Source organism: Faecalibacterium sp. AF27-11BH (assembly GCF_003603005.1).
Classification (GTDB): Bacteria; Bacillota; Clostridia; order Oscillospirales; family Ruminococcaceae; genus Faecalibacterium; species Faecalibacterium taiwanense.
Genome location: NZ_QVGS01000011.1, coordinates 57,017 through 102,116, shown reverse-complemented (window position 1 = coordinate 102,116; position 45,100 = coordinate 57,017). Strand labels below are relative to the sequence as shown.

41 protein-coding genes, 1 tRNA gene and 1 riboswitch (1 of these 43 only partly in view) are annotated in these 45,100 nt (G+C 58.4%); of the genes, 13 read left to right on the top strand and 29 right to left on the bottom strand.

Annotation, left to right across the window (positions count from 1 at the left end; translation table 11 throughout):
• Positions 1–442: 442 nt before the first annotated feature.
• Together nrdD and nrdG are read left to right on the top strand one after the other, a co-directional pair.
• Positions 443–2,614: an anaerobic ribonucleoside-triphosphate reductase gene (gene nrdD, locus DWY76_RS10960; RefSeq protein ID WP_005938935.1), complete on the top strand. Its 2,172-nt coding sequence runs from the start codon at positions 443–445 to the stop codon at positions 2,612–2,614.
• Positions 2,615–2,772: 158 nt separating this feature from the next.
• Positions 2,773–3,330, top strand: a complete 558-nt coding sequence (gene nrdG, locus DWY76_RS10955) for an anaerobic ribonucleoside-triphosphate reductase activating protein (RefSeq protein WP_005938932.1) — start codon at positions 2,773–2,775, stop codon at positions 3,328–3,330.
• Positions 3,331–3,407: 77 nt separating this feature from the next.
• Here the strand turns inward: nrdG and DWY76_RS10950 are convergent, their stop codons facing one another.
• The gene (locus DWY76_RS10950; protein WP_120081346.1) at positions 3,408–4,985 is read right to left on the bottom strand and encodes a RecQ family ATP-dependent DNA helicase; all 1,578 of its coding nucleotides are present in this window, start codon (positions 4,983–4,985) and stop codon (positions 3,408–3,410) included.
• 249 nt (positions 4,986–5,234) lie between these two features.
• On the opposite strand from DWY76_RS10950, the gene DWY76_RS10945 reads away from it, so the two are divergent.
• The 4 genes from DWY76_RS10945 (at position 5,235) to DWY76_RS10930 (ending at position 8,212) form a co-directional block, all read left to right on the top strand.
• Positions 5,235–6,263 carry a glycosyltransferase family 2 protein gene (locus DWY76_RS10945; protein ID WP_120081345.1) on the top strand — a complete coding sequence of 343 codons (1,029 nt, stop codon included), beginning with the start codon at positions 5,235–5,237 and terminating at the stop codon, positions 6,261–6,263.
• A gap of 402 nt (positions 6,264–6,665) precedes the next feature.
• A complete protein-coding gene (locus tag DWY76_RS10940) occupies positions 6,666–6,863 on the top strand; it encodes a hypothetical protein (protein WP_243112017.1) in 198 nt (65 codons plus the stop codon).
• Between the two features lie 144 nt (positions 6,864–7,007).
• Positions 7,008–7,259, top strand: coding sequence for an AbrB/MazE/SpoVT family DNA-binding domain-containing protein (locus DWY76_RS10935; protein ID WP_005938917.1), 252 nt, complete (start codon positions 7,008–7,010; stop codon positions 7,257–7,259).
• A 23-nt stretch (positions 7,260–7,282) separates the two neighbouring features.
• Positions 7,283–8,212 carry an alpha/beta fold hydrolase gene (locus DWY76_RS10930; RefSeq protein ID WP_120081344.1) on the top strand — a complete coding sequence of 310 codons (930 nt, stop codon included), beginning with the start codon at positions 7,283–7,285 and terminating at the stop codon, positions 8,210–8,212.
• A gap of 181 nt (positions 8,213–8,393) precedes the next feature.
• Here DWY76_RS10930 and DWY76_RS10925 read toward each other — a convergent pair whose 3' ends face one another.
• From DWY76_RS10925 to DWY76_RS10900, 6 genes are all read right to left on the bottom strand, one after another.
• Positions 8,394–9,884: a lipopolysaccharide biosynthesis protein gene (locus DWY76_RS10925; RefSeq protein ID WP_097780775.1), complete on the bottom strand. Its 1,491-nt coding sequence runs from the start codon at positions 9,882–9,884 to the stop codon at positions 8,394–8,396.
• A 76-nt stretch (positions 9,885–9,960) separates the two neighbouring features.
• Positions 9,961–10,515, bottom strand: coding sequence for a YgjP-like metallopeptidase domain-containing protein (locus DWY76_RS10920; protein ID WP_120081343.1), 555 nt, complete (start codon positions 10,513–10,515; stop codon positions 9,961–9,963).
• Between the two features lie 4 nt (positions 10,516–10,519).
• Entirely contained in the window at positions 10,520–11,440 is a 921-nt protein-coding gene (locus DWY76_RS10915) for a DMT family transporter (protein ID WP_120081342.1), read from the bottom strand.
• Positions 11,440–11,979, bottom strand: coding sequence for a hypothetical protein (locus DWY76_RS10910; protein WP_120081341.1), 540 nt, complete (start codon positions 11,977–11,979; stop codon positions 11,440–11,442). Before DWY76_RS10910 ends, DWY76_RS10915 begins: the two co-directional genes overlap by 1 nt.
• Positions 11,980–12,161: 182 nt before the next feature.
• Complete coding sequence (locus tag DWY76_RS10905) at positions 12,162–13,454, bottom strand: family 10 glycosylhydrolase (protein WP_120081340.1); 1,293 nt, start codon at positions 13,452–13,454, stop codon at positions 12,162–12,164.
• Positions 13,451–13,951 (bottom strand): hypothetical protein, encoded by a 501-nt coding sequence (locus DWY76_RS10900; protein WP_005938897.1) that lies wholly within the window; start codon positions 13,949–13,951, stop codon positions 13,451–13,453. The genes DWY76_RS10905 and DWY76_RS10900 overlap by 4 nt, the downstream gene beginning before the upstream one ends.
• 123 nt (positions 13,952–14,074) lie before the next feature.
• Here DWY76_RS10900 and DWY76_RS10895 point away from each other — a divergent pair, with 123 nt between their 5' ends.
• Together DWY76_RS10895 and DWY76_RS10890 are read left to right on the top strand one after the other, a co-directional pair.
• Complete coding sequence (locus DWY76_RS10895; protein WP_044953353.1) at positions 14,075–14,494, top strand: hypothetical protein; 420 nt, start codon at positions 14,075–14,077, stop codon at positions 14,492–14,494.
• Positions 14,495–14,565: 71 nt separating this feature from the next.
• A tRNA-Ile gene (locus DWY76_RS10890) sits at positions 14,566–14,642 on the top strand.
• A gap of 52 nt (positions 14,643–14,694) precedes the next feature.
• Here the strand turns inward: DWY76_RS10890 and DWY76_RS10885 are convergent.
• The gene (locus DWY76_RS10885; protein ID WP_242702980.1) at positions 14,695–14,841 is read right to left on the bottom strand and encodes a hypothetical protein; all 147 of its coding nucleotides are present in this window, start codon (positions 14,839–14,841) and stop codon (positions 14,695–14,697) included.
• A 227-nt stretch (positions 14,842–15,068) separates the two neighbouring features.
• Between DWY76_RS10885 and DWY76_RS10880 the strand changes: the two genes are divergently transcribed.
• Together DWY76_RS10880 and DWY76_RS10875 are read left to right on the top strand one after the other, a co-directional pair.
• Complete coding sequence (locus DWY76_RS10880) at positions 15,069–15,938, top strand: patatin family protein (RefSeq protein ID WP_243112015.1); 870 nt, start codon at positions 15,069–15,071, stop codon at positions 15,936–15,938.
• A 510-nt stretch (positions 15,939–16,448) separates the two neighbouring features.
• Entirely contained in the window at positions 16,449–17,423 is a 975-nt protein-coding gene (locus DWY76_RS10875; protein WP_044953095.1) for a glycosyltransferase, read from the top strand.
• An 88-nt stretch (positions 17,424–17,511) separates the two neighbouring features.
• Here DWY76_RS10875 and DWY76_RS10870 read toward each other — a convergent pair whose 3' ends face one another.
• From DWY76_RS10870 to DWY76_RS10815, 13 genes are all read right to left on the bottom strand, one after another.
• Positions 17,512–18,444 carry an ATP-binding cassette domain-containing protein gene (locus tag DWY76_RS10870; RefSeq protein ID WP_005936872.1) on the bottom strand — a complete coding sequence of 311 codons (933 nt, stop codon included), beginning with the start codon at positions 18,442–18,444 and terminating at the stop codon, positions 17,512–17,514.
• Entirely contained in the window at positions 18,445–19,542 is a 1,098-nt protein-coding gene (locus DWY76_RS10865) for an ABC transporter ATP-binding protein (RefSeq protein ID WP_005936870.1), read from the bottom strand.
• 13 nt (positions 19,543–19,555) lie between these two features.
• Positions 19,556–20,659, bottom strand: coding sequence for an ABC transporter permease (locus DWY76_RS10860; protein ID WP_005936868.1), 1,104 nt, complete (start codon positions 20,657–20,659; stop codon positions 19,556–19,558).
• A gap of 1 nt (position 20,660) precedes the next feature.
• On the bottom strand, positions 20,661–21,596 hold the full coding sequence (locus tag DWY76_RS10855) for an ABC transporter permease (RefSeq protein WP_005936865.1): 936 nt from the start codon (positions 21,594–21,596) through the stop codon (positions 20,661–20,663).
• Between the two features lie 162 nt (positions 21,597–21,758).
• A complete protein-coding gene (locus tag DWY76_RS10850; RefSeq protein ID WP_120081338.1) occupies positions 21,759–23,456 on the bottom strand; it encodes a peptide ABC transporter substrate-binding protein in 1,698 nt (565 codons plus the stop codon).
• Positions 23,457–23,477: 21 nt separating this feature from the next.
• A complete protein-coding gene (locus DWY76_RS14240; protein WP_207665849.1) occupies positions 23,478–23,645 on the bottom strand; it encodes a hypothetical protein in 168 nt (55 codons plus the stop codon).
• Between the two features lie 241 nt (positions 23,646–23,886).
• Positions 23,887–24,405 carry a hypothetical protein gene (locus tag DWY76_RS10845; RefSeq protein WP_120081337.1) on the bottom strand — a complete coding sequence of 173 codons (519 nt, stop codon included), beginning with the start codon at positions 24,403–24,405 and terminating at the stop codon, positions 23,887–23,889.
• A gap of 112 nt (positions 24,406–24,517) precedes the next feature.
• Positions 24,518–26,092 (bottom strand): ribonuclease Y, encoded by a 1,575-nt coding sequence (gene rny / locus DWY76_RS10840; protein WP_097774149.1) that lies wholly within the window; start codon positions 26,090–26,092, stop codon positions 24,518–24,520.
• Between the two features lie 381 nt (positions 26,093–26,473).
• On the bottom strand, positions 26,474–28,240 hold the full coding sequence (locus DWY76_RS10835; RefSeq protein ID WP_120081336.1) for a tyrosine-protein phosphatase: 1,767 nt from the start codon (positions 28,238–28,240) through the stop codon (positions 26,474–26,476).
• A 122-nt stretch (positions 28,241–28,362) separates the two neighbouring features.
• Positions 28,363–29,091: a glucosamine-6-phosphate deaminase gene (nagB, locus tag DWY76_RS10830; protein ID WP_097774151.1), complete on the bottom strand. Its 729-nt coding sequence runs from the start codon at positions 29,089–29,091 to the stop codon at positions 28,363–28,365.
• A gap of 231 nt (positions 29,092–29,322) precedes the next feature.
• Positions 29,323–30,198, bottom strand: a complete 876-nt coding sequence (gene sdaAA / locus DWY76_RS10825; protein WP_120081348.1) for an L-serine ammonia-lyase, iron-sulfur-dependent, subunit alpha — start codon at positions 30,196–30,198, stop codon at positions 29,323–29,325.
• 19 nt (positions 30,199–30,217) lie between these two features.
• Entirely contained in the window at positions 30,218–30,886 is a 669-nt protein-coding gene (sdaAB, locus tag DWY76_RS10820; RefSeq protein WP_005936832.1) for an L-serine ammonia-lyase, iron-sulfur-dependent subunit beta, read from the bottom strand.
• A gap of 40 nt (positions 30,887–30,926) precedes the next feature.
• On the bottom strand, positions 30,927–32,147 hold the full coding sequence (locus DWY76_RS10815) for a dicarboxylate/amino acid:cation symporter (protein WP_097780990.1): 1,221 nt from the start codon (positions 32,145–32,147) through the stop codon (positions 30,927–30,929).
• Positions 32,148–32,356: 209 nt separating this feature from the next.
• Between DWY76_RS10815 and DWY76_RS10810 the strand changes: the two genes are divergently transcribed.
• Complete coding sequence (locus DWY76_RS10810; protein ID WP_005936828.1) at positions 32,357–33,250, top strand: LysR family transcriptional regulator; 894 nt, start codon at positions 32,357–32,359, stop codon at positions 33,248–33,250.
• A gap of 132 nt (positions 33,251–33,382) precedes the next feature.
• Here the strand turns inward: DWY76_RS10810 and DWY76_RS10805 are convergent, their stop codons facing one another.
• The 5 genes from DWY76_RS10805 to DWY76_RS10785 form a co-directional block, all read right to left on the bottom strand.
• Complete coding sequence (locus DWY76_RS10805; RefSeq protein ID WP_097780992.1) at positions 33,383–34,738, bottom strand: gluconate:H+ symporter; 1,356 nt, start codon at positions 34,736–34,738, stop codon at positions 33,383–33,385.
• Positions 34,739–34,945: 207 nt separating this feature from the next.
• Positions 34,946–36,733 carry a dihydroxy-acid dehydratase gene (gene ilvD, locus DWY76_RS10800; protein ID WP_120081335.1) on the bottom strand — a complete coding sequence of 596 codons (1,788 nt, stop codon included), beginning with the start codon at positions 36,731–36,733 and terminating at the stop codon, positions 34,946–34,948.
• 306 nt (positions 36,734–37,039) lie between these two features.
• The gene (locus DWY76_RS10795; RefSeq protein WP_005939096.1) at positions 37,040–37,747 is read right to left on the bottom strand and encodes a FadR/GntR family transcriptional regulator; all 708 of its coding nucleotides are present in this window, start codon (positions 37,745–37,747) and stop codon (positions 37,040–37,042) included.
• A gap of 99 nt (positions 37,748–37,846) precedes the next feature.
• Positions 37,847–39,364: a sodium:alanine symporter family protein gene (locus tag DWY76_RS10790; RefSeq protein WP_097774156.1), complete on the bottom strand. Its 1,518-nt coding sequence runs from the start codon at positions 39,362–39,364 to the stop codon at positions 37,847–37,849.
• A gap of 132 nt (positions 39,365–39,496) precedes the next feature.
• Positions 39,497–39,598: riboswitch (glycine riboswitch) on the bottom strand.
• Between the two features lie 198 nt (positions 39,599–39,796).
• The gene (locus tag DWY76_RS10785; RefSeq protein ID WP_044953367.1) at positions 39,797–39,979 is read right to left on the bottom strand and encodes a hypothetical protein; all 183 of its coding nucleotides are present in this window, start codon (positions 39,977–39,979) and stop codon (positions 39,797–39,799) included.
• Between the two features lie 76 nt (positions 39,980–40,055).
• On the opposite strand from DWY76_RS10785, the gene DWY76_RS10780 reads away from it, so the two are divergent.
• Positions 40,056–40,970, top strand: a complete 915-nt coding sequence (locus DWY76_RS10780) for a hypothetical protein (protein ID WP_097774157.1) — start codon at positions 40,056–40,058, stop codon at positions 40,968–40,970.
• Here DWY76_RS10780 and DWY76_RS10775 read toward each other — a convergent pair.
• Positions 40,877–42,313: a PLP-dependent aminotransferase family protein gene (locus DWY76_RS10775; protein ID WP_120081334.1), complete on the bottom strand. Its 1,437-nt coding sequence runs from the start codon at positions 42,311–42,313 to the stop codon at positions 40,877–40,879. The genes DWY76_RS10780 and DWY76_RS10775 overlap by 94 nt on opposite strands.
• 386 nt (positions 42,314–42,699) lie before the next feature.
• Between DWY76_RS10775 and DWY76_RS10770 the strand changes: the two genes are divergently transcribed.
• A complete protein-coding gene (locus DWY76_RS10770; RefSeq protein WP_223388517.1) occupies positions 42,700–43,353 on the top strand; it encodes an ECF transporter S component in 654 nt (217 codons plus the stop codon).
• 318 nt (positions 43,354–43,671) lie between these two features.
• Here the strand turns inward: DWY76_RS10770 and DWY76_RS10765 are convergent, their stop codons facing one another.
• Positions 43,672–44,520, bottom strand: coding sequence for a putative RNA methyltransferase (locus DWY76_RS10765; protein WP_005938310.1), 849 nt, complete (start codon positions 44,518–44,520; stop codon positions 43,672–43,674).
• Positions 44,517–45,100 carry the 3' end of a DEAD/DEAH box helicase gene (locus DWY76_RS10760; RefSeq protein WP_120081333.1) on the bottom strand. It continues 1,333 nt past the right edge of the window, so only the last 584 of its 1,917 coding nucleotides appear in the window; the start codon falls outside the window, past its right edge; the stop codon is at positions 44,517–44,519. The genes DWY76_RS10765 and DWY76_RS10760 overlap by 4 nt, the downstream gene beginning before the upstream one ends.

Below are 45,100 nucleotides of genomic sequence, written 5' to 3'. Positions count from 1 at the left end.
TATAATACCACACCCCCGCCTCCTTGTCAACACTTTTTGACAGATTTTTTCATTCTTTTTTGCGCACGACCGGAAACGGCATCTGACCGTGAGGTATATGCGCCGCAGCTGCTTTGGTGCAGCTTGGCACAAATGCCCTTTCTCTTTACTTATATAATGTATTATAAAGCTTTCGCCGTATAATATTTTGCGATATTACACCTCGGAAACAGGTGTGCGTTGTCAAGAGGTCTTGGCTCAGATTTTATCCTGAAAATTATCCATGAATTTTGGCTAAAACTCCAAAACGCAAAATGTAGTGGTATTTTCCTTGACTTGCCACTAGATAGTGATAGAATAGAGCTACATTCAGTTTGTTGGATATCGTGTGCGCAAAACGGGTATCTCTTATTGTAAGAGATACCCGTTCACACTGTGCTTTATTTGTTAAGGAGGAGAGCCGATGAAGATCATCAAACGCAACGGTGCAGAGGTCCCCTTTGATATCACCAAGATCATCACCGCTGTTACTAAGGCCAGCGATTCTGTGAGCGGCCAGAGCCGTCTGACAAAGGACCAGATCACCCAGATCGCCGCTGCTGTTACCGACCAGTGTCAGGCGCTGAACCGCGCCGTCAGCGTAGAAGAAGTGCAGGATATGGTGGAGAACCAGCTCATGGACATCAAGGCACATGATGTGGCCCGGCACTACATCACCTACCGCTATGTGCAGAGCCTGAAGCGCCAGACCAACACCACCGATGAGCGCATCCTGAGCCTGATCGAGTGCCAGAACGAAGAGGTCAAGCAGGAGAACGCCAACAAGAACCCCACCGTGAACAGCGTACAGCGCGACTATATGGCCGGTGAGATCTCCAAAGATCTGACCGCCCGTCTGCTGCTGGATCCGGAGATCGTCAAGGCACATCAGGAGGGTCTGATCCACTTCCACGATTCCGACTACTTTGCCCAGCACATGCACAACTGCGATCTGGTGAATCTGGAGGACATGCTGCAGAACGGCACCGTCATTTCCGGCACCTATATTGAAAAGCCTCACAGCTTCTCCACCGCCTGCAACATCGCCACCCAGATCATTGCACAGGTGGCATCCAACCAGTACGGCGGCCAGAGCATCAGCCTGACCCACCTCGCCCCCTTTGTGGATGTCTCCCGCAAGAAGATCGCCGCTGAGGTAGAAGTGGAAATGGCCGGTCTGGACGTTTCTGCCGAGCGCAAGAAGGAGATCGTAGAGCGCCGCCTGCGCAGCGAGATCAACCGCGGTGTGCAGACCATCCAGTATCAGGTGGTCACGCTGATGACCACCAATGGTCAGGCCCCCTTTATCACCGTGTTCATGTATCTGGGTGAGGCGCGCAATCCGCAGGAGAAGGCAGACCTTGCCATCATCATTGAGGAGACCATCCGCCAGCGCTATCAGGGCGTGAAGAACGAGGCCGGTGTGTGGATCACCCCCGCTTTCCCCAAGCTGATCTATGTGCTGGAAGAGGACAACATCCGCCCCGGCACTCCCTACTATTATCTGACCGAGCTGGCCGCCAAGTGCACCGCAAAACGCATGGTGCCCGACTATATCTCCGAGAAGAAAATGCTGGAGCTCAAGGTGGACAAAAACGGCGAAGGCCACTGCTACACCTGCATGGGCTGCCGCAGCTTCCTGACCCCCTATGTGGACCCCGAGACCGGCAAGCCCAAATACTACGGTCGGTTCAATCAGGGCGTTGTCACCATCAATCTGGTGGACGTGGCACTCTCCTCCAAGGGCAACTTTGAGAAGTTCTGGAAGATCTTCGACGAGCGTCTGGCCCTGTGCCACCGCGCACTGCAGGCACGGCACAAGCGGCTGCTGGGCACTCCCAGCGATGCCGCCCCCATCCTGTGGCAGTACGGCGCATTGGCCCGACTGAAGAAGGGCGAAAAGATCGACAAGCTGCTGTTCGGCGGCTACTCCACCATCAGTCTGGGCTATGCCGGTCTGTATGAGTGCGTGAAGTATATGACCGGCAAGAGCCACACCGATGCCGGTGCAAAGCCCTTTGCTCTGAGCGTGATGCAGCACATGAACGACAAGTGCAACGCCTGGAAAAAGGCCGAGAACATCGACTACTCCCTCTACGGCACCCCGCTGGAATCCACCACCTACAAGTTCGCCAAGTGCCTGCAGAAGCGGTTTGGCATCGTGCCCGGTATTACCGACAAGAACTATATCACCAACAGCTACCATGTGCATGTGTCGGAGCAGATCGATGCCTTCACCAAGCTGAAGTTTGAATCCGACTTCCAGCGCCTGTCCCCGGGCGGTGCCATCAGTTATGTGGAAGTGCCCAACATGCAGGACAATCTGGAAGCCGTCATAAGTGTGCTGCAGTTCATCTATGACAACATCATGTATGCGGAGTTGAACACCAAATCCGATTACTGTCAGGTGTGCGGCTATGACGGCGAGATCAAGATCGTGGAGGATGACGGCAAGTTGGTGTGGGAGTGCCCCAAGTGCGGCAACCGCGACCAGAACAAGCTGAACGTTGCCCGCCGCACCTGCGGCTATATCGGCACCCAGTTCTGGAATCAGGGCCGCACGCAGGAGATCAAGGACCGCGTGCTGCATCTGTAATTACGATTCAAATGCCCTCCACTTCGTTCTGGGCATAACAGCGGAAAATTTTTTCTATTTCACGTTTGGAGCGGCCTGCGGGCCGCTCCAAACGTATTTTCACCGGAAGGGCCGCAACGGCAGGCTTCCATTTCTTTGTAAAGTACAGGAATCATATTATGAACTACGCAACCATCAAATACTATGACATTGCCAACGGCCCGGGGGTGCGCACCAGCGTGTTCGTGTCCGGCTGCCGCCACCACTGCCCGGGGTGCTTCAACGCCGTGGCGTGGGACTTTGACTATGGCCAGCCCTTCGACAAACCCACCCGCAACGAGGTGTTTGCATCCTGCCAGCCGGACTATATCGCGGGCCTATCGCTGCTGGGCGGCGAACCCATGGAGCCGGAAAATCAGCGGGAGCTGCTGCCCTTCGTGCGCAACTTCAAGGCCTTGTACCCGAACAAAACGGTATGGTGCTATTCCGGCTACACCTGGGAACAGCTGACCGGCAAAGAGCCAAGCCTTGCCCGGTGTGAAGCCACCGACGAGCTGCTGAGCCTGCTGGATGTGCTGGTGGACGGCGAGTTCGTGCAGGCAAAGCACGATATCTCCCTGCGGTTCCGCGGCAGCAGCAACCAGCGTCTGCTGGATGTGAAAAAGACCCTTGCCGCCGGTCAGCCCGTGTGGTGGGAGGACGAAAAGGTGTTCGCCACCCATACTATGGAAAAATAAACATAACAGAAAAGAGCGTCCGGTTTTCCACTTCCTGAACGGAACGTGTGGAAAACTGGACGCTTTCTTTTTTTGTTTTACTCTCTGCTGCCCACGGCATCCTCGATGATGCGCAGGAAGGCATTGCCGTAGCGGGCGGCTTTCTTCTCGCCCACACCGCTGATATTCAGCAGTTCATCGGTGCTCAGCGGTTTCTTCTCCACCATTTCCCGCAGGGTGGCATCGCTGAACACCATAAAGGCCGGGATATTCTGCTTTCCGGCCAGCCGCTTGCGCTGAGCATAGAGGGCATTCAGCAGCTTTTCGTCAAACTCGCTCAGCTCGCCTGCCACCGCCTTTGTGCGGCGCGGCTTCTCGGTCAGGCGGCGGGCATTATCCGCCGCGCGCCGCCGGGAATACTCCACCTGCAGCTGCGCTTCCTGCTCTGCGGCCAGACAGCAGGAGCAGTTGCCGCATTTCTTTGGTGCAGCTTCGCCGAAGTAATGCAGCAGAAATCCCCGCAGACAGTCCTGCGTGGTGGAATAGAATGTCATGTACTTGAGCCGTTCCTCGGCCTTGCGGGCAGCTTCGGCCTTCACATCGGCGGGCAGGCCGTTGTCTGCCTCCATCTCCTTTTCAATAAAGAAGCGGATGGTGCGCACATCGGTGCCGGAATAGAGCAGCGTGCACCGGGCGGGCTGTCCATCGCGGCCTGCACGGCCTGCTTCCTGATAATAGCTTTCCAGATCCTTGGGCATGTTATAGTGGATCACGAACCGCACGTTGGGCTTGTCGATGCCCATGCCGAAGGCATTGGTGGCTACCATAACCTGCACCCGGTCGTAGAGGAAATCGTCCTGATTCTTCCGCCGGGTATCCGCGTCCAGCTTGGCATGGTAGGCCGCAGCCCGGATACCGCGGCTCTGCAGCAGGCGGGCAGTCTCATCCACCTGCTTTGTGGTGCTGCAGTAGACGATGCCCGCGTTGTCACCCTCTTTCAGCACAAGATCCAGCAGCTCCTTCGGCTTCTGGCTGGGCAGGGCGCGCCGGGTCTCAAAATAGAGGTTGGGCCGGTCAAAGCTGGTGGTCACCTCGTAGGGCTTCTGCAAGGCCAGCTGTTCCCGGATGTCGTCCCGCACATGGGCGGTGGCCGTGGCCGTGAATGCGCCCACCACCGGACGGCTGGGCAGGCTGTCCACAAAGGCTTTGATGCGCAGGTAGCTGGGCCGGAAGTCCTGTCCCCACTGGCTGATGCAGTGGGCCTCGTCCACCGTCACCATGCTGATCTCCCGCTCCTGTGCAAACCGCTGGAAGCCGGGCATTTCCAGCCGCTCCGGTGCCACATAGATGATCTTGTACCAGCCTTCCCGGGCGCGGCGCAGCATCAGGGCCTTCTGGTTATCGTTCAGGCTGTTGTTCAGAAACGCCGCCGCCACGCCCGCCTGCACCAGTGCCCCCACCTGATCCTTCATCAGGCTGACCAGCGGCGACACCACGATGGTGATGCCCGGCAAAAGCAGCGCCGGCACCTGATAGCAGATGGATTTACCCGCACCGGTGGGCATCACCGCCAGTACATCCTGCCCGGCAAGCAGGCGGCTGACGATCTCCTCCTGCCCGGGGCGGAAGCTGTCGTAGCCAAATACCTTTTTTAAGATCGAGTGCGGGTTTTCCATGGGTTCCTCCGTATCATAGAATAGTTTTTTTTCTGCGCAATGTCTTCAAAACCATATCAGTATACCACAAAAGCCGGGCTTTTGCGCAGGTGCAGAGCCGTTTTTTTGGCAAAAAGCACGAAATGTCAAAGGTAATTTTTTTGCAAATGATAGCTTTTCAGGCGCGAAAATGATATAATAGGAGCACATAACTCCATGTCCGGCGTTTTTTGTGCGCCGACTGTTGATAGAAAAAGGAGCAATCATCTTATGCAGCAGAAACTCATCACCTTCGCCGTTCCGTGCTACAACTCGGCGGCATATATGCGCCATTGCATCGAGACCCTGCTTTCTGCCGGAGAGCAGGCCGAGATCATCCTTGTGGACGACGGTTCCGTGAAGGACGATACCCCCGCCATCTGCGACGAGTACGCCGCCAAATATCCCACCATCGTCAAGACCATCCATCAGGAAAATGGCGGCCACGGCGAGGGTGTGAATCAGGGCATCCGCAACGCCACAGGCCTGTACTATAAGGTAGTGGACAGCGACGACTGGCTGGACACCGACGCCCTGAAAAAGGTTCTGGCCCGCCTGACCACTCTGGTGGCCCGCGGCACCGCGCCGGACATGATGATCTGCAACTATGTGTACGAGCATGTGGAGGACAACACCACCCTGACCGTGCGCTACACCAACGTGTTCCCCCAGAACCGCCTGTTCAACTGGACCCATGTGGGCCACTTCCGCCCGGACCAGAACATCCTGATGCACTCGGTGATGTACCGCACCGAGGTGCTGCGCAAGTGCGGCATGGTGCTGCCCAAGCACACCTTCTATGTGGACAACATTTTTGTCTACCAGCCCCTGCCCTATGTCAAGAGCATGTACTACATGGATCTGGATCTGTACCGCTACTTCATCGGCCGTGCCGACCAGAGCGTGAACGAGAGCATCATGGTCAAGCGGGTGGATCAGCAGCTGCGGGTCACCCGGCACATGATCGACTGTCAGGATCTGGATGAGCTGAAGGATCAGAAACGTCTGCACGCCTACATGGTGCACTATCTGTCCGTGATGATGGCTGTGAGCGACATCTTCCTGCTGCTGGACGGCAGCGACGAGGCAAAGGCCAAGCGCACCGGGCTGTGGCAGTACCTCAAGGATCACGTAAGCACCGGCGTTTACCGCGCCGTGCGCTACAATCTGGGCGGTCTGACCGACCTGAAGTTCCCCGGCGGCGACAAGCTCACTCTGGGCGTGTACCGCCAGCTGCGCAAGGTCTTCAAGTTCAACTGATTGTTTGAAATTTACTTCTTCCGTCACGTCTTACGCCGTGCCAGCTTCCTCAAAGAGGGAGCCTTTGGCAGAATGGAACACTTCTCCTTCTCGCCAGAGCCTCCCTCCGTGAGAAAGACTCCCCCGGCCGGGGGAGGTGGCACGAAAGTGCCAGAAGGGGAATGGGTGGCATCTCGCAGCGATGACGGAAGGAGTTTCTTTTATTTGCCCGACCGGAGCTCTTTGCCGGGGCTCCATATTCCGGTTGCTTTTTGTCTGGGCGGATAGTATATTGGACGTATATGCGTCTTTTCTGGCTGTGCTGCGTTTTCCCTTTTCGTTCTTTCCTTTCGCTGATCGCGGGCCCGCTGCAGTGATGCTATCCAGAAGTACCTCGGCATCACCCTGCTGCCGCAGGCCGGTGTGGCACTGGGCATGGCTGCCACAGCCGCCCAGCTCTCGGACGGCCACATGGTGCGCAACGTGGTGCTGTTCTCGGTGCTGGTGTATGAGCTGGCAGGCCCCACGCTGACCAAGATCGCACTGACTGCCGCTGGAGAGATCCGTCCCGAGGGACGCACCAGCGCCCGTGTGGAGAACAAGCCGGAAGAAGTTGTATAAAAGGTTGTTTTTTGTCGAAATGTCACGCAATCATTGACGAACGCTGTTATTTTTTGTATACTGAGCATAGTGCCACTGGAACAATTTTCCTATTGTGTCACAGACTGGCTATCACAGGAAAAGGATAAAGGAGAATGGAATACTATGAAAAGTACCGGTATCGTCCGCGGCATCGATGCGCTGGGCCGCATCGTTCTGCCCAAGGAGCTGCGCACCAGTATGCATCTGGACACTGACACCAAGCTGGAGATCTTTGTGGATGGCGACTCCATCGTGCTCAAAAAGCATCGGCCCGCCGGCAGCTGCGATTTCTGCGGCGAGGTGGATGAGTCTTCGGTGCAGTTTGCGGGCTACTGCATCTGCCCGGCCTGCCGCCGCAAGATCGGTGCACTGTAAAACACAAAAAAGGAGGCTCTGCTATGAGCCAGATGATCGATTTCACCGTCCCGTCCACTGTGCCGGGGCGGACTTTGCATGCCTTCCGCTGTGTGCCGGAAGGTGAAGTAAAGGCGGTTCTGCAGCTGTCCCACGGCATGGTGGAATTTATTGACCGCTACAAGCCGCTGGCGGAATATCTGGCCGGGCGGGGCATTCTTGTTACCGGCCACGACCATTTGGGCCACGGCGGCTCCATCCGCACCAAAGCGGACTACGGCTACTTTGCCGAGCCGGACGGCAACCGCGCCGTTCTGGCCGACCTGCACGCCATGACCGTGCGCACCAAAGAGCTGTACCCGGGCGTGCCTTATTTTCTGCTGGGGCACAGCATGGGTTCGTTCTATGCCCGGCAGTATTTGTGCGAATACGGCCATGAGCTGGACGGAGCCATCATCATGGGCACCGGCTTCCAGCCCAAGGCACTGGTGCAGTTTGCCAAGACCCTCTGCCGGGTGCTGGCGGTCTTTCATGGCTGGCAGTACCGCAGCAAGTTCGTGGCCAACATGTCCTTTATGGGCTACAACAAAGGGCTGGAGGGCCGCACCACCCACGACTGGCTCAACCGCGATCAGGCCGAGGTGGACAAATATCTGGCCGACGAACGCTGCACCTTTACCTTTACGCTGAACGCCTACTACAGCATGTTCAGCGGCATCCTGCGCCTGCACGACCCGGCGTTCCTTGCAAAAATGCCCAAAGACCTGCCGCTGCTGTTCTTGGCTGGCGATGCCGACCCGGTGGGCGAACAGGGCAAGGGCGTGCAGCGTGCCATCCAGAGCCTGAAAGATGCCGGTGTGCAGAACATTGAGTGCAAGCTGTACCCCGGTGCCCGGCATGAACTGCTGGTGGAAACGAACCATCAGGAAGTGTTTGAAGATATCGGCAGCTGGCTGGAAAAGCATCTTGCCTGATCTGCTGCATCCGTTTTACCGTCATTCTGAGGAATGGCGGTACTTTTTGCCCTAATGGCTGGCGGCACTTTTGCCAGCCTGACCGGCAAAAATGCCCGGCACTGAACGTTTTCCCGATTGCTGAAAAAGTCCCCGGAACCAGCGTTCTGGGGACTTTCTGCGTTTATTTTCAGTTATGCTGTTATGCTTTCTTGGGTGCGATCCAGCCGTCGATCACATTTACCAGTGCCTTGCCGCGGCGGCCCAGAAGCTTGGGCAGCAGGACACGGGCCATGGCCCACACACCGGCAAAGTTGTACAGGATGATCAGCGCCGTGATGATTCCGGTCCACAGGCCATAGAGCGGCGTTTCGGCCAGCAGCACAAAGGCTTCGATCACCAGCGCGGCGGCGTTCACCAGCACGCGGCCCGGATGTACCTGCATCCCGATCATGCGGTGGGCATCGATGGCGCGCAGGGTGAACACCAGCGCAAGGCCAAGGAAGGACGCATAGGTAGCGCCCACAGGCCCCCACCACTTGATGAAGAAGTAGTTCATGATGCAGTTGCTCACAGCACCCGCCATCATGGTGATCATGCTGCGGGTGGACTTTTTATTCACCACATACACGCTGTTCATGAACTGGTTGAAGCAGCTGCAGGTGGAAGCCAGCACAAGGAACGGCACAAAGTGCCATGCATAGTAGTAGTTGGACTTCATCACGTGCATCACCGGGCGGCACAGCCAGATGATACCGGCTGCGCAGCAGAACAGCACACTGGAATAGGTGCGGAAAATTTTGGTAAAGAACTTTGCGCGGCCCTCTTCCTCGGTCACAGCGGAAAGCTGCCATGCATCGTAGAAGATCAGGCCCAGCGTAGTAAGGATGGTGGGCAAGAAATAGCCGGTGGAAAGCAGGCCGCTCCATGCATTGCCGTCGCGGCCGTCCAGACCGTTGCACATCTCACGCACAAAGAACAGGTCGGATGCGTTGATGATCCAGAAGCTGATCTGTGCCGGGATCATGGGCAGCGAGAAGCGCAGCATCTGCTTCCACAGATCCTTGTTGATGCCCTTCAGCTCCACATAGTTCCACAGCTTGCCGGTGAACATCAGGAACAGCACACTGGCAAGGTCGCCGCTGATGATGGCCAGCAGGTAGCCGTTGGCACCCCACTTGAAGCCCACCAGATACAGCACGTAGAAAGCCATGGTGGCCACGGTGCACAGCACGCCGTCCACGGCCACCAGCTTGTTCCACTGGCGGCTGCGCACAAACTGGGTGCACAGGGTGCGCAGGCAGCTCATGAGCACATAGATGTAAATGAGCAGGCCGTACTGTGCCATATCGGGCAGGAACTGCGCAATGGGCCAGCACAGCACCAGAATGCCAAAGCCGCCCAGAATGGTCAGCAGGCCGTTGGTGAACACCTGTTTTTCGCTGTTGCCCTTGTCCAGACCAAAGCGGATGATGGCGTTGGACATGCCCATGGACACGAACGGGATGAGCAGGTTCGCGTACTGGCTCAGGATCTTGGAAAGGCCCAGATCGGAGATCTCCGCCATTGCATAGGTCAGGAACGGCTGGACGATCAGGGTGAGCAGCTTTGACGAAAAGCTGGAAATGGCAAAGATCAATGTGTTGCCGGCAAGCTTTGAATATTTATCGCCGGACTTTTTTTCGTTTTCCAAGGGAACTTCCCTCCTGTTTTACAATTCGGATGCGGGCCGGTCTGTGACCGCCCGCATCCGCTTTCCCACTATTTAGTCACTTTAAAAGCGCCCGCCGGGCTTTCCAGTCCGGCAGCAGCTTTGCCACCTCGGCCCAGAACGCCGGGCTGTGGTTGGGCTGCAAAAAGTGGCAGTACTCATGCACTACCACATAAATCTGCGCCGCCGGGGGCATATGATACAGCTGCAGCGCAAAGGTGATCTGCCGTTTTGCCATAAAGCACACGCCCCACCGGCTGGTCATGCTGCGCACTTTGATAACAGGCTTGTGCCCGCCCAGCACTCCGGCAAAGGCCGGGTAGACCTTATCGCTCATGGCCGTAAAATAGGCCAGCGCTGTTTCCTTATCCGGCAGAGGCCGCGCTTCCTTCGCTGCGCGCCGCACAGCACGTTCCCGGGCCTGCTGCACCCAGTCGGCGCGTGCGGCCACAAAGCGGTCTGCCGCTTCTGCACTTGTCCGCAAGGGGATGCTCACCGCCACGGTGCCATCCTCCCGCACACGGATGTTCAGGTTCTTGACCCGTTTGCGGGTCAGCTCGTATTGGATGCCGCCTGCCGTGCGCAGCTGTGTCTCCTGCTTTCTGCCCGCCATGAGGTCAGGTAGTCTTTTTTGCCCGGTGCAGCATTTCCAGCGGCAGCTGGGCCAGCACCACAGCAGCAAAGATCAGCACACAGCCAAAGACTTCCCGGGCAGAAAGGTTCTGGTGCAGCAGCATCCAGCCGCCCAGCGCACTGAACACGCTTTCCAGACACATGATCAGGCTGGCAATGGCAGGGTTCAGATCCCGCTGGCCCAGGATCTGCAGGGTGTAGGCCACGCCACTGGACATGATGCCGCAGTAGAGGATCGGCAGCGCATTCTCCGCGAACTGCGCTGCGGAAGGTGTCTCGAACAGCAGAGCCGCAGCGGTGCTTTCCACCGACACCACCAGAAACTCGGCAAGGCTCAGCCGCACGCCGTCCACCTGCGGGGAAAAGTGGTCCACCGCAATGATCTGGAAGCTGAACAGCACCGCACAGCTCAGCAGGAGCCAGTCGCTGGACTCGATGCTGCCAAAGCCGTTTTTCATGCACAGCAGGTACAGGCCCAGCACGGCTACCACCATGCTCACCCACAGCTGCGCGCTGCCCTTACGGCCCAGAAACAGGCCGAACACCGGCACCAGCACCACGTACATGGCGGTCAGGAAGCCGGCCTTTGCCGTGGACGGATTGATGGTAATGCCGATCTGCTGTGCAGCGGAAGCAGCAAACAGAAGGGTGCCGCACACAAAGCCTGCCGCCAGCAGCTTTTTCTTCTCGGCAGCAGTTTTGGGCTTTGCATCGGTGCCGCTTTTGCGGCGGATGGCATCAAACACCATCACCGTGGGGATCAGCACCAGTACAGCCAGCCAGCTGCGCCCGGCCAGAAAGCTGTAGGCTCCCATGCCGGAACCGGCGCTCTGGGCCACAAAGGCTGTGCCCCAAATAAGGGAGCACAGCAGCAAAAGCAGAGAGTTCTTGGTTTGTGTGCTCATCAGCCAATTCCCTCCACCTTCAGCAGGCCGTACAGGTAGTACTTGCTGGAGTCATAGGAGATGGTCACACGGTACTGCGCCGCCGGGTCCAGCCCGGAGATGGTGCAGCGGTAGTCGGTGCCGTCGGTATGGATATAATAGGTGCTGTCGGCTACATACTCTGCGCCGCCGTCCACCTTTTTCCACACGGCCACCTTGAACCGCTGGGTGCCCTCAGCCGTGCCGCAACCCATAATACTCAGCGTGCCGGAGGGCACGGTAAAGTAGCTGGTCTGGCGGCTCCAGATGCCGTTGAACACTGCATACAGGCAGCCATCCGCCGTGGCCGTGGCAAACTTGGCCGAGGAGTCTGCAATGCCCTGAATGATCAGCGGATCACTGGTCTGGTCGGCCCAGCGGGTAGTGTCCTCTTCCTGCACTTCGTCCGAAGTGCCCGATGCCTTGTGCACGATGCTCTTCAGGGTGTCCTTGCAGCCGATTAGGCCCACTGCAAGCACCAGCGCCATCAGCAGCACAACGATCCTTTTTTTCATCTTCATACGTTTCCTCACGAAGCAATGCGCTTCTCTTTGTTTTTCATCCCTCCGCCCTGTTCTTGTACAGAGCAGACACAGATATAGTATACCGCATTTTCCGGCGCTGTACAAGACATTTGTCCTGTGCCGTACTGCAAGAAAAGCCCCGCCGGGGCTTTTCTTTTTGTGCGGTTTGCCGCCTGATTTTACGTTTCTTTGCCAGTGACCGCCCGCAGGGCAGCACACTCGGCAGCGGCCTGCTCCGGTGCACCCGCACCAAACAGACTGCCGTACCGGTACAGCGCCCAGCCGCCCGCGTTTTGACTGCGCAGGTCCTGCACCTGCCGGGCCAGCACATCGCCGGTGCTCCAGCCGCTTACGCTGTCCGGGTTCGCGCCGCCGTCACCGGTGCCCACGCGGTACGCGCCCAGCCCGAAGTACAGGGCCACGCCCTCTGCGCGCGGGTACGCCAGCCACGCGGGCACGATGTTCTCAAAGGCAAATCGGGTGCTGCCGCTCTGCAGCGTGTAGCCATAGCCCCAGTAGATCTGCGGGCAGAGATAATCCACCACCTGTTCTTCCCCGCCTGCAGCCAGCCACGCCGTCACATCGCTGTACTGGCTGTTGAGGTCGTTGTCGGGATTCCCCTGCGGACTGATGCCAAAGCGCAGCGTCGGGTCTGCAGTCTTCACCGCGTCGTGCACCTTCTTGACCAGAGCGGTCACGTTCTGCCGCCGCCATGCTGCAAGGTCTGCCGCACCGCTGGCCGCAAACTGCGCCGCATCGATGCTTTCTTCGGTCGCAGGGTAAAAATAATCGTCAAAGTGGATGCCGTCCACCGCGTAGTTCTGCAAAAGCTCGGCCACGCCCTGCACCACATAGTCCGCCGCTGCAGGCTCGGCCGGGTTCAGATACAGCCCGTCGCCCACTGCACACACCCATTCCGGGTGGGTGTTGGCAAGGTTGTTCTCTGCCAGATTCGGCGGCATGGCTGCAGAGGACCGCAGCCGGTAGGGGTTCAGCCACGCTTCCACCGAAAGGCCGCGCCCGTGGGCCTCCTGCAAAAGGATGTCCAGCGGGTCAAAACCGGGGTCCTGCCCCTGCACGCCGGTGCACAGGTGGCTCCACGGGAACAGCTGGCTTTTGTAAAGTGCATCCCCGAAGGGCCGCACCTGCGCAAGCACCGTGTTCAGCCCAAGGCCCGCGCAGTTTTCCAGCATTTGCACGCACCCGGCGCGGAAGGCATCCGCCGAGGAAAAATCCATTGCTGCCCATTCCAGATAGCTCACCCATACAGCCCGCCACTCGCCTGCAGGCAGGGCGGGGTTCTCAACAGGCTGTTTTTCTGCTTTCGTTTTGTCCTGTTTGGAAAACTTTTTTCTGCGCAGCCACAGCCCCGCACCCACACAGGCAGCAGCACCGGCCCCCGCCAGAAAGGTGCGCCGGTTCACACGGCGCGGTTCCGCTTCCGTTTTTTTGGACTTGCGCCGCTGGGTCACAGGGTCTCCTCCTGGGTCTTATACAGCACAAGCGCTGCCCAGCCCCGGGCGCAGGCCAGCAGCACGAACATGATGTTCGTCCAGAAGGCAAGGGCGCTCATGCCCGCATACTTCGTCAGCAGCCAGAACAAAAGGCGCAGCGCTTCCGAAATGCACACCAGCTGCAGCGGGCGCTGGATGGGCCTGCCGTGGCCGTACTCGATGGCAAGCAGGCCCGGCCACACCAGTGCCGAGCACAGGTCGCCCGCCCAGCCGCCTGCAGCCAGCTTGCTGAGCATCAGCAGCACGAACACCAGCGTGTAGCTGCGCTTATCCTTGGCGGGAGCACCCTTCTGTGCGGCCAAAAACAGCACTGCAATGCCGGTGATGCAGAACACGATCAGTTCCAGCCCCGAAAAATCCATGCCGCCCAGCACGGCAAAGCCGCCCAGCATGGACATTGCCGCTGCCGCCAGCAGGAAAAAGTACCAGGTCTTGCGTGTAAATTTGAGCTTCATTGTGTTCCTCCCGCCTGCAGCAGTGCGCAGGCTCCTGACAAAATTTTCAAAGAATTAAAAATATTATAGCACAAAAGTATGCGGGTTGTGTTACAATAAGAAAAACTCTTCAGGAGGATCTTCATGAACGCCGCAGTTTCCATCGTCCTGCTTGCCGCCGTACTTGGCGTGATCGTTTTTCTTTTGTCCCGGCGCGAGAATACCCGCCGCAGCCAGTACGGCCCCGCCGGCCTTTCGGAGTTCCGCACCGACCTGCCGCTGGACGAGTGCTTCGACCGGCTGGACGAGCACAGGGACGCCGACGAGTTCGTGTACGAGTGCCGCCGGGAAAAGGACGGCGGCTTTCTGCTGCATCTCACCCTGCACCAGCCCACCCAGCAGCCGCTGGACACCCTGTATACCCTCCGGCTGGACCCCGGTCGTCAGACCGTAGTGACCCTGATCTTCATCCGCGAAGCCTTTGGCTACAAGGAGCCGCTGTTCCCGCAGGAAATGCTTGATCGTTTTATGCAGCAGAAGCTGGATGCCCACCGCACCAAATAAAGTTTTGTGTAAATGCTTTTCATTTTGCGCTGTTTTTGGTATACTTGTAAGTGCTGCAGCGTAGAATATGCGGGCTAGTAGCTCAGTTGGTCAGAGCTGGCGGCTCATAACCGCTTGGTCCCGGGTTCAAGTCCTGGCTGGCCCACCAAAAAAGCACGAGATTTTGCTCTCGTGCTTTTCTTTTTGCATGAATAGGCGCTTTACTTGTACAATTCTTTGCTCATCTGTTTCCGAATCTCATCACGTCGTCTGTCGTAGACCTGCGTGTAGATTGCAAGGGTCGTGCTGGGCTGAGCGCGTCCGGCTTCTGCGGCCACCGTTGCCACACCGATATTGGGATTAGACAACAGAATGCTGACGAAGGCGTGCCGGAACATATGCGGATGGATTTTTTCGATTAGGGGTACATATCACAGAGCACATGATACGCTGGCCGTTTTTGTTTGCCCCCCATTGCGGCAGATCCTGCTTTCTGCCGCAAATTGCATCAGATCCCGCCGTTTGCTCAATGAGTATTTCCCGCCGTCCCGTTATACTGGGAGAGAAATGGAATTAAACGATGGAGGAACAGACCATGAAATACGGTGTCATCGATGTGGGTGGCGGCCTGCGGGGCATTTACGGCGCTGGCGTGCTGGACCGCTGCCTGGAGGAGGACCTCCGCTTCGATCTCTGCATCGGCGTTTCGGCGGGCAGCGCCAATATGACGTCCTATCTGGCAGGCCAGCATGGGCGGAACAAGCCCTTTTACGATGAATACTCCTTCCGCAGGGAGTACATGAGCGTGCACAACCTCATCCGCAAGCACTCCTATCTCGATCTGGGCTATGTCTACGGCACCCTCAGCAATGCAGGCGGCGAGAATCCGCTGGATTACGCGGCGCTTGCCCGCAGCCCGGCAGAGCTCTGCGTGGTGGCCGCTAATGCACAGAACGGCGAGGCGCAGTATTTCACCAAGGCAGACTTCCACCCGGACGACTACCGCGTCCTCATGGCGTCCTGCTGCATCCCGGTCATCGACCAGCCCTGCGTCATCGACGGCGTGCCTTATTTTGATGGCGGCCTGGCCGACCCCGTCCCGCTGGAATGGGCCTTTGCCCACGGCTGCGACCGGGTGGCTCTCATCCTGACCAAGCCCATCGGGCTGGTGAGTAGTAATGCCCGGGACGAGCATCTGGCACACCTGCTGCAGTCGCATTACCCCGCTGCAGCCGAGGGGCTGCGCCGCCGGGCATGGCGGTACAACACAGCTGTCCAGCGGGCGCGGGAGCTGGAGCGACAGGGCCTTGTCTGCATCATCGCCCCGGACAGCACCGAGGGAATGTCCACCCTGACCAAGAACCGCGCCGGCCTTGAAAAAATGTACGCCAAAGGCAAACAGGACGCCGAAGCGCTGGTGCGGTGGATGCAAAACACCAAACAAGATGAATCGGTGGGCACCTAGAGATGAAACCCGTTCACTTCCCTTGACAATATCCGCCCCGGACATTATACATATGATATGTACATACAGACAAAGGAGCCTGGAGCGGTATCGCTCTGGGCTTTTTGCATTTTGTTGTTCTGCTGCGGACAGATAGAGGGGGTCCGCAGCAGAGGAGTAGAAAACCTCCTTCCCGATTTCTGCAAAAGAAAAAGCTCACCTTCAATTTTAGAAAGTGAGCCATGTAAATCCAAAATAGTAACAGTAAGTGTCGAGTTTCGTACCCAAAAATTCTTGGGTACGGTTCTGGGTACAAAGAGCCGTTTTAGAGACAAAAAGCCACCAAAAGTTACATCAAAGTACACAAAGGCACTTTCATGGAATTATCAGACAGTCACAAGATTTCACAAGAAAAACGGGATTTCAAAATTAGCGACGTTCTCATAACCGCTTGAACCCAAAACTTATAAAGTTCTCATTGCGGAATCCCTGCTCCCATGATATGATTAAACCAGCTTGGAGGAGGATATCATGCAGAATACAAATAACGAACTCGTGTCCGTCATTGTTCCGGTATATAAAGTAGAGCCCTATTTGGACCGGTGTGTCGCCAGCATTCTGGCCCAGACATATCCGAACCTTGAGGTGATCCTGGTCGATGATGGTTCTCCCGATAACTGCCCTGCACTCTGTGATGCATGGGCACAGCGGGACGCACGCATCAGGGTCATCCATAAGAAAAACGGCGGCCAATCCGATGCCCGGAATGTGGGACTGGATGCGGCATCCGGTGCGTACATCTCCTTTGTTGACAGCGATGATTACATTGCAGAAAATTTCATCGAGACCCTTTATGATCTGCTCCATGAGTACCACACCGATATTTCTGCCGTCCATTGGAAACTCGTCTATGCTGACGCGCCGGAGGTCCCTGCTCCGCTTTCTTCCCGAAACGTTACGCTCTTTCAGGGTGCTGATGCCATCCGGGAGCTTTTTACGGAGGATACCTACGCATGTTATGCATGGAATAAATTATGCAAACGGGAACTGTTTGACACCATCCGGTTTCCGGTCGGTCGTGTTATGGAAGATCTTGGCATTGCACACAAGATCCTGTTCGACGCAGGGCAGATCGTGTACTCGGACGAACCCCTGTATTACTATTATCAGCGCGATGGCAGCACTCTCCATACAGACTGTATAAAGTTCTTTCAGGACAGGCTTGCGATGGTCACAGAGCGTTATCTGTTTCTTGAAAAGCTGTACCCCGACATGCTGGAAAACGATGCCTATTTTGTGGATATGGCCCTGAATGATTACCCGATCCTCTATCGTTCTGCCTTAGACCCTGAATCGGATCAGCTCATCCGTCATGCCTACCAAAAGAGCCGTTCTATTTTGTCCTTCTACAATAAAATGCGCTTTGCCTTTTTCAGCCGGAGCAAAGCCCTGTACTACTTTATCGAACGCCGCAACTGCAACCTTGCCCGCTACGATAACTGCTGAATCTCCTGCATTCCATTCCTTTCTGCGTAATTATAATAAAACAAAGAAGGAGCGTTTCCACGCGGGAACGCTCCTTCTTTGTTTACTATCATTTACACCATTTTGCAAACTCTTCGTCGGTGCACTTGACATAGTGGCTGCCGCTCACATGGTGATCGGTGCCCTTGTTGTAATCGATGCCGGAAGTGGCGTAGTCGTAGGTCTCAGCCACGCGGCGTTTTTCCACCACGGGGTTCGGCAGCGGGATGGCCGACAGCAGGCTGCGGGTGTAGGGGTGGATGGGATTCTCGAAGATCTCTTCGGTCGTACCCGTCTCCAGCAGGTGGCCCAGATGCAGCACGCCGATGCGGTCCGAGATGTACTTGACCATGGAAAGGTCATGCGCAATGAACAGGTAGGCCGTGCCGGTCTCCTGCTGGATATCCTTCATCAGGTTGACCACCTGCGCCTGAATGGACACGTCCAGCGCCGAGATGCACTCATCTGCGATGATGAGCTTGGGGTTCATGATGAGGGCGCGGGCAATGCCCACGCGCTGGCGCTGGCCGCCAGAGAACTGGTGGGGATAGCGCTCGGCATGTTCGGGCGCAAGGCCCACCTTGGCCAGAATTTTCTCCACCTTTTCGCGGCGCTCTTCGCGGGTCTTGTACATGTGGTGGATGTCCAGACCCTCGCCGATGATATCCTCCACCTTCTTGCGGGGGTTCAGGGATGCCATGGGGTCCTGAAAGATCATCTGCATCTGGGTGCGCAGCGTATCGTTCTGCACGCGGCTCAGCCTGCCGCTGATATCATGCCCATCAAAGGTGATCTTGCCGGCAGTGGGGTCATACAGGCGGATGACGCTGCGGCCGATGGTGGACTTGCCGGAACCGGACTCGCCCACCAGACCATAGGTCTCGCCGGGATAGATCTCAAAGCTGACATTGTCCACAGCCTTGACGGTATAGCTCTTGCTCACGCGGAAATACTGCTTCAGGCCCTCGACCTTCAACAGCGGAGCAGCATTCTGTCCTGCCATTTATTCCGCCTCCTTGATCTTTTCTGCCTCGGCACGCATGCGGGCAATGCGCTGAGCAAGCTCAGGCGGCATGTCCACCTTGGGTGCGCGGGGGTCCAGCAGCCATGTAGCTGCATAGTGGGTGTCGCTGATCTTGAACATGGGCGGGTCCACTTCGTCGTCGATGTTCAGGGCAAAATGGTTGCGCGGCGCAAAGGCATCGCCCTGCTTCTCATGCAGCAGGTTCGGCGGCGAACCCGGAATGGTGTACAGACGGTCGTCTGCGGTGTCCAGATCGGGCATGGCGGAAAGCAGGCCCCATGTGTAGGGGTGGCGCGGCTCGTAGAAGATCTCATCGATGGTGCCGGTCTCCACGATCTTGCCTGCGTACATCACGTCCACATAATCGGCCACCTTTGCCACAACGCCCAGATCGTGGGTGATGTAAATGACAGAGATGCCGCGCTCACGCTGGATGCTGCGGATCAACTCCAGAATTTTGGCCTGAATGGTCACATCCAGTGCCGTGGTGGGCTCGTCACAGATCAGCAGGTCGGGGTCGCAGGCCAGTGCAATGGCAATGACCACGCGCTGGCGCATACCGCCGGACAGCTGGTGCGGGTAGCTCTTCATGCGCTTTTCGGCATCGGTGATGCCCACCTCTTCCAGCAGCTGCACAGCCTTTTTGTAGGCGGCATCCTTGGGCATCTTGTAGTGCCACAGCATGCCCTCCATGATCTGCTTGCCGATGGGCATGGTGGGGTCAAGGCTGGTCATGGGATCCTGAAACACCATGGCGATGCGCTTGCCGTTGATGTGGCGGCGGATCCACTTTTTGTCCTTCTGCAGCAGATCCACCGTCTCGGGGCTGCCATCAGCGTGATGGTAGCTGAACTGGATGGAGCCGCTGTTCACAATGGCGTTCTGTGCCAGAATGCCCATGGCGGCTTTCATGGTAACGGACTTGCCGGAGCCGGATTCGCCCACCAGCGCCACTGTTTCGCCCTTGTACAGGTCGATGTTCACGCCGCGGATGGCGTGCACCGGGCCTGCGGTGGTCTTAAAGGTGATATCAAGGTCTCGCACCGACAAGACCTGTTCTTTTTTCTTTTCAGGCATGGGGTGTTCCTCCTTACATACTCTTCATCTTGGGGTCCAGCGCCTCGCGCAGGCCGTCGGCCACGAGGTTGAAGCTCATCATCAGCAGACTCATGACCACCATCGGCGGGATGATCTGATAAGGATGGGTGGTAAAGCTGTTGTACAGCTCGCTGATCAGAGAACCCAGCGAGCACTGCGGCACCGGGATGCCCAGACCCACAAAGGACAGGAATGCCTCGGTGAAAATTGCGGTGGGGATGCTGAACATGACCTGCGTGATGATAGGTCCGATGATGTTGGGCAGCACTTCCTTGAAGATGATGAAGAAGCTGCCTGCACCCAGCGTGCGGGAGGCCAGCACGAACTCCTGATCCTTCAGCTTGAGCATCTCAGCGCGGGCAATGCGGCTCATGCCCACCCACTCGGTGAGCATCAGAGCAAAGATAATGGTGATCATGCCGGGCTTGAGCACCAGCAGAAGCAGCGTGACGATCACCAGACGGGGGATGCCGTTGGCAACTTCCAGAAAACGCTGCATCATCATATCCACCTTGCCGCCAAAGTAGCCGGAAATCAGGCCGTAGCTCATGCCGATGACCATATCGATGATGGCGGCGGCAACCGCGATGATCAGGGACACGCGGGCACCCTCCCAGGTACGGGTCCAGATATCGCGGCCATAGGTGTCGCTGCCGAACCAGTAGTAGACATCCTCCTTGCCCTTTTCCACATAGGCATTCACTGTCTTGGAACCGGTGGTGGTGCTCATTTTCTCGTCACCGTTGAAGATGCCGAAGTTCTCCAGCACCTGCACGCGGGGCGCAAAGTTTTTCTGGCTCAGCTCCTGACCGGAGTAGGTATACTCGTTCATGCCGGGGCCAAATGCCGCCAGCAGCACGATAAAGACAACGAGGATCAGGCCGAGCACCGCGCTCTTTTTGCGGAAGAAGCGCACCCGCACATCCTTCCAGAAGCTCTGTGCGGCAAAGTTCGAGTCCATTGCGATCTCTGCGTCGTTATGCTTGAGCACAAAGTCCTTCTCGTTGAAGGTATGCTCGGAATACATGGTATCCACTGCGCTGACGATGGCATCAGCCGTGGCTTCGCCGCCCAGGCGAATCGCTTTTTCTGCCATATCAGTCGTCCCCCTTTGCCAAGCGGATGCGCGGGTCGATGATGCCATACAGCAGGTCAACGACCAGCATGATGCCAATGTACATGGCGCTGTAGATGAAGCTCAGGCTGATGACCACATTGTAGTCGTTGGACTGGATGGCCGTCACCAGCAGGCTGCCCACGCCGGGAATGGCGAAGATCTTCTCCACCACCAGCGAGCCGGTCATCAGGTCCACGATCAGCGGGGCCAGCACGGTGATAATGGGGATCAGCGCGTTGCGCAGCGCGTGGCGGAAGATCAGCGCCGGGCCGGAAATGCCCTTGCTCTCGGCCAGCAGCATATAATCGGAGTCCAGAACTTCGATCATTTCACTGCGGGTAAAGCGGGCAATGGAAGCCATGGTGAACATGGACAGCGAGATGCTGGGCAGCACACTGGAGCCGAACACGTCCTTTGCGGAGAACAGCATGGGGAACCACTTGAGCTTGAAGCCAAAGGTATAGCTCAGGGCCAGTGCGATCACGTAAGACGGCACCGACACGCCGATGACCGAGATGATGGTGGCCAGAGTGTCGAAGATGGTGTCCCGCTTGAGGGCTGCAATGATGCCGAGCACAAGGCCCACGATGGCACCCAGTGTAACAGCCATGCCGCCCACACGGATGGAAATGGGCAGACGGGACTGGATCAGCTGGGAGATGGGCGTGTTCTTGGAGATATTGTAGCTGACGCCGAAGTCACCGCGCAGCATGTTGGTCACATAGCGGAAGAACTGCACATAGATCGGCTGATCCAGACCGTACTTTGCGTACAGGGATGCGCGCATTTCCGGCGTCAGCTTTTCATCGTTGAAGGGCGAACCGGGCATCAGCTGCATGAGGATGAACAACACCAGCAGGATGGCCAGCAGCGTAAACAACGAAGTGATGATACGCTTGAGCGTGTATTTTTTCACGTTGGGTAGACCCCCTTAAAGTTTCTTCTTCTCCCTGCTCAAGACAGGGCGGCTTTTTCTGCCGCGGTCATCCGTGCGCCGGACGCGGACAGTGCAAAAGCCAAAAAGTCGCACAGCGGCGTTTTCGCTGCCACTGTGCGGCATTTCAGTTCTCGATCAGGATCAGACGCTCTTCTTTGCGTCCTTGTAGACGCGGTTCAGAGCAACCGGGTGGAAGTCCACGCCGGTCACGGCAGAAGAGATCATCTCGGCGTTGCACTGACCATACAGCGGGAAGATGGCGGCCTGCTCCAGCACGATGGACTCAGCGTCATACATGGCTTCCCAGCGACCCTCGGGATCGGTGCACAGATCACCGGTGGTGCACTCTGCGATGATGGCATCGTAGTCAGCGTCGCTCCACAGACCGTAGTTGTTGGAGTTGCCGGTGACCCACATGCCCAGATAGGTCATGGGATCGGCGTAGTCGGGGCCCCAGCGGGTCAGGCCGATCTCAAAGTTGCCGTCCTGCATATCCTGCACGCGCTGCTTCTTGGGCTCCACCTTCAGCTCCAGAGTAAAGCCGGGCAGAGTGGTCTGCAGCTGCTCCTGAACGACCTGAGCGACCTTCTGGGGAGCATCGTCGGCATCGACGACCATGGTGAAGGAGAAGGAATCCTTGCCCAGCTCAGCCTTGGCCTGCTCGTAGTACTCTGCAGCCTTGTCGGGATCGTATGCGCAGAACTCTGCAAACTTGGTCTGGTCGGCGCTGAAATCGCTGCCATCCGGGCCGGTGGCGAACTGTGCGGGCACTGCGGTGTAGGCGGGAGAAGAGCCGTCCTTCAGCACGTCATTGGTGATGGAATCACGATCCAGTGCAAAGGTGATGGCACGGCGCAGGTTCAGGTTTGCCAGCTCCGGCACAGCGTCCATGTTGGGGCTGATGTACCACAGGTAGCCGGCGCCCACGCTGGTGAACTCGGGGTCGTCCTTGACCTGCTCCACCTGCTCGCCGTTCAGCAGGGTGATGTCCAGATCGCCGTTCTGATAGCTCATCAGAGCCTGCTGGCTGTCCTTGATGACCTGATAGTTCAGGCCGTCCAGAGCAATGCGGTCAGCATCGTAGTAGTCGGCGTTCTTCACCAGCTCAAAAGCGGTGGCAGCCGGCTCATAGCTGGTCAGCACGAATGCACCGTTGGACAGCACGGTGTCTGCGCTGGTGCCGTAGGTATCGCCGCAGCTCTCAAAGAACTTCTGGTTCATGGGGTAGAAGGTGGGGAAGTACATCAGGCTCAGGAAGTAGCTGACCGGAACGTTCAGCTCCACCTTCAGGGTCTTGTCGTCCACTGCGGTGATGCCCAGATCGGTGACGGGCTTGTTGCCTGCAATGATGTCGGCGGCGTTGACCACCTGACCGATATCGCTCAGCATGTAGGCATACTCGGATGCGTTTGCGGGGTCAACAGCACGCTGCCAGCCAAACACGAAGTCTGCTGCGGTAACGGCATCGCCATTAGACCACTTTGCATCCTTCAGGTGGAAGGTGTAGGTCTTGCCGTCCTCGCTCAGCTCATAGCTCTCTGCCAGAGCCTCCACGGCTGCACCGTTCGCATCCATCTGCATCAGGCCGTCGGTGTAGTTGGCGATGACCTCAAAGGAGGTGCCGTCGGTAGCCAGCTGGGGGTCCAGAGACTGGACTTCGGTCTCCAGCATGACGTTCAGCACACCGCCCTCAGCAGAGGCGGCTGCACCAGAAGCAGCGGTGGAGCCGGAAGCAGCGGTGCTGGAAGAGCCGCCGCAGGCAGTCAGAGCCAGTGCAGCAGCCGATACGCCTGCAGCAGCCAGGAAGCTGCGGCGAGAAATACGACGATCGAATTTCATATTTTTTCCCTCTCTCTTACCTCAATGCTTTATTAAGGTAAAGCATTGAATGGTGAAAAATGCACAAAGGTTTTTTGCTCCTCCTCTGGAGCACTGCACACCTTTGTGCGATATCCGCATTATACGCTGTTCCACCTGAAAAGGAAAGGCTTCCGGCTGTTTTTCTGTGCTTTGACCAATGGTCAGCAAAAATTTTGTTTTTGTTTTTGTGCAGTTTTGAAGATATACTGTAGTTGCTCAAAATACAGTTTCACGAAAACATGAGTTTTTTGTGTTTTTCGGGGAAACAGATGAAGAGATTTCACCTGCGTATTTTCATTTTTTGTGCATAAGTCGTACTTTCAACCTGTTTTTTGTGCACAGGCCAGACACAAAAAATCCCTGCTGAAAACGCACCATTCTCAGCAGGGAAACACCGTTTTTTCGGTTTTTAGGCAAACATAGCCACTACGTAAGTCTCGCCGCCGTATTCAATGAACACCGCGCCCATCTGTTTGCAGCCTGCCGCATAGCTGCGCAGTGCGCTGCCCGCCTCGCTCAGCGGCGGAGCATATAAGTAGCCGGTAAAGCCCCATTCGTTGTTCATTGCAAGGCCGATCACCACGCCTCTGGGCAGGAACAGAAAGCTGGTGGAATGATCGATAAAATCGTACACATTCGTATCCAGCATGGCACCGGAGCCGGTGGTCATGGGCACCTTGCGTGTCAGCAGGCCGGACTGGGTGGTCAGCTGGGTGGAGTCCTCCACCAGCCAGTCTGCCAGACGGCTGGCTGCATCTTCCAGATCGGTATTATAGGTCAGGCTGGAGTCTACCTCTTTCATCAGGGCCTTGGCCTGTTCTGTATCCTTCTGCACCGTGCCGTCCATCAGTGCACTGCATCCGGCCAGCACCGCCAGTGCCAGTGCACCCGCCAGCAGGCAAGCCAGCCATTTTCTTGCATGTTTCATATAGTGGTTCTCCCCTTTCGGTCTGTTTTTCTCCATGATACCTTTTTTGCCGCCGGATTACAAGCAGAAAAAAGCTGCTGTGCATCTGCACGGCAGCTTTTTGGGCAAAACTTTATTTTGCGTACTCCACAGCGCGGCTCTCGCGGATCACATTGACCTTGATCTGGCCGGGGTAATCCAGCGTGTCCTCGATCTTCTTGGCAATGGAGCGTGCCAGCAGGATCACCTGATCGTCGCTGATGACATCGGGCTTGACCATGATGCGCACTTCGCGGCCTGCCTGCACGGCAAAGGCCTGCTCCACGCCCTCGAAGCTGGAAGAGATCTCCTCCAGATTTTCCAGACGCTTGACGTAGCTTTCCACGTTCTCGCGGCGGGCACCCGGGCGTGCAGCGCTGATGGCGTCGGCAGCCTGAATGATGAAGGCCAGCGGAGTCTTAGGCTCCACGTCGCCGTGGTGAGCCTCAATGGCATGGATGATCTGGGTATTTTCCTTATACTTGCGGCAGATGTCCACACCGATCTGCACATGGCTGCCCTCGATCTCGTGGTCCAGTGCCTTGCCGATATCATGCAGCAGACCGGCACGGCGTGCCATGGTCACGTTCACACCCATTTCGCCTGCCAGCAGACCGGCCACCCATGCCACCTCCATGCTGTGGGTCAGGGCGTTCTGGCCAAAGCTGGTGCGGTACTTCAGTCGGCCGATCAGCTTGATCAGGTCCGGGTGCAGGCCATGGATGCCCAGCTCCATCACGGCACGCTCGCCCTCGCGCTTCATCTGCAGCTCCAGCTCGTGGCGGCACTTTTCCACCGTCTCCTCGATGCGGGCGGGGTGGATGCGGCCATCGCCGATCAGTCGTTCCAGCGTCATGCGGGCCACCTCGCGGCGGGTCTGGTCGAAGGAGGACAGGGTGATGGCCTCCGGGGTATCGTCGATGATCAGGTCCACGCCGGTCGCGGTCTCCAGAGCGCGGATGTTGCGGCCCTCGCGGCCGATGATGCGGCCCTTCATTTCATCACTGGGCAGCGGCACCACGCTGACGGTGGTCTCGCTGCAGTGGTCGGCAGCGCAGCGGCTGACGGCCTGACCGATGAGGTTGCGTGCGATGTTGTCGCAGTTCTCCTTCAGGTCGGTCTCATAGGCGGCAACGCGCACGGCCTTTTCGTGGGTCAGCTCTTCGTCCACCTTGTGCAGCAGCACCTCGCGGGCGTCCTCCTGACTCAGACCGGCCAGCGTTTCCAGCCGCTCCATCTCCTTGGCGCGCAGGGCCTCGATCTCGGCCAGACGCTCCTCGGCCTCAGCGGCGCGCTTTTTCAGCTCCTCTTCCTTCTTTTCCAGTACCTCGGTCTTGCGGTCGAGGGCGGTTTCCTTCTGGTCGATGCGGTTCTCCTGACGGCTGATCTCCGCACGGCGCTGCTTGATCTCCTTATCGGCTTCTGCCTTCTGGGCATCCACCTCGGCCTTCAGCTTGAAGGCCTCGTCCTTTGCTTCCAGAACCGCTTCCTTGCGTTTCTGTTCTGCGGTCTTGATCGCTTCGTTCACCAGACGGGTGGCCTCGGCTTCCGCGCTGCCGATCTGAGCTTCGGCGGTCTTTTTACGGTTGTTGTAACCAATAAAATAGCCTGCACCGATGCCCGCAGCAAGCGCGACGATCAAGATCACGATCCAGATGATCGTGGACATCGCATTTCACTCTCCTTTGTTAAAATTCAAAATTCTGAATCATAAGCAGGAGACGCTGTAGGGCAGGTGTAGGCTGCAAACATTTTTTATAAGTGAGCTTTCAATGCAAAAAGTGGCAACAAGACCACACGCACGGCAAATGCCGCACGAACAGGCTGCAAGCTTTTCTATCTACAGTTCTATCTTATATAAAAACAGGCAGGCTCTGCCTGTAAGGGACACGGGTCACGGGAACGACCTGCACACAGCGTCTTTTATTCCATACTACTAATTATAGTACGAAACAATTGCCCGCTTGTCAAGAGGAAAACCCTGCCCCGCAGAACATTTTGTGCAGAAAACAGGGACAGTATCCGCACCGGATGCCGTCCCCGTTCCCGTTTATTCCAGATACATCCTGCGCAGCCGCATCAGGCGCGCAGGGGTCAGGCCGTATTCGGCTTCCAGATAGTTCTCGGCGCTGCCGTATTTTGCGCGGATGGTGCGCAGCACAAAGGGTGCGGTTGCCGGGTCCACGCCCGCCTTGCGGTAATAGCGCATCCGGCAGGCCGGGTTTGCCGCGATCTCTTCGGCGTGCTCCGCCAGCACTGCGTCGATCTCAGCCTTGCGGCAGAGGTTCGTGCGCTCATAGTCCGCACAGATCGTCTCATCCGAAGCGCCCAGTGCCAGCAGAATGAGCATGGCCGCCACGCCGGTGCGGTCCTTGCCGGCCGAGCAGTGGAACAGGATGGGGGTCTCGCCTGCTTCCAGCGCACGGAACAGCTCCTTGAACGCCTTGTTGCCAAACAGCATCCGCTCGTACATAGCCTGCACGAAGGTGCTGCCGTCGGCGCTTTCTTCATAGCCCTTCATCAGGGCGGCGATATCATCCGGCGCAAAGGAGATCTCGTGGCCGTCCTCGGCGCACAGGCCACAGATCTGCACCAGACGTGCACCGTCCGGTACGTAGTCCGGTTCTTTCTGCACTTCCCCGCTGCTGCGCAGATCAAGGATCAGGCGCAGGCCCAGCGCGTCCAGCTTCGCGCGGTCGGCCTCACCGGTGAGCTTGCAGGTAGGGATGCCGCGCCAGATCTGGCCCCACTTGATATGTTTGCCCTCGTCGGCTTCGTAACCGCCCAGCTCCCGGAAGTTGGTGCCGCCGGCAAAATCCAGCTGGGTGCCGGGCACCGGGTGGGCCGGTGCAGCCTTTGCCGCAGCGCTGGACAGCACCGGAAAATTGTAGAACGGCTTTGCGGGCCGTCCGCGGCGGGGCGGCAGGCTGGCCGAACCGCCCAGCACCTCCATCAGGTAGCTGCGCAGCAGGTCGATGTAGGCGGAGGAATGATCCCGCCGCTGCACCAGTGAGACGCACAGCGGGGGCAGATCTTCCAGCAGCACATCCCGCACACGGTCCAGTTCCCGTCTGGCTCCCGGTTCATAGCGGGTCAGACAGGTGCAAAGCTGCTCCTGCACAAGATAATAGGCCTGATAAAAGCTGGGGCCGATCTCCGCATTCGGCGCAAAGCCCAACCGGGCGCAGGCCGACCACAGCGGGCTGAACAGATCCTGCCGCAAGCTGGGCAGCAGCACCCGCTGACCGCGCAGCTCTGCCAGCGGGATGCTCTCCTTATCCCAGAACGCGTGCCCCCGAGGCACCAGCAGGCAGGCAGGGTCTGCCCGCAGGGTGGTGCGGGCCAGTTCCGGTGCAGCACAGCCCAGATCGATGACCAGACCCGCGTCCAGCTCCCCCTGCTCCACATCGTCCGCCACCGCATCGTTGTCCATCATGCGGAAGCGCATCTCCACATGGGGATACTGCTGGCGGAACTTGTCCAGCTGGGTCTCCAATCCGGGCAGGTAGTCCGGCACCAGCGACACGCTGATGCCGATGCGCACCGGCTGCGCCGACTGGATCTCGGCCCGCAGGGATGCCTGCATCTGCTGGAACTGCTCCACTACCGGCGCGGCATGGCGCTGCAGGCTCATGCCGCGGTCGGTAAGGGTGAGCTTGTGGTGGGCGCTGAGGAACAGCGGCCCGCACAGCTCGGCTTCCAGCGCAGAGATGCTCTGCCGCAGTGCCTGCCGTGACAAAAACAGCCGCTGTGCCGCGCGGCTGTAATTCATTTCATCGCACAATACCAGAAAGTAGTGCAGCTGGCGGATATCCATGGTTTCCTCCCTGAGAAAAGTATCGTATAAAGAATACCGCCTTTTTACGCGATTGTAAAGCCGTTGGCAGCAAAAAACTGCCGCACGGCATTGCACCGTGCGGCAGTCAGAGCGCGGAACGATCAGATCAGGCTCAGAGCTTCCTCGTCGCCCACCAGCGTGAAGTCCGGATGCATCTGCAGGATGCTTGCGGGCACCTCCGGAGTGACGGGGCCGAAGAATGCCTTCTTGACGATCTCGGCCTTGCCCTTGCCGTTTGCCACCATGAGCACCTTGCGTGCCTGCATGATAGTCTTGATGCCCATGGTATAAGCCTGCTTGGGCACCAGATCCACATTGCCGTCAAAGAAGCGCTTGTTTGCCTCAATGGTCTCGGCGGTCAGGTTCACACAGTGGGTCTCCAGCTCAAAGGCTTCGCCCGGCTCGTTGAAGCCGATGTGGCCGTCGTGGCCGATGCCCAGCAGCTGCAGGTCGATGCCGCCCACAGCGTGGATGATCTGGTTGTACTTTGCGCAGGCATCCTCTGCATCGGGGTTGGTGCCGTCCGGCAGGTTGATCTTTGCAGGGTCGATGTTCACCTTGTCGAACAGGTTGCGGTGCATGAAGCTCCAGTAGCTTTCCGGGTGCTCCTTGGGCAGGCCGCGGTACTCGTCCAGATTGACGGTGGTCACCTCAGAAAAATCGATGTCGCCCTTGTTGTACCAGTCCACCAGCTGTGCATACGCGCCCACGGGGGTGCCGCCGGTCGCCAGACCCAGCACGCAGTTGGGCTTCATAATGACCTGTGCCGAAATGATATTGGCTGCCTTGCGGGACATATCCGCATAATCTTTTGCACGAATGATCTTCATTACAAACGACCTCACTTATCATCTTTTTTGCCGCTCTGCACGGGCTGCGCAGAGCACTTCTGTGTTTAGTTTATCACATTTCGCAGACAAGCGCCAGTCATCCCGGCCATCTTTTCGGTGTGTTTGCACAAAAAGATGCAAAGCCCCGCCGTTTGGGCCGGCATTTCCGGTCACGAACGCGCAAAAACGCCGCCGGGCGTTTCCACACCGGCGGCGCTGCATGTTGAAAGATCAGTTCCCGCTGCACAGGCCGCAGGCGGCACAGGCGGCGGGGGTGGCGGCACAGCCGCCAAGGGCGGTCTCGCGCAGCTCGGCGGGCAGGCGCTTGCCCACGGCGTACATGGCCTCCAGCATCTGGTCGAAGGGGATCAGCTGGCGGATGCCGCTCAGGGACAGTTCTGCTGCAATGAGGGCGTTGGCCACACCGGCAGCGTTGCGGTTCTGGCAGGGGTACTCCACCAGCCCGCCTACGGGGTCGCACACAAGGCCCAGCATGTTCATCAGCACGGTGGAAGCCGCATCCAGACACTGCTGCGGGTTGCCGCCCATCAGCTCCACGGCGGCAGAAGCAGCCATGGCAGACGCAATGCCCACCTCGGCCTGACAGCCGCCCACGGCACCGGCCACGGTGGCGTTGCGCATGGCAAGATAGCCCACGGCACCGGCGTTGAACAGGGCATCCACGATGCGCTGGTCGGAGATGCGGTAGCACTCCTGCAGGGCCAGCATCATGCCCGGCACCACGCCTGCAGAGCCTGCGGTGGGTGCAGCCACGATCAGGCCCATGGAAGCGTTCACTTCCAGCACGGCCATGGCGTAGGTCATGGCCTTCTGCAGCACGTCGCCGCAGATGTTTTTCTTCTTATTATAATGTGTTTCCAGCTTTTTGGCCTCGCCGCCAATGAGCCCGCCCATGGATTTGATGGGCTTTTTCAGCGGCTGGGTGGCAGAAGCACGCATGATCTCCCATGCCTTTGCCATGCGGTGGTCCACAGCATCCCGGGGCGTTTCGCCCAGCAGGCATTCCCGCTGGCGCATTACTTCCGAAATGGGCAGTTGGTTTTCCTCACACAGGTCCAGCAGCTCCTTGGCGGACTTGAAATCCATGTTCATCGCTTGTCCCTCCTTACGGCTGCACGACCATTACATCGTTGATGTTCGGGTTTGCCAGCAGCAGCTGATCCACACCCTCGGGCAGGCGCTCATCCGACTCCACGATGGTGTAAGCCGTGTGCCCCTTTTCCTCGCGGAACAGACGCATGAACGCGATGTTCACGCTGCGGTCGCTGAGGATCTTGGTGATGTGGGCCACCACGCCGGGCTTGTCCTTCTGCACCACGATGAGGGCATTGTACTCGCCGGTAAAGTCCACCTCCACGCCGTTGATCCGCACAATGCGCACCTTGCCGCCGCCAAGCGATTCACCGCGCACGGTCATCACCTGACCGGCCGCATTCTCCATGCGGATATCCACCGTGTTGGGGTGGATGTCGGTCTCCACCTCATTGGGGGTGAAGCTGTAGCCAAGGCCGCGGTCGGTGGCAATGGCAAAGGAATCCCGGATGCGGGTATCATCGGCCGAAAAGCCCATGATGCCGCCCAGCAGGGCGCGGTCGGTACCGTGGCCGTGGTAGGTTTTGGCAAAGGAGCCGTAGAGGGTAAAGTCCGCCCGCTTCAGCGGCGGGGCGATCATCTTCTGTGCCAGAAAGGCGATGATCTCCGCGCCTGCGGTGTGGGAGCTGGAAGGGCCGATCATGTTCGGGCCCAGAACATCAAAAACACTGATAAATGCCATGGGGGTGTCACTCCTGTCAGGTCAAAAACCGCGCCGCGCATCAGACGCTTGCGCTGCTCTTGTTGATGAACTTCTGGTAGATGGTCTCCACGATCACGCCGATGGCGTTGTCGCCGGAGACGTTGCAGGCAGTGCCGAAGGAATCCTGCGTGATGTACAGAGCCACCATGATGGCGCAGATGGGGCCATTGGGGTCACCGGCCTCAGCGCCAAAGATCATGTACAGGAAGGGCAGAGCGGTCATGATGGAGCCGCCGGGAGCACCGGGAGAAGCCACCATGGCAACGCCCAGCGTCATGATGAAGGGCACCACGGTAGCAAGGCTGATGGGCAGCTGGTTCATCAGGCAGACGGCAGTTGCGCAGGCGGTAATGGTGATCATGGAGCCTGCCATGTGGATGTTTGCGCACAGAGGCACCACGAAGTTGCGGATCTGCTCGCTCACGCCATCAGCCGCAGCGCACTGCAGGTTGACCGGGATGGTGGCTGCAGAGGACTGAGTGCCCAGAGCGGTGGTGTAGCCGGGGATCTGGTTGCGGATCATCTTGAAGGGGCTCTTGTGGCTCACAGCGCCTGCAACGCAGAACTGCAGGAAGATGCAGACCAGATGCATGATGATGACCACCAGGAACACCTTCCACAGGATGCCCAGAATGGCGTAGGTCTTGCCGGACTTGGTCATGTCGATGAAGGTACCGCAGACGTACAGGGGCAGCAGCGGGATGATGACGCTGTGCAGCACCTGATCGATGATGCCGGAGAAGTCCTTCATGCCATTATAAAGTGTATCACCGATGGTCTTGCCGCGCAAGGTGGACAGGCACAGGCCCAGCACGAAGGCCAGCACCACGGCAGACAGGGTGTCCAGCAGCGGAGGGATGGAGATGGAGATGTAGCTGACCAGAGAGTTGTCAGCCGTGGCGGCGATCTGTTCCAGAGCGCCTTCGCTCATGAAGCTGGGGAACAGGCTTGCGGACACCAGATAGGATGCCGAGCCCGCGATCAGGGTGGAGCCGTAGGCCAGAGCCACCGTGATGAGCAGCAGCTTGCCTGCGCCGCTCTTCAGGTCGGCAATGCCCATGGTGACGTAGGCCACGATCATCAGCGGGATGATGAACTTCAGGAACGAGCTGAAGATGCTGGATGCCGTGACGACGACCCGGCAGAACCACACCGGGAAGAACTGGCCGATGATGATGCCCAGCACGATGGCGATGAGCAGCTTCGGCAGCAGTCCGAGCTTGAATTTTTTCTTTTCCATAAGAATAAAATCCTCCTTTTCCTATTCTGACCTTTGTGCGGCACCTGACAGCGCTCTCTCCGCCGCAGCCCGCACGGCCAGCCTTTCACGAAACGTCAAATTTTCACTTGACGTGTTGACACATTTAGTTTAACATAGACATATGCATGATTCAAATTCATAAAAATAAAGTTATGGTTTAAAAATCTTAATAGCAAAGGAGCTTCGCCATGGAAGTGCGCCAGTTGAACACCCTGATCCGTGCCGCCCAGTTCCAGAGCTTTTCCAAGGCAGCGGAAAGTCTGGGCTATTCCCAGTCTGCCGTTACCGTGCAGATCAAAGCGCTGGAAGAAGAGCTGGGTGTGCGCCTGTTCGACCGCATGGGCAAGCGGGTGATCCTGACCGCACAGGGTCAGTGCTTTCTGGAATACGCCAACAGCATTCTGGATACCATCCACAACGCCCGCCGCGCCCTAAGCGAGGATGCCGAACTGGAGGGCTGCCTGCACATCGGCACGCTGGAATCTCTCTGCTTTTTCCGTCTGCCCGGCCTGATGCATCAGTTCCGGGTGGAACACCCCAAAGTCAGCCTTCGGGTCACTACCGGCTCCCCGGAAGAGCTGATCGAAAAGATGGAGCGCGGCGAGGTGGACCTCATCTGCATTCTGGACGAGCCGCGCTACTCCAACAGCTGGCACAAATGCAACGAGATCCCGGAAGAAGTGGTGTTCGTGGCCTCCCCGGACATCGACCTCGGCCACCCCGGCCCGTACCGGGTGGCAGAGCTTCTGGACAAGCCCTTCTTCCTCACCGAACGCAACGCCAACTACCGCCGCACCTTTGACCGGTTTCTGGCTTCCCGCCAGATCGAGCTGACCCCCAGCCTTGAGATCAGCGATACCTCCTTTATCATCAAGATGCTGGAGCGCTCCTCCGGCATTTCCCTGCTGCCGCGCTTCGCTGTGGCCGAGCCTGCGTCCAGAGGAGATCTGCGCATTCTGGAGGTGTCAGACTTCCGGCTGACCATGTACCGCCAGATGTTCTACCACAAGGATAAATGCTGCACCCGGGAAATGGACGCCTTCATCCAGCTGGCCTCCGGGCCGGATCTTCCGCTTTTATAATACAGATAATACAGAAAGCAGCAGACCCCCGGACGGTAAACCGCCCGGGGGTCTGCTGTGCTGAGGAGTTTTCAGGAATTTGCAAAGCATTGCGCAGACTGTGTGCAGGCACAGCCCCGCAGAGGAGGATGATTAAGCAAAGAAGGAGATGATGAGTGCTACCAGGAAGCCCACACCGCCAACCAGAGTTTCCATGATGGTCCAGGTCTTGAGGGTGGTCTTTTCGTCCATGCCCACAAGGCTCTTCACCAGCCAGAAACCGGAATCGTTAAAGTGGGAGCAGACGGTGGAGCCGCCGGCGATGGCAGCGGTGACGCAGGCCAGATACAGCGGGCTGAGTTCGCTGAGGCCGGGCATGGCGGAGATGATGCCTGCTGCCATGGTCATAGCCACGGTAGAGGAACCAACGGAGATGCGCACCAGAGCAGCCACGATGAAGGCCACCAGAACCAGCGGCAGGCTGGCGTTTGCCACGGCGTTGCCGATGACATCGCCCAGACCGGAGTTCTGCAGCATGTAGCGCAGCACGCCGCCGCAGGCAGTGACCAGCAGGATCATGCCGGTGGGCTCAAGGGACTTGGTCATGATCTTTTCCAGCTGGGCATTGTTATAGCCGTGACGGGTGCCCAGCAGATACATAGCAGCGATGGTAGCCAGCAGCAGAGCCATGAAGGGCTCACCGAGGAAGGCCAGAACGGGCTGGATGCCAGCCAGAGCGGGCACCACTTTTGCCACAGAGTTTGCAATGATGAGGACCAGCGGGATCAGAATGATGCCCACGATGGTGCCGAACTTGGGCAGCTTGCTCTCGTCGATGTCTGCCTGCTGTGCAACGTGCTCGGGCACCTCGATCATATACTTCTTGCCGCAGATGGAGCCCCAGATGGGACCGGCAGCGATCATGGCGAAGATGCCGCAGAAGATGCCGATGAGGATGACCCAGCCCAGATCAACGCCCAGCATGCTGGCCACCAGAACGGGGCCCGGCGTGGGAGGGATGAAGGCGTGGCCGACAGCCAGACCGGCCAGCAGAGGGATGACATAGTACAGGACCGAGCGCTTGGTGCGCTTTGCCAGAGAGAAGGCCAGCGGGATCAGGATGATCAGACCGGCATCAAAGAACACCGGCATGGCCACCACCAGACCTGTGATACCCAGCGCCCATGCGGCTTTTTCGTCGCCGAACTTGCGCACCATGGTCACAGCCAGCGTCTGTGCGCCGCCGGATTCTTCCAGAATGGCACCGAACATGGAGCCAAGGCCCACCAGAAGAGCGATGCCCTTTAAGGTGTTGCCGATGCCTTCGTTGACCGAGCCGATGATGTCAGACAGGGGCATACCGGCCATCAGGCCGATGCCCACCGCACCGATCAGGATGGAGATCATGGCGTGGACTTTGAACTTGATGATAAGGATGAGCAAAAGGATCAGGCCCGCCACCGCGGCGAACACGAGCCGTGCGGCGTCCGGGGTTGCAACAGCTGTCATAAACGTTTCCTCCATTTTTTGATATTTTGTATGCTTTGGGTCTTATTTCAGCGCCGTCCCCGCAGACGGACACCGGATTTCGATGGTTTTTATAGGTGAAGCAATATCCGCTTTTTTGTTTTTGGCGTAACTTTATCCAGACCGTTCAGCAAAACAACGCTGAACAGTTGATTTTTGTTTTTGGTTTTTATCGCAAACGAAGCGTTTTTACTCCATATATGCACCCTTCATGGGGCTGACGGCGTGCTGAGAGTAGAGTTTCAGCAGGCCCTTGGTGTACTTGGGAGCCTTGGGCTTCCAGTTGGCACGGCGCTGGGCAAGGATAGCCTCCATCTCTTCGGGGGTCTTTTCCTCACCGTTCACGCCCACGATGGCAAGCTGGCGGTTCGGCACATCGATGCGGATGAGATCGCCCTCTTCCACCAGAGCGATAGGGCCGCCCACAGCGGCCTCCGGGCTGACATGGCCGATGACCGGGCCGCGGCTTGCGCCGGAGAAGCGGCCGTCGGTGATGAGCGCCACGCTGGAAGCCAGCTTCGGGTCGGCGCAGATGGCCTCGCCGGTGTAGAACATCTCGGGCATGCCGCTGCCGCGGGGGCCTTCGTAACGGATGAAGATGGCATCTCCGGGCTGGACCCGCTTGTTCAGAACGGCGCTGATGCACTCTTCCTCGCTGTCAAAGGGCTTTGCGCGCAGGGTGGCGTGGAACATGTTCTTGGGGCAGGCGGTGTGCTTGATGACACTGCCCTCCGGGGCCAGATTGCCCTTCAGGATAGCAATGCTGCCGTCGGTGCCCTTGGCGTTGTCAAAGCTGTGGATGATATCCTCGCGGGTGACTTTGATGCCCAGACCCTTGGTCTTTTCCTGCAGGATCTCGTCGCAGTGCTCGTAGAAGCCGTTCTTCTTCAGGTCTTCCAGGTTTTCGCCCAGCGTCTTGCCGGTGACAGTCATCACGTCCAGATGCAGCATGGACTTGATCTCTTCCATCACGCGGGGCACGCCGCCTGCATAGTAGAAGTACTGTGCGGGCCAGTCGCCGGAAGGACGGATGTTCAGCAGATAGTGTGCGCCGCGGTGCATCCGGTCAAAGGTGTCGGCATCGATCTCAAAGCCGAACTCGTGTGCAATGGCGGGCAGATGCATGGTGGCATTGGTGGAGCCGGAGATGGCGGCGTGCACCATGATGGCGTTTTCAAAGCTCTTCATGGTGACGATGTCCTTGGCCTTGATGCCCTCGGCCACCAGCTTCATCACCTGAACACCGGCGTCGTAGGCGGCCTGCTTCAGCTCCGGGGCGGTGGCGGGCATCAGGGCGGTGCCGGGCAGCATCAGGCCCAGAGCCTCGGCCATAATCTGCATGGTAGAAGCGGTGCCCATAAAGGAGCAGGCACCGCAGCTGGGGCAGGCATTGTGCTTGTAGTAGTCCAGCTGCTCGTTGGGGATCACGCCCGTCTTTTCCCATGCGTCGAACTTGCCGATCTGTTCCAGCGTCAGCAGGTCGTTGATGGCGCAGGCGGGGTCATTGACCACGTACTTCTTGGGCAGGGTGTGGGCTTCCATCACGCCGCCGGTGACCACGATGGCGCTCATATCCTTCAGGCGGCCAATGCTCATCAGCATGGCGGGCATGGACTTGTCGCAGCTGGCGATGAATACGCCGCCGTCGTACACGGTGGCGTTGGCCTGAGCTTCCACCAGATTCACGATGGCGTCACGGTGGGGCAGCGAGTAGTTGATGCCGTCGTGGCCCTGTGCGATACCGTCGCACATATCGGTTGCAAAATAGCGTGCAGCCTTGCCGCCGTGGGTGTTGACTGCCTGTACAGCCTCCTTCACGAACTGATCCAGATGGGCGCTGCCGGGGTGGCTGTCGCCAAAGGTGCTCTCCACCATGATCTGGGGCTTTGCAAGGTCATCCACCTTCCAGCCCATGCCGATCTTCAGCGGATCGTTTTCCGGTGCCAGTTTACGCACTGCCTGAGAACGCAGTTCCATGATCGTACCTCCAAAATACTCTTTTTTCTGCTTTGCAAATCGTCCTTTTGACTGTCGGACATCTTACATGTTTATTCTAATCGAATCCCGCCTCGTTTGCAAGTTGTCGCAGTCAGAACCCACTTTATAACAATAACCAGCCTAGTTTTTCGTGCATATTGCTCTGAAATCTTGGATACATCATATAATCTAACCAGTTTTCCGACTTTTCTGTGTCATTCGTCTTAAAAAGTCATCAGACAACTTCAAACGTAAAAAGTCCCCGCACAGCCCTTGCACTGTGCGGGGACGTAAAATGCAGCGGCGTCAGGTTTCCCATTCGCCGTCGTAAAGCTTTCGGATGCAGTTGCGGTTGAAGTTCAGGTGCATCACCATGGCAGACCGGGCGCCAATGGAGTCATGCCGGGCAATGGCTTCGGTGATCATGCGGTGGGTCAGGATGGTCTCCTCCGTCAGCTTTTTGTGGGTGACGTTCACGAACATCATGACCGCCGTATCGATAATGGGGATCAGCTGCTCCACCACCATGTTCTTGCTGCTCTCTGCGATGCAGGTATGGAATGCGATGTCGTCCTCAATGTACAGATCACCGCTGTGGATCTTGCTCTCCACCCGGTCGCACAGGCGCTGGATGCGCTCGATGTCCTCGTCGGAAGCGTTCAGCGCTGCCATCTCGGCCATGCCCGGTTCCAGCAGCAGGCGCACGTTCACCAGATCCAGTGCCAGCGCGTTCTTGTCCTGCACGCTGCGCAGGTTCAGCGGGTCCGAAAGGCCCTTGGCGGTCGTGACCACATAGGTGCCGGAGCCTCGCCGCGCCTCCACGATGCCCTTGCTGGAAAGCAGCTTCACGGCTTCGCGCACCGTGCTGCGGCCCACGCCGAACTTTTCACCCAGCTCAAATTCATTGGGCAGCTTGGCTCCCGGCTCCAGCGGGGTATCCAGAATATAGTGGTAAATTTCGTCCTCCACCTGTTCGGCAAGGAGTTTGTTTTTCAGATGGGAAAATTCGCTCATGGGTGTTCCCTCCCCTGTTTTTTAAGTTATTATAAGGCAGGGCAGCAGACAAAAGCAAGGGCTGTCCTCATTCACAGACAGCCCTTGCTTTTGGGTATTTTATTCGTTTGCGGCCTTTTCCAGCTCCGCTTCCTCTGCGGCAGCTTCGGCCTCCTCCTGCTTCTGGTACTCCAGGAAAGCCGACCACATGGGTTCGATGTCCTTGCCCTTCACCCGGCGGTCGAAGTAGTTGCGGGTGATGTCCACCACAGTGCCAGACAGCACCAGCACGCCGATCAGGTTCGGGATCATCATCAGACCGTTGAACGTGTCGGAAAGATCCCACGCAAGGCCCAGCTTCATGGTGGCACCCACCACGGTCATGCACACAAAGACCACCTTGTAGATGCGGCTGCCGGTGGTGCCGAAGAGATACTCCACGGCCTTGGTGCCGTAGTGGCTCCAGCCAAGCGTAGTGGAGTAGGCAAACAGCAGAATGGAAACAGCAATGAACTTGGGGCCAAAGCTGCCAAATGCGGCGGTGAAGGCCTGACCCACCAATGCGTTGTCCTGCACACCGGCCAGTACAGCGCCGCTCTGCAGGTCCACCACGCCGGTGGTCAGGATGACCAGAGCAGTGAGCGTGCAGACCACGATGGTATCGGCAAACACCTCAAACACGCCCCACATGCCCTGATGCACCGGCTCCTTGACGTTGGAAGCGGAGTTGACCATGACGGCAGAGCCGAGACCGGCTTCGTTGGAGAAGGCACCGCGCTTGAAGCCCCAGGTGATGGTCTGGCTGATGCCGTAGCCCAGCGCACCGCCGCCTGCCGCGTTCAGGTTGAACGCACCCTTGAAAATAGCCGCAAATGCCGCTGGGATGTTGCCCGCGTGCAGCACTACGATGATGAGCGCGCCTGCAATGTAGAACAGGGCCATGAGCGGCACCAGCTTTTCGGTAACAGCGGCAACGCGTTTCAAACCGCCAATGACGATAAGGGCCGTGACCACCATCAGGCACAGGCCGGTGACGAGGGTCGGTACGCCAAAAGCAGCGTTCATGTTGCCCGCGATGGAATTGATCTGGCTCATGTTGCCAATGCCGAAGGAAGCCAGAATGCAGAAACAGGCAAACAGCACTGCCAGCACCTTGCCCAGCTGTTTGCAGCCCTTCTTTGCGCCAAGACCATCGGTGAGGTAGTACATGGCACCGCCCGACCACTCGCCTTTTTCGTTTTTGCGGCGGTAGTACACGCCCAGCACATTCTCCGAAAAGCTGGTCATCATGCCAAGCAATGCCATGACCCACATCCAGAAGATGGCTCCCGGCCCACCGGAAACGATGGCCGTTGCCACACCCACGATGTTGCCGGTGCCGATGGTGCCCGCCAGCGCCGTGCACATGCTCTGGAACTGGCTGATGGCCATATCCTCCTTGCTGGTGTGCGCGGTGATGTCCTTGTTGGTGAAGATCGCGCCGATGGTATGCCGGAGCCAGTAGCCCATTTTGCGGAACTGGAAAAAGCCCGTGCGGGCGCTCATCCAGAAGCCGGTGCAGAACAGCAGTGCCAGACCAAACGGCCCCCACACCACGCCATTGATGGCATTGTTCACCTGCGTGATCATCTCGACCATTCTCTCTTTCCCCCTATACACAAAACAAAAGCGGACAGAACCCACCAAAGGCTCTGCCCGCAAAAATTCGGAGCGCTCTCATTTTCCGCCGCCGGGGTGCGCCGCATTCCCGGCTGCGCCCCATTGCGCAAAGACGATAGCTCTGTCCTTTTGCCTGAGAGATACAGCCGCTTTCCCTGCGGCCTTACACCTTCGGCACCCACTTTACAAGCGGGCTTCTCCAGAGTGCACGGTCTTTCTCCGCCGTGCACGTCTTTTTCAGTTCTTCTGGCGCACAGTTGTGCGCGATAGAAAGACTATACCATATTCTGTCCTTGTGCGCAAGACATTTTGTATATCATACGCTGCTTTTTCATCTGTTATGCCGACAGATGAATTTTGTTTTGGTATTACTTTTGTCCTCCCTCATCATAGCGCTGCCATAAATTTATTTTACTTTTCTTTTGGCTCCGCGCCTTCAAACCCCCGGGCTTTTCCATCCGGGCTGGCATCGCCGTTTTCTTTCGCGGTCTCATAAGAATCTGTGCCGTAATAGGCGCTGGCGGGGCCGATCTCCAGCCAGAAGTTCTCCCGTTCTTTCTCTGTGGTCGGTGCTGTCTCTTTTTTGTTTTTCATCTGCAAACGCCTCCTTTTCTGCATAAAGTCTTGCCTGCAGGCCAAAGCTTTATGCAAAGGAAAGGCGGTGTATCCCATGCGCAGTGGAGGTTGGAAGCCCTTTTGGGCAGCACTGTTTGCTTCGCTGCTGGTGCTGGTGCCGCTGGTGGGCGGCACGGTGCTGCTGTCCCGTCAGCAGCTGCGCACCCAGCTGCGGCAGGCTGCCCGCAGCGAGAGCGGTGTGCCCATCCAGCTGCCCAAGACCACCGACCAGCTCACTGTGCTGCTGTGCGTCTCCGGCGAACAGCCCGGCTTTGTGCTGGCCTACCTGAACGCCAGCCAGAACTGCGTGCATCTGCTCAGCGTGCCTGCCGTGCTCACCGTGCCTTTTGCAGAAGAAGAAACGTCCCTTGCCCGCTGCTATGCCGCCGCTGGCCCGGCCCGCTGCCGCGAAGCGCTGGCACAGGTGCTGGCCCTGCCGGAGGGCACAAGGTATCTGGCCTTTTCTCCCGATGTGCTGGAGCGCATTGCCAGCCGGTACGGGCCGGTGCGGGTAGGCTTTACCGGCGCACTGACCGAGGAAGAGCTTGCCCGCTATGGCCGCAGCCGGGCCGTGCAGGGCATTTCCGCCGGGGACGCGCACGAATTCTTGTGCCAGCTGCAGGCCGACGAAGCCTTTTCACCAGTACGCACCGCAGCGGCCCGCGCTGCCGTGTGGGATGCTTTTCTCCGGCAGGATCTGGACCTGCTGCCCGCCACCCTGCCGGATGCCCTGCGTGCCAGCAGTTCGGCCCTGCTCACCGACCTGACCGCGCTGGACTATGACGCTTTGGAACGCACACTGGAATTTCTTGCCAACAACAGCGCCGCTGTGGCGGCGCAGGCCCTGCCCGGCCAGTGGAATGCCGCCAGCGGCACTTACACGGTCACGGATGCTTCCCGCGCTGCCATGCAGACCTTTTTCAATGTTTCGCCCACCGAGGCGCAGGCCTCGTCCTTCAGCGAGCCATAACCCAGCACCAGCGTGCCCGCCGCTGAGGGTGCTTCTCCGGTCAGGTCGTAATCGCTCAGCAGGCTCAGCTGCACGCCTTCGGCTTCCGCCGCGCAGCGCAGCGCAGCATCCGGCGGCGGGTCTTTGAGCTTTGCCAGCAGGTTCAGTCCGGTGTGCAGGCCCGCAAGGGTCAGCTCGCCGGGAGCAAAGGCAGTGTTCAATGCTGCCGCCAGCGCGTCCCGCCGGGCCTTGTAGGCCACCCGCTCCCGGGCCAGATGCCGGGTGAAGTAGCCCTCGGTGATAAAGCGGGCCAGCGTCTGCTGCTCGAACCGGCTCACCGTGCCGGAGTAAAGGCGGTATTTTTTCCGCCATGCAGGCAGAAGATGCTCCGGCAGCACCATATAGGCGATACGGATGCTGGGAGCCAGACTGCGGGAGCAGGTGGAGAGGTACACCACCGGGCCGTCTGCACCCGCCATGCCCTGCAGGCTGGGCAGAGGCCGGGTATCAAAACGGAACTCCGAATCGTAATCATCTTCTATAATATACCGCCCGCCCGGCCTGCGGGCTGCCCAGTGCAGAAGCTCGGCCCTGCGGCCCGCAGGCATGGTAACGCCTGTGGGGAACTGGTGGCTGGGCGTGACGTAGCACACCGCTGCATCCGACCGGTTCAGTGCTTCCACCGAAAGGCCGTCCTCGTCCACCGGTAGGCAGCAGCAGTGCACACCGTTGTTCTGCAGCACCTGCAAAGCACGGGGGTAGCCCGGCGTTTCCACCGCTGCAGGGCCGGGCAGCAGCGGTGCCAGCAGGCCCAGCAGATATTCCAATCCCGCCCCCACCACGATCTGGTGCGGCCCGCACTGCACACCGCGGTATTCAGAGAGATATTCCGCCAGCGCCTGCCGCAGGGCCGGGTCGCCCTGCGCATCGCCGTGGGTGAGCAGCTGGGGCGAAGAATAGAGCAGCTCCTTTTGCAGCCGCGCCCATGTGCGGAACGGGAACAGCTCCGGGTCTACCCCGCGGGTGGAAAGGTCGTACCGCACCGGCAGCACAGGCGGTTCCGGTTTTGGCGGTGCGGGCTGTTCCGGCCCGCCGGCAGGCCGGGACGGCAGGGCCAGATATTCCTGTACATAAAAGCCGCTGCGCTCCCGCGGTTCCAGATACCCTTCCGCCGCCAGCATCTGATAGGCGGCATCCACCGTATTCACCGAGACGGACAGCTCTGCCGCCAGCCGCCGCTTGCCGGGCATCCGGGTGCCCGCCGCAAGGGTGCCGCTTCGCATCTCTCCGGCAAGGCTGCGGTACAGCTGTTCGTACAGCGGCACGCCAGAAGAAGCATCCAGCGCCGTGGTCAGATGGACCATAAATTATCCCTCCTGTCTGGGTATCGCATCAAACTGACCCCATTAAAAAACTTTATTCTGGGTATTTTCATGGTGTCAGTTCTGCGTATAATAGGAGCATACACGCTGGACACCCAAATGTCAAGTAGGATTGTAGGTAAGTGGTTGCGAAGCAATCAAAGCCCCAGTGGGGCTTTGAAGCGGCGAACGGTCTTGCCGCAGGTAAGATGGAAGGGCCTCGCCCTGACAAGTTCGCGTTTGTGAAGCGAAGCGGAACAATAAAGTCCCCAGTGGGGACTTTAAGCGACCGAACGGTCTTGCCGCAGGCAAGATGGAAGGGCTTCGCCCTGACAAGTTCGCAGGACTTTGGCCCCGCGGGAACGGAAAATTGGAGGGAAAGTAAAATCATGTCTACTACTGCAATGTGGCTGCTTCTGGCAGTCGTTGTCATCGTCATTCTGTTTGCAAGTGTGCTGTACAAGCGCACCTTCACCACCAAGGAGCTGGCCATGACCGGTGTCATGGCCGCTTTAAGCCTTGTGGCCTATCTGTTCTTCCGTGTGCCGTTCTACGGCGGCTCTTCGTTCCATCTGGGCAACACCTTCACCGCCCTGACCGCCCTGCTGCTGGACGGTGTGTCCGGCGGTCTGGCCGGTGCCATTGGTCTGGCGCTGGCCGATATTCTGGCCGGTGACCCGGGCTACGCCGTCACCACCTTTGTACTCAAGTTCATCATCGGCATCACCTGCGGTGCCGTGGCGCACAAGGCATTCAAGCTGCGCGACCTCGACAAGCACAGCTCCGGCTATCTCGTCAAGGTGATCGTTTCTGCCGGTTCCGGCCTGCTGCTGAACGTGCTGACCGACCCGTTCCTGGGCTACTTCCGCAATGTGTACATCTTTGGTCAGGAATACACCGTGGCACAGGCGCTGACCAAAATTGCAGGCGGTGTCACCTTTGTAAACAGCGTGGCCTCCACCGTGTGTGCGGTCATCCTGTACCTCGCCCTGCGTCCGGCCCTGGAGCGTGCCGGTCTGCTGCCCAAGGGCGAAAAACACTAAGCGATCTCTCTATCCTGATACAGCACTGCTGCCCTCACCTGCCGGACTCCTCCTATCCTCCGGCGGTGGGGGCAGTGGTGTTTTTCGTGGACGACCTATCACACGGAACTCCTCCAGTCTCGCATTCGCTCGAAAGCCCCCTCGGGGACGGGGCTTTTGACAGAAACTGAAGCAAAAAAGCGCTCGTCACACAATTCTGCATGACGAGCGTTTCTGCTTTTTACCGCAATTTTCAAAAATAGTGCCTATTAAAACGGCATATTTGCGATATGCAGTTTGCGGATGTTGCTTGTGCATTAAAAACGCAACCTGCTATCATTACAGCTTTTCAAATACAAGGAACCGGAACGAGATATCGGTTTCCAGCTGGGACAGCGCAGCAAGGCGCTCCGCCCCGCCGCGCGGCGTTTTCCAGTAATAGGGTGTCATGGCGAACAGCGCTTCCAGCTGTTCGTGGGGCACCGTGACGCGGCCGGTCACTTCCCGTTCCCCAATGGCGGCAAAACCGTCATAGGCGATCTGCTGCACCGGGTTTTTATAGGGCTTTTCGTAGAGCACGGCCTTCATCTGGTACAGATGTTCGGCACCGGGCACCACATAGATCATCCGTCCGCCCGGGCGCAGCACCCGCAGGAATTCCTCCTGTGCAAAGGGCGAAAAGCAGTTCAGCAGCAGGTCGGCCCAGCCGGTGCGCACCGGCTGGCTGAAACTGGATGCCACCGCATACTGTGCCGTGGGCAGGGCCTTGGCCGCAAGACGCACCGCAGGCTTTGCGATATCAAAACCCGCCAGCTGCACCCGGCGGCCTTTTTCGGCAAGCGCCTGCGCGATGCAGCGGTCGTACCAGCCCTCGCCGCAGCCTGCATCCAGCAGATGCAGCGCCGCCTCCGGGCTGGCAGGCTGGCCGTACTCTGCGCACAGCTCCCCCACCGCTTTGCCAAAGATGCCGTAGTATCCGGCATTCAGGAACGCACGGCGGGCGGCCACCATCTCCTTGCTGTCGCCGGGGGCCTTGGTGCGCATGCTCTGCACCGGCAGCAGATGCCAGTAGCCCTCCTTGGCGCGGTCAAAGCAGTGGCCTTTTGTGCATTTCAGGGTGCTGTCGCCGGTCAGTTTCTCCCCGCACAGCGGGCACTGCCATGGGGCAAACGGTTCATTTTTGCTCATACTTCGTCGCTGTGGTCCTCAATGGGTGCAGTTGCACCGCCGTGGGCGTTCATATACTCCTCAAAGTTCGTGAACTTCTGCTGCGGCGGACGGCGGCTGATGAGCATAAGGCCCGGGTCTTCGTCCCTTGCAGCAGCGGCACGGCCGCGGCGGCTGCTCTCCGCTCTGGGGGCACGGGCCGGTGCAGGCTGTGCATTGCGGGACGCATTCTGACGGCCGCGCTGGCCGTTGTTTGCACCGCGGCCCTGCTCTGCGCTCTGGCTCTGGGCGGCAGGCTGGCTGTTCTGGCGGGCCGGACGGTCGCTGCGGTCATTGCGACGGCTCTTCTGGCCTTGCATGCTGCTGTTCTGCTGAGCAGGCTGTGCAGCCGTACGAATGGCCGGGGCGGCGGGTGCAGCCGGAGTCTTTTTGGCCGGGCGCAGCGGAGTGGCCTCCGGGGCGCTCACAAAATGCGGGTCAAACTTGGGCTGCGCATTGCTGCCGCGGGCAGGAGCGTTCTGCTCCCGGCGCGAGCGGCTGTTATTATTGGAACGGCGGTCATTGCTGCGTCCGCCGGTAGTACGCTTGGTATCATCCATGA

Coding starts and splice junctions, on each gene's coding strand:
- nrdD (WP_005938935.1), top strand. CDS start 443: ATGAAGATCATCAAACGCAACGGTGCAGAGGTCCCCTTTGATATCACC.
- nrdG (WP_005938932.1), top strand. CDS start 2,773: ATGAACTACGCAACCATCAAATACTATGACATTGCCAACGGCCCGGGG.
- DWY76_RS10950 (WP_120081346.1), bottom strand. CDS start 4,985: ATGGAAAACCCGCACTCGATCTTAAAAAAGGTATTTGGCTACGACAGC.
- DWY76_RS10945 (WP_120081345.1), top strand. CDS start 5,235: ATGCAGCAGAAACTCATCACCTTCGCCGTTCCGTGCTACAACTCGGCG.
- DWY76_RS10935 (WP_005938917.1), top strand. CDS start 7,008: ATGAAAAGTACCGGTATCGTCCGCGGCATCGATGCGCTGGGCCGCATC.
- DWY76_RS10930 (WP_120081344.1), top strand. CDS start 7,283: ATGAGCCAGATGATCGATTTCACCGTCCCGTCCACTGTGCCGGGGCGG.
- DWY76_RS10920 (WP_120081343.1), bottom strand. CDS start 10,515: ATGGCGGGCAGAAAGCAGGAGACACAGCTGCGCACGGCAGGCGGCATC.
- DWY76_RS10915 (WP_120081342.1), bottom strand. CDS start 11,440: ATGAGCACACAAACCAAGAACTCTCTGCTTTTGCTGCTGTGCTCCCTT.
- DWY76_RS10910 (WP_120081341.1), bottom strand. CDS start 11,979: ATGAAGATGAAAAAAAGGATCGTTGTGCTGCTGATGGCGCTGGTGCTT.
- DWY76_RS10900 (WP_005938897.1), bottom strand. CDS start 13,951: ATGAAGCTCAAATTTACACGCAAGACCTGGTACTTTTTCCTGCTGGCG.
- DWY76_RS10895 (WP_044953353.1), top strand. CDS start 14,075: ATGAACGCCGCAGTTTCCATCGTCCTGCTTGCCGCCGTACTTGGCGTG.
- DWY76_RS10880 (WP_243112015.1), top strand. CDS start 15,069: ATGAAATACGGTGTCATCGATGTGGGTGGCGGCCTGCGGGGCATTTAC.
- DWY76_RS10875 (WP_044953095.1), top strand. CDS start 16,449: ATGCAGAATACAAATAACGAACTCGTGTCCGTCATTGTTCCGGTATAT.
- DWY76_RS10870 (WP_005936872.1), bottom strand. CDS start 18,444: ATGGCAGGACAGAATGCTGCTCCGCTGTTGAAGGTCGAGGGCCTGAAG.
- DWY76_RS10865 (WP_005936870.1), bottom strand. CDS start 19,542: ATGCCTGAAAAGAAAAAAGAACAGGTCTTGTCGGTGCGAGACCTTGAT.
- DWY76_RS10860 (WP_005936868.1), bottom strand. CDS start 20,659: ATGGCAGAAAAAGCGATTCGCCTGGGCGGCGAAGCCACGGCTGATGCC.
- DWY76_RS10850 (WP_120081338.1), bottom strand. CDS start 23,456: ATGAAATTCGATCGTCGTATTTCTCGCCGCAGCTTCCTGGCTGCTGCA.
- DWY76_RS10845 (WP_120081337.1), bottom strand. CDS start 24,405: ATGAAACATGCAAGAAAATGGCTGGCTTGCCTGCTGGCGGGTGCACTG.
- rny (WP_097774149.1), bottom strand. CDS start 26,092: ATGTCCACGATCATCTGGATCGTGATCTTGATCGTCGCGCTTGCTGCG.
- DWY76_RS10835 (WP_120081336.1), bottom strand. CDS start 28,240: ATGGATATCCGCCAGCTGCACTACTTTCTGGTATTGTGCGATGAAATG.
- nagB (WP_097774151.1), bottom strand. CDS start 29,091: ATGAAGATCATTCGTGCAAAAGATTATGCGGATATGTCCCGCAAGGCA.
- sdaAA (WP_120081348.1), bottom strand. CDS start 30,198: ATGGATTTCAAGTCCGCCAAGGAGCTGCTGGACCTGTGTGAGGAAAAC.
- sdaAB (WP_005936832.1), bottom strand. CDS start 30,886: ATGGCATTTATCAGTGTTTTTGATGTTCTGGGCCCGAACATGATCGGC.
- DWY76_RS10815 (WP_097780990.1), bottom strand. CDS start 32,147: ATGGAAAAGAAAAAATTCAAGCTCGGACTGCTGCCGAAGCTGCTCATC.
- DWY76_RS10810 (WP_005936828.1), top strand. CDS start 32,357: ATGGAAGTGCGCCAGTTGAACACCCTGATCCGTGCCGCCCAGTTCCAG.
- DWY76_RS10805 (WP_097780992.1), bottom strand. CDS start 34,738: ATGACAGCTGTTGCAACCCCGGACGCCGCACGGCTCGTGTTCGCCGCG.
- ilvD (WP_120081335.1), bottom strand. CDS start 36,733: ATGGAACTGCGTTCTCAGGCAGTGCGTAAACTGGCACCGGAAAACGAT.
- DWY76_RS10795 (WP_005939096.1), bottom strand. CDS start 37,747: ATGAGCGAATTTTCCCATCTGAAAAACAAACTCCTTGCCGAACAGGTG.
- DWY76_RS10790 (WP_097774156.1), bottom strand. CDS start 39,364: ATGGTCGAGATGATCACGCAGGTGAACAATGCCATCAATGGCGTGGTG.
- DWY76_RS10785 (WP_044953367.1), bottom strand. CDS start 39,979: ATGAAAAACAAAAAAGAGACAGCACCGACCACAGAGAAAGAACGGGAG.
- DWY76_RS10780 (WP_097774157.1), top strand. CDS start 40,056: ATGCGCAGTGGAGGTTGGAAGCCCTTTTGGGCAGCACTGTTTGCTTCG.
- DWY76_RS10775 (WP_120081334.1), bottom strand. CDS start 42,313: ATGGTCCATCTGACCACGGCGCTGGATGCTTCTTCTGGCGTGCCGCTG.
- DWY76_RS10770 (WP_223388517.1), top strand. CDS start 42,700: ATGTCTACTACTGCAATGTGGCTGCTTCTGGCAGTCGTTGTCATCGTC.
- DWY76_RS10765 (WP_005938310.1), bottom strand. CDS start 44,520: ATGAGCAAAAATGAACCGTTTGCCCCATGGCAGTGCCCGCTGTGCGGG.